Below are 57311 nucleotides of genomic sequence, written 5' to 3'. Positions count from 1 at the left end.
ACAGCGCCCAGCCGTGGACGCTCTTCCCCGTGCCCGAGCTCGGCACCGTGATCGCCGGGCTCAACTCCTCGATGGCGTACAGCCACCGGGCCGACGACCGGTACGGCTGGCTCGGCCCCGAGCAAACCGCCTGGTTCGCCCAGGCGCTGCGCCCGTACGAGGAGGACGGCTGGCTGCGGATCGGCGCGCTGCGCCACCCCGTCACCGCCCGCCCCGCCGGGGCCCAGACCGCCCGGATCGGGGAGAGCGCCGAACCGCTGCGCGACCTCGACCGGTTCACCCGGCTCACCGCCCCCAGGCTGCACCTGGTGCTGCACGGCCAGGCCGACTCCCGCTCGGCCGTCCGGACGCTCTCCACCGCCGCCGGGGAGGTCGAGGCGGTCGGCGTGGTCGGCCGTGGCACCCACCAACTGCTGCGGCTCACCCGTGAGGGCCTCACCCGCTGGCCCGCCTCCGGCGCCGAACCCCAGCGGACCGCGAGCGCCTGGCGCCGCGCCCACCGGGCCTTCCCGCCACCCGCCGCGGACGGCCCGCCCGCCCCGGCACACCCGGAGACCGCCGCCGAGCCGGCCGCCGGACCGGCCCGGGAGACCCGCGAACTGGCCACCGCGGCCGACACCCTGCTCGCCCGGGTCGCCGAGGTCTGCCGCACCCGGCACGAGGGCGCCCAGATCCGCCAGGTCACCGGCAAACCACCGGGGCTCCTGGTCACCTGGACCGAATCCGGCTTCGTGCGCCAGCAGCGGGTCGCCGCCTGCGTCGGCACCCCGACCGCCGAGGAGGTGGACCGCTTCGTGGACGCCGTGCACGCCGCCGGCACCGATCACGACGCCGAACTCGTCCATGACGGCCCGCCGCCCGCGCGCGAACTGCGCGACCGTGCCCGGCGGCGCGGCGTGCGGCTGCGCAGCTTCATCGAGTTCCAGGGCCTGCTCGACCTGCGCGGCTACGTGGCCGCGCAGAACGAACGGCTCAGCACCGACGGCCAGTACCAGCCCGGCCTGTACCTGCCGCAGCGCTACAGCGACGCCGAACGGCCCGGCAGCGTCGAACGCGAGGGCCTGGTGGACGAGATGCTCCGCCTGCTCGAATCCGACCACGGCCGGTTCCTGCTGCTGCTCGGCGACTTCGGCCGCGGCAAGACCTTCGCGCTGCGCGAGCTGGCCCGCCGCATCCCCGCCGAACTCCCCTACCTGACACCGCTGTTCATCGAGCTGAGCGCACTAGACAAGGCGCACTCCTTCGACGGGCTGGTGGCCGCCCACCTGACCGCCCACGGCCTGGACACCATCGACCTGCGGGCCTTCCGCTACATGCTCCGCCAGGGCCGGATCGTGCTGCTCTTCGACGGCTTCGACGAACTCCTCAACCGGGTCAGCTACGAGCGGGCCGCCGACCACCTCCAGGTGCTGCTCGACGCCGCCGTCGACAACGCCAAGATCGTGGTCAGCAGTCGCACCCAGCATTTCAGCTCCCAGGAGCAGGTGCTCACCGCGCTCGGCGAGCGGGTCGGCATGCTCCCGCAGCGCCGGCTGCTCGCCGTCCAGGACTTCACCACCGCCCAGATCCGCGGCTACCTGGTCAACCGGTACGGCGACGAGACCGCCGCCGACCGGCGGATGCGCCTGATGGGCGCCATCCCCGACCTGCTCGCGCTCTGCCGCAACCCCCGGCTGCTCAGCTTCGTCGCCGACCTCGACCACGCCCGGCTGCAGGCCGTCGCGGGCGCCGGCCGGGCGCTCAGCGCCGCCGGGCTCTACCAGGAAGTCCTCACCGCCTGGCTGCGGTTCGAGGAGCGGCGCGGCCACGGCGGCCCCGGCGCCGCGCCCGGGCTGGGCCTGGACCAGCTCTGGGAGTCCGTCACGCTGCTCGCGCTGCGGCTGTGGGAGAGTGGCCGCACCGCCCTGCCGTACGACGAACTCATGGACATCGCCGGGGTGTTGACCGGCCTGCTGGAGACCAGGCTGCCGACCGCGCAGGTCGCGCACGCCGTCGGCTCCGGCTCGCTGCTGGTGCGCTCCGACGAGGGGATGTTCCAGTTCATCCACGGCTCGGTGGTCGAGTGGCTGGTGGCCCGGGCGGCTGCCGCCGGACTGGCGGCCGGTGATCCCCGGCTGCTGGTGCGCCAGCCCCTCAGCCGGCTGGTGGTCGAGTTCCTCTGCGACCTGGCCGACCACCAACTCTGCCAGCAGTGGGCGCAGTCGGTGCTCGACGGCGCCGCCTCGCCGGACACCGCCCGCGCCAACGCCGTCAAGGTGCTCGACCGGCTGCGGGTGCCCGCCCACACCGACCTGCGCGGCGCCGCGCTGGCGGGCGAGGACCTCTCCCACCGGGACTTCTCCGGCGTCGACCTCACCCGGGCCGACCTCACCGACGTCCGGCTGATCGGCGCCAACCTCGCCGGAGCCACCCTGCGCGGCGCCCGCCTGGTCGGCGCGCGCCTGGACGGGGCGGACCTGACGGGAGCGGACCTGCGCGAGGCCGACCTGCGCGGGGCCCGGCTGATCCGCACCGACCTGCGCGGCGCCAGGCTGCGCGGCAGCCGCTGGCAGCGGGCCGCGCTGATCTCCGCCGTCACGGACGAACGGGTGCTTGCCGCACCCGAGTTGCGAGCCGCCGCGCAAGCCCCCGGCCTGCCCGTCGAGGCCGGATTCCGCCCCTCCGAGGTCGGCGTCCCGTACGGCTTCGACGTCCGCACCACCCGGCTGCCCGAGCCCCTGGCCTTCAGCGTGGACGGCCAACTGCTCGCCGTCGGCAGCGACGACGGCTCGGTGCTGGTCTGCGACGCCCTCACCGGGGTGGCGCTGCGCACCCTCAAGGACCACATCGGCCGGGTCTACGCGGTCAAGTTCGCCGGGGACATCCTGGCCACCGGGAGCGCCGACGGCACCGTCCGGCTCTGGGACCCGGTCTCCGGCGAGTGCCGCCACCGCCTCGACGTGCACCCCGGCGGCGTCTGGCCGGTCTCGCTCGGTGCGGGCGGCACCCTGCTCGCCACCGGCGACGCCGAAGGCACCGTCACCCTCTGGGACACCGCCGCCGGGCAGCCGGTGCACAGCCTGCCCGGCCACGCGACGCCGGTCTACACGGCCCAGTTCAGCCCCGACGGCACCCGGCTGGTCACCGGCGACTCGGCCGGGGCGGTGCGGGTCTGGTCCACCGCGACCGGCCGGCTGACCGCCGAACTCCCGGGCCACCAGGGGGCGGTGTACCGGGTGCGGTTCAGCCCGGACGGCGCGCTGCTGGCCACCGGTGACGGCGGGGTGGACGGTGGGCCCCCGGGCCGGAGCGGCATCAGGGGCACGGGCGGTGCGGGGGGTACCGTCCGGGTCTGGGACACCGCCTCGAACCGGTTGCTGCACACCTTCGACGGCCACACCGGGCGGGTCTACACGCTGGCCTTCCACCCGGACGGCGATCTGCTGGTCAGCGGCGACACCTCCGGCCCGGTCCGGCTCTGGCAGCTGTCCGACGGCACGGCCCTCGGCCACTTGGAGGGGTGCCGGGGCGCGGTCTACCAGGTGGCCTTCGACGCGAGCGGCACCCGCCTCGCGGCCGGGGACAGTGACGGGGTGGTCCGGGTCTGGCAGGTGGAGTCCGGTCCGGTCCGGCGGGTCGTGCCGCTGCGGCGGCAGCCGCCCGAGCACCGGGGGTCGGTGTGGGCCTGCGGCTTCCGCCCGGTGGACCGGGCGGACCTCGACCCGCTGGTGGTCACCGGCGGCAACGACGGGGCCGTCCGGCTCTGGGACCCGGCCTCCGGCCGTAGCCGGCAACTGCTGCGCGGCCACGGCCGACGGGTCGGTTCGCTCTCCTTCAACGGTGACGGCACCCTGCTCGCGGCCGGCGGCAACGACGGCGTGGTCCGGCTCTGGGAGCCCGGCACCGGCCGCCGGGTCCGGGAGCTCGCGGCGCGGAGCAGCCGGTTGGTCTCCGCCCAGTTCAGCCCCGAGGGCCCGCTGATCGCCACCGCCAGCAACGACGGCGACCTGTACCTGTGGAACGCGCTGAGCGGCGAGTACCTGCGCGAGATGGACGTGGAGACCGAACACGTCTGGGCCGAGGCGTTCAGCGCCGACGGCGTCTTCGTGGCCACCGCCAACGATGACGACACCGTCCGGATCTGGTACCGCAGCACCGGTGCCCACGTCGCCACCCTGCGGGAGCACCGGGGCCGGGTCCGCTCGATCGCCTTCAGCGCGGACGGGCGGCGGCTGGCCACCGGCTGCGACGACAGCCTGGTCCGGATCTGGGACATCGCCGCCGGGCGGATCGAGACCCAGCTGGCGGGCCACCGGGACCGCGTCTACGCCGTCGCGTTCACGGCGGACGGCTCGGTGGCCTCCGCGTCCTGGGACGGTGAGGCCCTGCTCTGGGCCGATAGCGTCCGGGCCGACGGCGTCCGGGCCGACGGCGCCGTCCGCCACCGCCTCCCCGGCCACGTCGGCCGGCTCTGGACGGCGACCGTCCACCCCTCGCGCCCGCTCCTGGCCACCGCCGGTGACGACCGGGTGGTCCGTCTCTGGGACACCCGGACCGGCCACGACCTCGGCCGCCTGCGCGGCCACACCGGCCGCATCCTGGCCGTCACCTTCAGCCCCGACGGCTCCCTCCTGGCCAGCGGCGGCGAGGACGGCACCGTCCGCCTCTGGCACGTCCCCGCCACCGGCCTCCCCACCCCGCGCGCCACCCTCCTCGGCGCCCCCGACGGCTGGGCCGCCCTCGGCCCCACCGGCGCCTACAAGTACGAAGGCAACGTGATCGGCGAGTTCTGGCACGTGGTCGGCATGTGCCGCTTCGAACCCGGCGAACTCGACACCCACCTCCCCGGCGTCCACCGCCTCCCGCCGGAGGCGGAGCTGTAGGCGTCTGTGATGATCGCCTTCCGGAGACAGGGAGGGGATCGGCATGGAGTACCGGCCGGGCGACGTGCTGCGGGTGAGCTGTCCGTTCACCGAGGCCGTGGTCACGAGGGTCATGGAGTACGACGTCGTGCTGCGCTGGCCGTGGTGGGAGATCGACCAGGAGACGGAGTGGATCGAGTGGAACGGTGAGGTGGCACTGCCGCTGCCCGAGGACCCCGGCTGGGGCCGGGAGTACTTCCGGACCGAGCCGGCGGAGGAGACCCTGCGGCCGGGCGACCGGTGCCTGGTGGGGATCCCGCCGACCGTGGTGCACGTGCTGGCGGTCCGCTGTTTCGACCCGCCCCTGGAGACCGGGTGGCTGCCCCGGCCCGCGACCTACCTCGAGGTGCTGCGGCAAGGCGAGTCCTACGACGCCGGGCTCGAGGAGCAGGGCTACGAGATCGACCCCGACGGCGGCGTGCCGTACCGGCTCGAACCGCTCTTCCGCCCGTACGCGTTCCTGGAGCCCGGCGACGAAGTCGCCGACGCCGCCGGGCGGGCGTGGCGCTTCGAGGCGCCCTGGGGCTGGCAGGCCTTCGACGGCGGTCCGGAGCAGGCCCCGGTCTGGCCGCTCGGCCTGCTGCACCGCGAGGGCGGCGCCACGCCGGAGGCCGTGGCCGCCGTCGCGGCGGCGACCGCCAGGGGCGGGCACGCCGACGAGGAAGCCCGGTGGGTGGAGCTCACCGGCGCGGGGCAGACGGAGCGCCCTGACCGTGAACGGGACGGGGGCACTCGGATATTCAACAGTGGCAGTACAGACGGACGATGACGCAGTCATCGTCGAGATCCTCCAGATAGGCCGCAGCCCGCCGGGCATAGGCGGTGCTGGGGTCCTCATCGGGCAGCACGTCCACGAATGATCCCGGGCACTCGGCGTCGATCCACTGCCCGTCCAGCGTGAGCAGGGCGAAGCGGGCGATGGCCCAAGCCGCAGCTTCGTCCAGATCAGCCTGGGGGTCTCGGGTGAAGTGTGAGATCGGGTCGCTGTCAGGCCCCAGCATCCACACACCCAGATTCGGGTAGCGGTCCCACGCGGAACTGTGCGTCAGCGCTCGCACCAACGGCTGGGCATGGTGATCGGCGACGGCCTGCCCGTGGGGATAGCCCCGAGTGTTCGCGCGGTGCCGCGCGATGAACGTGGTCAGCGGTTCGGCCGGGGGATGGTCCGCGACCAGGCGGGCGAAGTCCTCCTGCTCGGCCTGCCATCGGGTGCGGGCCCGGCTGACCGCGGCTTCACGGGTGGTGTCGAAGTCCAGCAGCCCTCGCGGACCGCCGTCACAGCGCAGGGGCAGCCGTTCACACGGCTCGCCATCCGGATGGGTCGCGAATATCAGCCGCGGATCGCCGTCGTGCTCCGGCCGGACGGCGAAGCGATCCTCGTCACCGGCGTCAATGCGCCACCAGTCCCACTGCCCGTCCGGGTTCCCACCGGAGAGGTTGAGGTCGAACGGCGCCATCACGGCGTCCAGTGCCGCCCGCAATTCCCGCGGCGGAGTCGGCGGAAGGCACACGTCGACCGAGAAATGACTCATCCCCACCCCTTGCCCGTGATCACCACCGAGCGGTTGATCGTAGTCCACCTCATGACCGTCCGCCCACGGCTTTTGCACCGCGTCGAGGGACGTGACCTGCGGGGGCGCTGGTGCCACGCAATCACCGAGGCTCAACGGAGGGGATAATCCGTTCGAGTGAGGCTGGTTCGGGACCGTAGGGTGCGGAGCATGCCGTACAGCATCGACTTCCTCGACGTACCGCCGGGGCGTACCTTCGACGAGGTCCTGGAGGAGCGGAACGCCGCCTACGACTGGGATGCCGAGCCCGAGCCGATCGATCTGACGGACGGGCAGGTGAAGGCTTGGGAGCGGCTGTCCGAGCGGGTGGCGCGCGAGGTGGGACCGATCGAGTCCGAGGTGTATCCCTACAGCCTGACCTTGCACTGCTATCCGGGGGTGGGCCGCATCCAGGTGGACTATGCGGGGGACTCCGCCTCCGTGGAGATCACCTACCGGTACTCCGGGGAGGCGGCGCGGGCGATCATGCGGGAGGTCTACCGGATCGGGCGGATGATCGAGGAGGAGTGCGGGCTGGAAGGGGCCGACGGGGAGGTCGGACAGACCGTGCGGGACGGCGATCCCGAGGTGGCGGCTGCCAGGCTCGCAGGCGTCTCTGGCTGGGCCCGTGAGAACCTCACCTGAGCAGCAGCCTGGAGAAGGCCGAGCGCGGCGGAAGTCGCCCCAGGAGAAGAAACGGCTGAGCTACCGCAAGGACCGCCGTAACAACTACGGGGAGAACGACAAGAGTTCCCGCAGGAACATCCCCCTCGCCCGCCGGGCCGCGCACCACGCACTGCGCGGCCGTGAACGACTCGCGCTGGAGCGGATCCGCGCGTACGGCGGGCAGTTGGACGACGGCCAGGCGTTGTTCGCCCGGCGGACGACCGGGCGTTGGCGCAAGTGGCCGGACGCGCCGCTCGGTGAGCTGGTCGTGGGCGGTCTCCGGCGCCGGGCCAGGGTCGGCATGGACGCGCCGGAGCGCAATGCCGAGCGGATCGAGCGGGTGCGACGGCGGCTCTCAGGCAGGTCTCGTTGACGGGCTGAGCAGTTGGTGACACTGCCCTCAACGTGCCGGGCCGATCCCCTCCGGCAGGGTGGCCACCACCAAGGCGACGGCCTCCTCCGGGGTGTCGAAGCGCGCGATCAACTCGCTCCCGTCGTGTACCCCGTAGACCCCCTTCTCGTGCATCCACAGGATGTGCCCGACATGTGTCTTCCAGTTCGCCCTGACACTGGTGGAGAACCAGACGTTCATCATGCTGGTGGCAGGTGTCAGCCGGCGGAGCACCGGCTGGGCGTACGCCGCAGCCAGCAGCGCATGCGTGCGCGGGTACCGGTCGTCTGGCGGAAAGTGGATGCGGTCCAACTGGAGGTGCCACTCCAACTCGGCCCCGCTGAACGGTTCCCGCTCGTGCACGAGGGCCCAAGGCCGGAACTGGATGCAGGGGGCCTGCACCTTGGTCTCCTCGAGTCCCGCTCCGCTGGTCCAGGCTGCCACCGCCCTGACCACCTCGGCCGGATCGGCGGTCCATCCGCCAGCCAGGCGCGGGAAGTTGCTCGGGAGGTCGCTCGCGAGGTTCACCCGGAAGGCCCGACGCCGCTCGTCGGGCGGATACACCGTCACCCGCCGACCGCTCCCGGCGTCGACGTACTTCGCGACAACCCCTCGCTCCTCGTCCGACTCGCGCAGGACGACCCCGAGCCGCTCCGCCGTGTGCTTCAGCAACGCCCACAGCGCCCCGCCGCCCCAGTTGCTCCCGCCGGACCCCACCCCGAAGTTCATCCTCCCATTATGGTGTCGAGGCCGGGGAGACCTCCGGACGTGCGGATGGTGCGGTGCGCCGGGAGTCACCAGTCGCGGGTGGCGATGAGTTCCTCGATGTCGGCGTCCTTGAAGCCGTAGGCGGTGGCGAGGAACCAGAATTCCTCGGCGATGTACTCGCGGGCGACCGTCTCGATCTCGCTGCCGGCCGCGTCGAACTCCGCCTCGAGGAGGTTGAACTCCTCGGTGGCGGCGTGGGTGAGGGTGTAGAGGGCGGACAGGTCGGCGGGCTGTTCGGCCTCGATGCGCTCGCACAGGCGGAGGAGGACGGCCCGGCCCTGGTCGACGACGTGGTCGGGGTAGTAGGAGTCCCGGTACATCCCCTGGAGGAAGGGGTGTTCGGCGATCTGCTGGTTGGTGATGGGCATGGTGCTTCCTCGTCCTTGGCGCGGTACCGATGCGCTGATCATGCACGGCACCGCTGACAACGACGCGGTCAGCTCCGGCGGCCCGGGCGGCAGCGGACGCCCCACGAGGCGTCGAGCGTCGGACGGAGGACGGGCACCGATGAGCCGCGGCGTCTCAGGCCGCGACGCCGGCCATGCCGCCCTCGCGGACGGTGTAGCCGGGGCCCCAGGCGCGGAGGTGCTGGGCCAGGGCGGCCCGCTCGGTCGGCGGGACGGCTGCGGCGGGGAGGAGGACGACCCCGTTCGGGGCGAGCTGGACGGCCCAGGAGAGCCGGCGTTCGTTGACCAGGCGTACCTGTGACCAGGGGATGTCGCGCGTGCCGTCGGAGTTGGTGACCCGCAGGCCTTCGGCGGAGAGCTCGATGGTGGTCGGACCGGCCAGGTGCGTGAACATGCTGAGGACGCTCTTGTCCATGATCTTCCGCTTGAACCCGGCGAACAGGCCCTTAGCCGGGGGCGCCATGGTCTCCTGCAGCTCCGGGACCGTCAGATCGAAGCTGTATGCGTACTCCACGGCGGATCTCCTTGCTGTGCGAACGCCCGTACGTGTGCGGGCGGACGGCAGGCTACCAGGCGGCTGAGCTGTGGCGGAGCCGGGCGAAGACGACCGCGAACAGGGCCAGCGAGACCAGGCCGAGCAGTGAGGCGGAGGCGGCGCGGGCGACGAACGCCCGGCCGTGCTCCAGGGGGCTGATGAAGAGGATGGGACCGGCCACGATGGGCAGTGCCACCAGAGTGCCGGCCAGGGCCGGGCCCCAGCGGCGGCCGGCCAGGGAGGAGGCCGTCACGAGCGCGGGCTGGGGGCATCTCGCACAGGCCCGCGCCCGTGAGGAAGGGCCGGGGTGCTCAGGACAGGTGCAGGACCTGGCCGGGGTGGATCAGGTCGGGGTCGGCGCCGACGGTGCCGAGGTTCTGGGCGTAGACGTGCTGCCAACCGCCGAGGTGGTAGGTGTTCGAGATCCCCGAGAGGGTGTCGCCCTCGACCACGGTGTAGTCACCGGGAGTGGGAACGGCCGGTGCCGCCGGGATCTGGGGGGCGGCCGGGGCCGTCACCGGCGGGGTGACCGGGGTGACCGGCGTGCTCGGCGGCGTCGTGGCGGGGGCGGATGCCGCGGGCGGGGCGGCCGGATCGGCGGGCATGGCCGGGGTGGCCGGGGTGGTGGGGGCCGCCGGGGTGGTGACGGGCGCCGTGGGGGCCGTGGGCGCCGGGGTGGCGGGCACGGCGGGGGTGACGGGTGTCGCGGGCGGCGTGACCGGGGCCGTGGTCGGCGGGGTCACCGGGGTCGCCGGGGTGCTGGGCGCGGTGGTGGGCGGAGTCACGGGGGCGGTGGTGAGGACCGTGGCGCAGCCGGGCCAGCGGACGGTGCCCTGGTCGGCGAGGAGCTTCTCGGCGATGGCGATCTGCTGGTCCTTGGTGGCGTGGCTCGGCTGGGCCGCGTACTGGTCGCCGCCGTAGGTCTTCCAGTCCCGCAGGGTCAGCTGCAGGCCGCCGTAGCCGCCGTCGCCGTCGTTGGCGGTCCAGTTGCCGCCGCTCATGCACTGCGCGACGGTGTCCCAGCTGGTGGCCGGTACGGCGTGCGCGCCGGCCGCGGTGAGCAGCGGCAGTGCGAGGCCGACGCCCATCACGGAGGCGGCGGCCACGGCGCGGTCGGCCTGGGTGGGGCGGCGGTGACGTCCGGAGCCCGAGAAGACCATCGAGTTGTCCCTCTCCGCACGCCTGCGAGGTGAGCTGTCGGGTTCGGACCGGAGAGTGGCCCGGCCGCGCTGGGCGGCTTCACCCCTAGCCGTGGGTGCACGGCGTGGGAACCTGGGTCCCCCGTCCCCGCCCAAGGGGTCTGCTGCGTGGTCCCGGGGTGCGCGGTGGGCGGGGTTCGGCGTGCCGCGTCCGGGGCCCGTGGAGTCCGGGCTGTTGGCGAGCGTAGAGGGAGTCACGGTCGGATAACAACCCGGCAACCCGACCATCACACAATCATCACGCGCCTCATAAACCCACCAGCTCAACCGTTCTGAGCGAGCGCCTGGTCGGCCTTCGGCAGGTTGGCACGCAGATGATCCAGGTACGCCTGGGCCTGCGTGCCGGGGTGCGCGCCCCGGGCGAAGGCGAGCATGTTGCCGGGGCCGGTGTTGTAGCCGAGGGCGAGCAGTTCGTCCTTCGTGTACGAGGAGCTCCAGTGGGAGGGCAGTTGGTCGGCGAGGCCGGCCAGGTACCAGGCCTCGGCCTGGATCGCGAGCGCCGGGTCGTCCGGCAGCTCCTCCCAGCGGCGGGTGGGGAAGTGCTCCTGCTTGGTCTCGTCGAAGGCGGCCCGGTGCATGTTGGCGATGCCGAAGGCGGAGTCCGGCTTGAGGCGCTGCCAGGCGCGCTCCAGCTCCGGAGCGTGCGGTTTGTAGGCCTCGTTGTAGAGGACGGCGAGCAGCAGGCGGGCGGACACCCCGGTCTTCGCCGACCAGGTACGGACCTGCGGGGCGAACTGGGCCGGGTCGTAGGACGCGCCGGTCGCGGGGCCCGGTGAAGCGCTGGGACTGGTGGCGGTAGGGGTGGGAGAGGTGGTGGACGGCGCGGCTCCCGGGTGCTGGGTGGTCCGGCAGCCGGTCACCGCCACCACCGCCACGAGAACTGCCGCTGCCGCCCACCCGTACCTGCTCATACTTACGGATGGTAGGCGAAGTGCGGTGCGGTCAGCCGCCGGACACGAGCAGCTCGACCAGGGTCCGCACGCCGAAGCCCGTTCCGCCCAGGCCCCATTCGGGGTCGTCCAGGTCGGACAGCGCCGTGCCCTGGATGTCGAGGTGCGCCCAGGGGATGCCGGTCGGCACGAACTCCCGGAGGAACAGGGCCGCCAGCATCGCGGTGCCGTGCCGCACACCGATCGTGTAGTTGACCAGGTCGGCCACCCGGGAGTCGAGCTGGCCCCGGTACTCCTCCGGCAGCGGGAGCGGCCAGCAGCGCTCGCCCGCGCGGGCACCCGCCGCCTGCACGCGGGCCACCAACGCCGGGTCGGTGCCCAGTACGGCGGCGATCCGGCGGCCGAGGGCGACGGCGGCGGCGTCGGTGAGGGTGGCCAGGTCGAGGATGGCGTCCGGCCTGGTCTCCGCGGCGAGGGTGAGGGCGTCGGCCATGATCAGGCGGCCCTCGGCGTCGGCGTGGCGGACCTCGACGGTGGTGCCGCTGCGCATCCGCAGCACGTCGCCGACGCGGATGGGGTCCGCGTTCGGCATGTTCTCGGTGAGGGGGAGCCAACCGTCCACGGCGACCGGGCAGTTGAGAGTGGTGAGGGTGGACATCGCGGCGAGCACGGTGGCGGCGCCGGCCATGTCGGCCTTCATGGTGGCGAGTTCGGCGTTCGGCTTGAGCGCCAGGCCGCCCGCATCGTAGGTGACGCCCTTGCCGACCAGGGCGATCCGGCGGGTGGCGCCCGCCGGGCGGTAGCGCAGCCGCACCAGCCGGGGCGGCACCAGGGAGCCCCGGCTCACCCCGAGCAGGCCGCCGAGCCGCTCGTGGGCGATCCGCTGCGCGTCCCACACCTCGCACTCGAGCCCGGTCTCCGCGGCCAGCTTGAGCGCCCGCTCGGCGAAGACCGGGGGAGTGAGCTCCTGGCCGGGCTCGTTGACCAAGTCCCGGGCGAGGCGGACGGCTTCGCCGATGCGGAGGCCTGCGGCGAGCGCGGTCTCCGGGTCGGCGCAGGCGCCGCCGCGCAGGCCGGGGCCGGTCCAGGAGGGGCCGGTCCAGGAGCGGGGCGAGGGGGCGGAGCCGGTCGGGGCGCCGTCGGCGGCGGTCGGTGCGACGCTGGGTCCGGTCCGGTCCGGGGTGGGTCGGCCGTCGCTCGTCGTGAGGGTGGGTCCGGTCCGGTCCGAGGTGGCGTCGGGGTGGGCGGTTCCTGCCGTGAGACCGGGGCCGGTCCAGGCGGGTTCCGGGGTGGTGTCCGGTGCCGGGGGGACGACCAGGGTGATCAGTTGGTCCGGTGGGGTGCGGGTGGTGGCGACCTCGGCGGAGAAGTGGCCCGGGTAGCGGTAGGAGCCGAGGAGGTAGCCCTCGGCGAGGTGGCGCAGGTGGGGGCCGGGGGCGTGCAGGGCGAGGCGGCGGTAGTTGGGGACGGCGCGGGCCAGGTGGGCGGCGGCGGTGCGGGTGGCGGTCGCGTCGAAGGCGGCGCGGGGACCGCAGCCGAGCAGCACGCGGACCGGCTCGCCCGGCAGGTGGAGCACCTGCCCGAGCGCGCCGGAGAAGCCGCTGCCGGCCAGGAAGGCCGGGCTCAGCTCGGCCGGGAGCTCACCGGCGAAGACCGGCTCCACCACGGAGTCCACGTCGGTGGGCTGCTGCGGCGTCAGCCGCCAGCGGGCGCTCATGCGCCCCGGGCGGCGCGGCGGGCCGCCCCCCATGCCTCCAGGTCGGCCAGGTAGGAGGTGGCGAGCTCGCCCATCCCGCCGGCCGCGCCGACCGAGGCCCAGCCCCGGGCGGCGGAGATCGCGTACGGGTCGAGCCGGAGCGCCTGGAAGAAGCAGTCCTCGGCGAGCAACTCCCGCCCGGCGCGGGCGAAGCAGTCGCCGGCCGCCGCGTAGCCGAAGGCGGTGGAGACCGGGCCGAGGCGGGCCGTGCGCAGGTAGCTGTGGGCCGCCTCCTCGGGCCTGCCCTCCTTCATCAGCCCTTCCGCCACCTCGATGTGGGTCTTCGGCTCGTACGGGTCGATCGCCAGCGCCTCGGCCACCAGCCGGTGCGCCCGCTCGTTCTCCCCGAAGGCGTAGAACTCCTTGGAGCGACTCTCCACGCAGGCCCGCAGGTTCTCCCGGGCCAGGAACTCCTGGTACTCGCCGACGGCCGGCACCGCGCGGGCCAGCTCCTCGGCGCGGTCCATGTCGGAGGCAAGCTTGGCGATGTCCTTCTGGAGGAACGGCACGTAGCTGACGCTACGGTAGAACCGGCTCTCCAGCATGATTTTCTCGAACTCCGAGTACCCCGGGTCGTCCAGCAGCTCGGCCATCGCCTTCTCGCCGATCTCCCGCCAGGTGAGCGCGAGTTGCAGGTCCTTGGTCTCGCGGGCCTCGAAGATGACCGAGAAGACCGCGATCACGAACCGCAGCTGGGTCGGGCAGGCCGGGTGCTCGGCGATGGCCATCGAGTTGGCCGGGTGCACCAGCTTGCCCTGGCCGACAGAGGAGACCCAGCGGACGACGTCCAGCCAGTGGTGCAGCCGCAGTTCGGCCGCGGTGGTCAGCTCGGCGGCGGGGCGGAAGGGGAGCAGCTCCTGCAGCAGCTTGGCGAAGCCGAGCCGGAAGAGCACCCCGGCCACCTGGTGCTGCCGCTCGGCGGTGAAGGTGTGGAAGTCCTCGATCCAGCCGCAGAGGGTGTCCCAGGCGGGGGTGCGCAGGTGGGCCGGCAGGTCGGCCGGGTGGGCCACGGCGAACTCGTGCAGGCCGGACTCGCGGATCAGGTTGGTGCGGAAGGCCGGCGGCATCAGCCGCTGGAAGTTCACCCCGGGGTGCAAGCCGCGCTCGGCGTGCTGGAAGGCCAGGGTGGGCAGATTCGCGTACAGGCCGGGGGACTTGGACTCGCCGAGGTTGAAGTAGGCGGCGTGCATCCGGTAGTGCCAGTTGTTGGTGTACGGGCGCTCCGGGTCCTTGACGGCGGCCAGCCGGACCACCTCGGCGAGCGGTTCGTCGCCCGCCGCCAGGCAGTCGGCGACCAGGCGGTCCCGGGTGGCGGAGGCCCGCGGGGCGGCGCGGAAGGCGCGCTCGGTGAGCACCCGGGCGAACTCGCCCTGGCCCACCTCCTTCGCGCAGTCGGCCGCCCGGAGCAGGGCGAAGGCGGTGCCGTAGGGGCCGAGCCGGGAGGCGTGCAGGTAGTCGGCCAGGGCGGCCTCGTACGCGCCCGCCCGCTGGTGGGCCTGGGCCGACTGCATCCGGATCTTGACGCAGGTCGGGTCGAGCGCCACGCCCTCGGCCAGCGCGGCCTGTTCGGCCTCGGTGTCGCCCAGCCGGACGGCCATCTCCACCCGGCGGTCGATCAGACGGCGCCTGGTCTCGAGCAGCACCAGCTCCTCGTCGGCATCCGGCGCGGTGAGGGCCGAGACGGCCTGCTGGGCGGTGGCCAGGCGGGCGGCGGCTCCGGCGAAGTCCTTGCTGCGCTCGGCGTACATCACCTCGCGCAGGCCCAACCGGGCTTCCAGGACGACGCGTTCGAACTCGCTCAGCTGCCCGGTGGTCTCGGCGAGCAGGCCGCGGGCCCGGTCGAGGTGGTGCGGCACGGCGGAGTCGTCCCCGCCGTGGCGGGCCAGCAGGTAGCCCCAGCCGGCCACCGACTGCACGTGGGTGACGGTGGCCGCCGGGTGCTCGACCAGCGGCCGGTAGGCGGCGGTGGTCCGCTCGGTGAGGCCCTCGAGGCCGAACAGCGCGACCGCCCGGCTCGCCTGCAGACCGGCCGCGACCGGGCCCTGGCAGGCGTCCGCGTCCAGGTCGGCGGGGACGAGTTCGAGGACGGCCGGCAGCAGGCAGGCGGCGACCAGCCAGTGGGCCAGGCCCGCCCGGTCGGTCTCGTCCAGCTCGGCGCGCCGGCGGTAGGCCTCGGCCATCCGCAGCCAGGCGGGGGAGGCGAGCTCGGCGGGCAGGTCGAGCGGGGAGGCGGCACGGTAGGCGGCCAGGCGGGACTCCTCGACCAGCAGCTGCCGGTAGCTGGCCGGCATGGTCATCCCGAAGCGCAGCGCCTGCGGCGAGCGGGTCTCGAACCGCCGGGCCGCGAGCACCGCGGAGCGGGCCTGGATCACCGTCAGCGGTGAGGCGGCGCCGTCGAAGTAGGGCCGGTGCACCTCGAAGGTCAACCAGCTCGGGGCATTCACCCCGACTTTTCCGTGACTGAACTCCCAGCGGTCCACGGCGTCATTTCCCATCGTCTCGGCCGGCGTTTCGGGCAACGCCTCGGGGATTGGAGATGCGCCCCGCGACCCAGGAGTCGCAGGGCGCACCGGAGGCGGAGCCGATCAGGCGGCGTCGTCCATCAGACAGGTCCAGCAGTCAGCCGCACCCGTCGTGATCTCGACCTCGTCCGCGAGAGACTCCCAGGACTCGTAAGCCATTTCACAACTCCTTTCACCGATCGACCGGACGCGCATATTCGCGACCGGTGCTGGTGAAGGGAAGCTAAGACAGTCGGGCAGCTGCCGTCAAGGGCGTCGGAGGAATTCTGAAAAAGCTTCTGACGCAGGAAAAGGGAATTCGACCACGCCCTGCGGCCGCGGCCGCAGGGCGTGGTCTCACCTGTGCGACGATCAGGCGGCGTCGTCGATCAGGCAGGTCCAGCAGTCAGCCTCGCCCGTGGTGATCTCGACCTCGTTCGCGAGGGTCTCCCAAGACTCGTAAGCCATTTCACAACTCCCTTCGTTTGAATGTCCGCCGCCATTTCGGCGGCAGCTCCGGTGAACGGAATTTATGACACGCCGTCAGCGGCCGTCAAGGCTTGAGCCCGGCTGCCGACGCCAGGAAAATGTCAATCTCCTGGTCGGTGGTCCAGTAATGCGGAGAAACCCGCACCAGGCCGGCCGGTACCGACACCTGGACGCCCGATTCGGCCAGTGATTCGACGAGTTTCCAGCTGTCCACTTGTGGACACGAGAAACTCACTATCCCGGAGTCCGCCGGGCTCGGGGTGCCGTCGAAAGGAGTGGCCGGGGTAAAGCCGAGCGCGGCAATTCCGTGCCGCAGCCGCCCGGCCAGTCCGAGCACCCGGGCCCCTACCGCCGGCAGGCCGACGGCCGCCAGCTCGGCCAGGGTGGCCTCCAGGCCGACCATGCCCACCAGGTCGTACATCCCGCCCTCGACCCGCGCCGCCACCGCCCGCTCGGGCAGCTGGTAGCTGAGCGGGCCGGGGCCCTTGGTCAGCTCCGCCGCGCCCTCGAAGCCGTACCAGCCGGTGGGGGTGGAGCGCAGCAGCTCCAGCCGGTCGGCCCGGCAGTAGAAGACGCCCTGGCCGGTGGGCCCGCCCAGCCACTTGTGCGCGCCCGCGGCGAGGAAGTCGACCGGGGTCCGCGACACGTCCAGCGGGAGGGCGCCCAGGCTCTGCACGGCGTCCACGCTGACCAGCGCGCCGACCTCGGCGGCCAGGGCGCAGACGGCGTCGAGGTCGATGCGGAAGCCGGTGGCGAAGTTGACGTGGCTGACGGCGATCAGCCGGGTGGCCGGGGTGAGCACGGCCGCGAGGTCCTCGAGCCGGTACCCGCCGGCGCGCATCGGCACCCAGCGGAACTCCACGCCGTGACGGGCCAGCCGTAGCCACGGCCGGACGTTGGCGGGGAAGTCCCGGTCGAAGAGCACCACCTGGTCGCCCGGCCGCCAGTCCAGCCCGTCGGCCACCAGATGGACCCCGGTCGAGGTGTTGGGTACGAAGGCGATCTCCTCGGGCGTGGCGCCCAGCAGCCCGGCCATGGTGCGGCGGGCGGTGTTGCGGGCCCGGAAGACCTGGCCCAACTCCGCGCTCCCGTACGGCATCACCTGGTCCAGCGCGGTGCGCATGGCGGAGACGGCGGGCGGGCGTAACCGGCCGAAACCGGCATGGTCGAGGTAGGCGCGGACGGTCATCGGGGCGGGCCTCCCGGGGCGGACGGAGTGGAGGGGGTCAGCGGGAGGAGCGGGTGGCCAGGGCCCGGGCGGTGGCCCAGGTGGCCACGAGCAGGGGTACGCCGTGCAGCAGCAGCACCCACTCGGGCACCCAATCCGGCCGCAGCACCAGGCTGGTGACCAGCAGGCCGGCCATGAAGCCGCCGTTGACCACGATCTGGCCGAGCCCGAAGGCGCGCCCGCGCCGGTCGTCCGGCAACTGCTGCATGGCCTGCTTGAAGGTGATCTCGCTCAGCGCGTCGCCCAGCCCGGCGAGTACCGCGGAGGTCAGCCGGAGCCACCAGTCGTCCAGCCAGAACACCCCGATGAAGCCGGCCGACATGGTGATGGTGGCCAGGCAGAAGACCACCAGCGGGTTCCGCTCGATGATCCGTTTGGCCAGCGGGCGCAGCACGAAGCTGGCCAGCAGCAGACCGGCCGCCCAGCTGCCCCAGACGGCGCCGGAGACCACGGTCGGCGAGTCCGGCCGCAACTGGCTGCCCAGGATGGGGAGTCCGACGTGCTGGGAGGAGGAGCCGAAGGCGTCCAGGCCGCGCAGCACCACCAGGACGGCGAGTCCGGCACCCACCAGGAGCGGCCAGGCGCCGGTCCGGTCCCGGCGGGCCGCGCCCGCCGCGCCCGGGTCGCGCATCCGCATCCGCAGAGCGGTGAGCACGAGCGCGGAGAGGGTGTAACTGCCGGCGTCCAGGCCGAAGACGCCGCGGTAGCCGATCAGCGGCACCATGACGGTGGCGAGCCCCATGCCGACCATGAAGGCCACGCCCTTGAGCCCGGCCAGGACGCTGTTGACGGTCTGGGTGCGCTCCCCGGCGAGCACCGGGGTGGCGGCGGAGAGGGTGGCTTCGAAGACCGAGCGGCCGGTGCCGACCAGCGCCACCGCGAGGTAGAGCCACCAGTTCTGCGCCCCGTCCGGCAGGAGGGCGAGGAGGGTGAGCACCGCGGCCCGGACCAGGTCGGCGCCGATCATCACCCGCCGCCGGTCCCAGCGGTCGCCGTACCGGTGGCCGAGCCGCCCGCCCGCGATGGCGCCCGCGTAGAGCGCCGTGCTCAGCAGGCCGGTGGCCAGCGCGGAGTGGCTGCGCTCCCAGACGAAGACGGACAGGCAGATGAAGTCGAGCGCGTAGCCGATGTCGGAGACGGTCTTGGCGGTGAGGAAGACCGCGAGGTCACGCCGGGAGGCGCCCGGCGCGGGCTGCTCGGGGGGACACGGGCCCGGGGTGTCGGGCGGGGACTCGGTCCGTGTCACTGCTGCACCCTTCCCTCCGAGCAGCCGGGCGCGCACCTACCGTGCCCGGCCTGTGACGCCTGCGCGCCCCAGCCTGGCAGTCGGCGGCCGAGCTGGGTAGCCGCGGCCTCCCTCGGGTTTTTGCAACATGCTGACAGCGGCGACCTGTTGCGCACCCGTCAGGCAGCCGCACCCGTCAGCCGGCCGCGGCCAGCTGCCCGGCGAGCACGGCGGGTGCCTCGGCCAGCGAGGGGCCGTACCAGGTGAGGTGCCGCCCGCTGACCAGGGCGCAGGGCACTCCGGGGAAGGCCTCCGGCCCGTCCTCGCCGGTGAAGCGGTACGGCTCGTCCGGGAGAACGACCAGTTCGGGCCGGGCAGCGGGACGGCCGGGTAGCGCTCGGGGTGGTCGGCGTGGATCAGCTCGACGCCGAGCCGGGCCAGCAGGTCGCCCGCGAAGGTGTCCCGGCCGAGCACCATCCAGGGGCGGCGCCAGATCGGTACCACGGCGCGGACGGGGTTTCCGGTGGTGGTGAACTGCCAGGCCTGCCCGGCGGCTTCGAGCCAGGGCGGCAGGTCGAGAGCGCAGGCCAGGCCGAGCAGCCGCTCCAGGGAGCGCAGCGCCTGCGGCAGGGAGCGGACGTCGGTCACCCAGACCGCGAGCCCGGCCGCCCGCAGCGCGGCCAGGTCGGCGGCCCGGTTCTCCTCCTGGTTGGCCACCACCAAGTCCGGCCGCAGGTCGGCGATCCGGCTCAGGTCGGGGTTCTTCGTCCCGCCGATCCGCCGGACCGCAAGCCCGGCCGGGTGGCCGCACCAATCGGTGGCTCCGACCAGCAGCTCGGGCGCGGTCCCGGCGATCGCCTCGGTCAGCGAGGGCACCAGCGAGACCACCCGCCGGACCGCTCCCAGCCGGACGGCCGCTCCCAGATCGTCGAGTTCGGTACGCGCAGTGGTCACCACCCCACGGTAACCGGGCCCACGGCAACCGGGCAGGCCGCGGTGAGTACGCGTTCCGGCCGCCTCAGGTGCTCTGGGCCGGGAGGCGGGCGGGCAGGACCCCGGCCGCGCGGACCGCCCGGGTGAGCGCCTCGAACTTGACGGTGAGGCCCCGGTCGCGCAGCTCGTCCCCGTATTCGTCGGCCAGCGCGGCGTCGAGGCGCTGCCGGATCTCCGGGAGGTTCCGCTCCCAGCTCGCCAGGTGCATCGCGAGCGCCTCGTCCAGGAAGCGGACCGCCGCGCTGCGGCGGAGCCGGTCGAAGGGGGAGCGGATCATCGACCGGCGGCCCTGGAGGATCCGCTCGAAGCACCAGAGCAGGGTGAAGTAGGCCGCCAGCACCTCGGGGCCGTAGGGGCGCTGGCCGGTTCGGAAGGTGGTCAGCAGATCGCGGGCCAGGGCCACCTCGCCGCTGGTCAGGTCGAGGTGCAGGGTGCGGGCCAGCTCGAAGTCCACCTGCCGCGTCTGACCTCGGTAGACGGCCCAGGCACCGACGACCGAGGCCACCGCGCCGACGCCGGAGGCGATCTCCCAGGGGTCTGCCATGCCGAGCTCCCATCGCCCGCGTGATGTTCGACGGCCGGACCCTAGCAGCGGGCAGGCGCGGTCGGCACCGGAGTTGACGCTCCGACGGCCGGCGGGAGATGTCAAAGAACCCGTTGACATTTCGAGAAGCCAAAGTAGTCTTTGACACATGCGGTTGAGCAATCCACAGGCGATCCGGGCGCTGGCCCACCCCGTCCGCCTCGATCTGATCGAGGCGCTGGGCGGGATCGGCCCGGCCACGGCGGCCCAGTGCGGGCGGGCGATCGGGGTCTCGCAGGCGAGCTGTTCGTTCCACCTGCGCCAGCTGGCGAAGTACGGCTTCGTGGAGGAGGCCGGGCCGGGGCCGGACAGGCGCGAGCGGCGATGGCGTCTGACGGACCGTCATCTCGGGCTCGGGGCGGCCGGGGAGGTCGACCCGGAGGTGACCCGGCAGCTGAGCCGGATCGTGGTCGAGCGCGAGATGAGGCGAGTCCTGGACTGGGTGGAGCGAGCACCGAGCGAGCCCGTCGAGTGGCGGGAGGCCGCCCGGGGCATGGCCGCGACCGTTCGGGTCACCGCCGCCGAGGCCGCCGAGATCAAGGCCGCCTGGCACCGCGTCCTGGAGCCCTACCTGGCCAGGGACGCCGCCGAGGCCGGCGCCGCGGCGGAGCACGACCGACGACAGATCCGCTACTTCATGGCAGCATCTCCGCTGCCGCACCACCAGACGGGGGACACCGATGAGCACGCAGAACAAGACTGACAGAATCGACTTCGTCACGGCCGCGCCCGTCGCGGGCAGCCTGGACGTCGCCTGGAACCACGGTGTGCGCGGCAGGCGCGGCACCGAGGAGCTGATCCAGGTGCACGCCTACGACGAGCACACCTACCTGCTGCGCCAGAGCAAGACCGTCAGCTACGAAGCGCCGTTCATCTTCCTGCTCTTCGGCAACGAGCGGGCGCTGCTGCTCGACACCGGCGCCACCGCCGACCAGGAGCGCTTCCCGCTGCGGGCCACCGTGGACGGCCTGATCGCCGACTGGCTGCGCGAGAACCCGCGGGACGAGTACGAGTTGGTCGTCGCCCACACCCACGGGCACGGCGACCACGTGGCCGGCGACGCGCAGTTCGCCGACCGGCCGCAGACGCGGATCGTCGCGCGGGAGGCGGAGGCGGCCCAGGCCTTCTTCGGCTTCTCCGCCGCCTGGCCCCAGGAGTCGGTCCGCTTCGACCTCGGCGGCCGGGTGCTCGACCTGATCGCCTCGCCCGGCCACCACGCCGCGGCGATCACCTTCTACGACGCCTGGACGGGGCTGCTGCTCACCGGCGACACCGTCTACCCGGGCCGCCTCTACGCCTTCGACTTCCCGGCCTTCGTGGCGACCCTGGACCGGCTGGTCGCCTTCACCGAATCCCACCCGGTCAGCCACGTGTTCGGCTGCCACATCGAGATGAGCAACCGCCCCGGCGTCGACTTCCCGCTCGGCGCCCGCTACCAGCCGGACGAGCACCGGCCGGAGTTGACGGTGAGTCAGCTGCGGGAGGTCCGGGATGCCGCCAAGGCCGTGGCAGGCCGGCCGGGGGTGCACACCTTCGACCACTTCATTCTCTACAACGGTCCGTGCACCGGTGCCCAACTGCGGCTGCTCGCGGGCGGCCTGGCGCACAAGGCGGGCCGGGCGGTCACGGGTCTGTTCGCCTGAGCCGCGGCCCTGCGGGGTGCCTGCCCCGCAGGACCGCCGTCCGGGGTTGCCGGATGGGGCCGCTGGTCAGGCAGGCGGGGTGGCTGACGTCCGGGTGACGGTTGCTGGGTCGGAGGCGGTCGCGTTGATCGCGATGCTCTGCCCGTACGAGCAGCCGACCCGGATACTGCTGCCGCCGGACCGGATGGCCGACCGGATGGTGGGACGGCCGCCCGAGGTCAGCGCGTGCTCAGGCGGGTGATCACACCCACTTCCAGGGCGGCCCAGACGGTGCCGTCCGGGCCCACGGCGATGCCGTGCGGCTCGGCGCCCGGGATGTCGAGCGCGTGGGCGGAGTACTGGCCCTCGGGTGAGAGCGAACCGATCCGGCCGGCGGCCCACTCGGTGAACCAGAGCCGGCCGTCCGGGGCGGCGGCGATCGCGTGCGGCCGGGCGGCCCGGTCGGGCAGCGGGTACTCCGTCACCTTGCCGTCCACCGTGACCCGGCCGATCCGGCCGGCCGCGATCTCCGCGAACCAGAGCGCCCCGTCACCGCCCGCGGCGAGGCCGACCGGCCCGGCGGCCTCGGTGGGGAGCGGATGGAGCGTCACCTCGCCGGTGACGGTGATCCGGCCGATCGCGCCGGCCTGGTTGAGGGTGAACCAGAGCGCGCCGTCCGGCCCGGCGGCGATCATCGACGGGAAGGAGCCCGAGCCCGGCAGCGGGTACTCCGTCACCTCGCCGTCCAGGGTGATCCGGCCGATCCGGTGGGTGTTGAGCTCGGTGAACCACAGGGCGCCGTCCGGCCCGGCCGCGATGCCGTACGGCCCGCAGTCCGCGGTCGGCAGCGGGTAGTCGGTCACCTCGCCGTCCACGGTGATCCGGCCGATCCGGTGATCGCGCATCCGCGTGAACCAGAGCGCGCCGTCCGGGCCGGTGGTGATCACCGTCGGGCCGGAATCCGGAGCGCCGAGCCCGTACCTGGTCACCGTGCCGTCCTCGGCGAGCCGCCCGATGTCACCGGCATGCACCAGGGTGTACCAGACGGCTCCGTCCGGGCCCACCGTGATCCCGTACGGTCCGGCCTGACCGTCCGTCACCTCGAAATGCCGCAGCTCCATGGTCTGGCCGCTCCTACGTCGTCGGGGAGTTCGACCGTACACGGTGCGGCGGTGCGGGCCCGCACGGAACAGCACACAGAATCACGTCAAGGGAGTTGGCAGATGAGCAAGGAACAGCGCGGCAAGGTCGACGCGATGCTGCGGAAGCCCGCGCCGGAGGGGCCCCGGTCGGTCGAGGAATTCCGGGCCGGGTTCCGGCAGCTGATGGCCGGGATGATCGTGCCCGACACGGTCCGGACGGCCGAGGCGGAGCTCGGCGGGCGGCGGGCGCTGCGGTTCGAGCCGGAGAGCGGTCCGACGGCGGCCGGGACGGTCCTGTACTTCCACGGCGGCGGCTGGGTGGTCGGCTCGCCCGAGACCGCCCGCGCGCTGACCGCGAACCTGGTGGCCAGGACCGGCCTCGAGGCGTACTCGGTGCAGTACCGGCTGGCGCCCGAGCACCCCTTCCCCGCCGCGATCGAGGACACCGTGAGTGCCTACCGGGCCCTGCTCGACAGCGGGACGGACCCGGCGGCCGTGGTCTTCGCGGGGGACTCCGCCGGAGGCGGGCTCGCCGTCACCACCTGCCTGGCGGCGCGCGACGCGGGCCTGCCGCTGCCGGCCGCCGTGCTCGCCTTCTCCCCGGGCACGGACGCCACCCGGACCGGGGAGAGCATGGAGACCAGGGCCGGGCTCGACCCCTTCTTCACCCGGGCCTCGCTCGAGTACACCGGAGCGATGTACCTGGCCGGGGCCGACCCGCACCAGCCCCTGCTCAGCCCGGCCCTGTACGCCGACCTGACCGGGTTCCCGCCGATGCTGATCCAGGTCGGCACCAACGAACTGCTCATGGACGACTCCACCCGCCTGGCCGCCCGGGCCCGCGCGGCCGGCGTCGACGTCATCCTCGACGTCACCGCCGACGTCCCGCACGTGTTCCAGGCCTTCGCCGGGATCCTGGACGAAGCCGACGAGGCACTGGACCGCGCCGCGCTCTTCCTGCGCCAGCGGCTGCGTGGCTGACGCCGCCTCGAGGCACCGCCGAGGCGCCGGGGCTCACACCCCGGCGCTCCGCTCGATCGGGATCCACAGCTGGGAGTCGGTCTCGGCGCCGGTCTCCACCGGCCGGGTCCGCAGGAGCTCCGGCCCCGGGCGGCTCGTGTAGCGGTTCGAGGGGAACCACTGGGTGAAGACGTCCCGCCACAGGTCCTGGAGGGCGCTCGGGTAGGGCCCGTGGTTGTCGAAGACCGCCCAGGTGCCGGCCGGGACGTCGAGGGCGTCCAGGCCCTCGGCGGCGGTCCCGGGGGCGGTCACCACGCCGACCCAGTAGTCCGCCTCGACGCCCTCCTCCCGGCTGTCGCCCAGGTACACCACCGCCGACAGGAGCCCGCTCGGCTCCTGCCCGGCCAGCTGCTTCATCCGCACGACGGCCTGCCCGTCCAGGCTCCGCACGTGCGCGTCGGCGGCCGCGTTGACCCCCTCGTGCACCAGCGGGACCCGGGCCTTCCGGCCGATGACCCGGAACGACTCCTTCTCCACGATCCGGTAGCGCATCGCCGTACTCCCCTCGACGACGAGCCGGAAGGACATCCGCGGCTGCGCCGTGAGCACCGCACCCGTACGCCGGGCCTCGCCCGGCCCGATCCCGTGCACGGACCGGAACGCCCGGGCGAACGCCTCGCCCGAGCCGTACCCGTACCGCACCGCGACATCGAGCAGTGTCAGCTCCCCGGCCAGCACCTCGGCCCCGGCCAGCGTCATGCGCCGGCGCCGCACGTAGACCGGCAGCGGCATCCCGGCGAGCGCGGAGAACAGCCGCCGGAGGTGGTACTCCGACACCCCGGCCACCCGGGCCACCTCGGCGATGTCGACCTCCCGGTCGAGGGAGGCCTCGAGGTGGTCCAACGCCTGATTCAGCCTCTCCAGCACGCGTATCCGTCCTTCGCTCTCGAGCCGCCACGGCAGGAACGCCCATCCTGCCAACCGGCGGCCGCCCCGCCCGACTGAACCGGTGCGGGAATTGTCGGGCAGGAAGACCCGGCGCTGCCGGAGGCTTACTCCCATGATCGATGTCGAGGGGTTCTGCGAGCCACGGTTCGAGGCAGTCCGGGAGGTCCTTGCGGCTCTGCTCGGCAAGGAGGACGTGGGTGCCTCGGCGGCCGTCCACGTCGACGGCGAGCCGGTGGTCGACCTCTGGGGCGGGTACGCCGATGCCGGCCGCTCCGTCCGCTGGGAGCGCGACACCCTCACCGGCGTGAATTCGACGACCAAGAACATGACCGCCCTGTGCGCGCTGATCCTGGCCGACCGGGGCGAGCTCGACCTGTCCGCGCCGGTCGCCGCCTACTGGCCCGAGTTCGCCGCGGCCGGGAAGGAGAAGGTGCTGGTGCGGCACGTGCTGTCGCACACCGCGGGGCTGCCGGAGCTGTCCGGGCCGACGACGGTCGGGGAACTGTACGACTGGGAGGCCGTGACGGCGGGGCTGGCCGCGCAGGCGCCCGAGTGGGAGCCCGGAACTGCGGCCGGCTATCACGCACTGACCTTCGGCTTCCTCGTCGGCGAGATCGTCCGCCGGATCACCGGCCGCGGTCTCGGCGAGTTCTTCGCCGAGGAGGTGGCCGGACCGCTGGGCGCGGACTTCCACCTCGGGCTCGGGGCCGAACACGACCACCGTGTCGCACCGCTCATTCCGCCGCCGTCACTGACCGACGAGTACGCGGCCGGCGCACCGCTCGGACCGGACGGCACCCGCCGGGAGCACACCGGTGCGGTGATCCGGGTCAAGGACGCCAACTCCACGCCGTGGCGCCGGGCGCAGCTCCCCGCGGTGAACGGCTTCGGCAACGCCCGGTCCGTCGCCCTGGTGCAGTCGGTACTGGCGAACCGGGGTTCGGCCGGCGGCGTGCGGCTGCTGTCCGCCCAGGGGTGCGAGCCCGCCTGGCAGGAGGTGTTCCGCGGTGAGGACCGGGTGCTGGGCACCCCGATGTGCTGGACGACGGGCTTCGGCAGGTTCGGCAACACCTTCGGCTGGGGCGGCTGGGGTGGCTCGCTGGTAGTGAGCGATCCCGGGGCACGCATGACGGTGGCCTATGTGATGAACCGGATGATCGACCGGGACCAGCAGGAGGACAACCGCGGCATGGAGATCGTGATGGCCGCCTACGGCGGACTGCACTGACGGGCGATCTCAGCCCGCGTCGCGGCGGAAGTAGTCGACCGAGACCTTGAGCGGCCCGTCGCCCTGGGGGGTGGAGAGCAGGCGCAGGACGGCGAGGTCGTGGCCGTCCTGGCTGCGGACGCAGAAGGAGCGGCCGGTGACGGTGGGGAAGTCGAGCTTGGTGGTGGGGCCGGACTCGAGGCCGTGCAGGCAGTCGGCGGGGGCCAGGCGCGCGTCGGGGCCGAGGTAGGCGTCCGTGGTGTCGGGGAGCAGGAACTCGGCCGCGCTGCGGGCGACGTACCAGTCGGCGGCCTCGGCCGGGGTGACGGTGCCGGTCTTGAGGTCGAACTCGTAGCCGCGGTCCGGCGAGACCAGCTCCCGCCCGGTGTACACGGTGGTGTAGCCGGGGGCGGTGGGAGCCGTGGGAGCCGTGGGAGAGGCCGAGGGCGTGTCGGCGGGTTCGCTGTCCGCCGGGGTGTCGGCGACGTCCTGCGAGTCGTCGGCGGCGTCGGAGCCGTCGGGCAGCAGGTAGTAGGTGGCGCCCGCGCCGGCCAGCAGGGCCAGCACCACCAGGGCGGCCACGGCCGCGCCCCGGCGGCCGGCCCGGCGGCGGGTCGGGGTGGGCGGCGGGGTGTGCTGCGGGGTCGGGCCGGCCTCGGTGGCGGCTTCGTGCAGCGCGGTCTCGACGTACCGGGTCGGCTGGTACGGCGCCGCCTGCGGCGGCTGCCCGCCGAGGTAGGCGGTGGGGGCCGCCGGGTCGGGGTAGGCGGCGGCGGGAGTCTGCGGCAGGTCGGCGCGGCTGCTCAGCTCGGCGCTGACGTGCTGAGGCAGCCAGCCGTCGGTGAAGCGGAGCTGCCCGCCGAGCGCGGGGTGGCGGTGGACGGCCTCGATCAGCTGGGCGGTGGTGGGCCGGTCCTCCGGGCGCTTGGCCAGGCAGGCCCGGACGATGCCGTCCAGGCCGGGCGGGACGGCGGCGAGGTCGGGCTCCTCGTGGACGACGCGGTAGAGCGCGCCCGAGTCCGGCCCGCCGCCGAAGGGCGACCGACCGGTGGCGGTCCAGGCGGCGAGCGCGCCGAGGGCGAAGACGTCGGTGGCCGGGGTGGCCGGTGCGCCGACGGCCTGCTCGGGAGCCATGAAGCCGGGGGAGCCGATCCGCAGCCCGGTGCCGGTGAGCGCGCCCCCGTCGGCGGCGCGGGCGATACCGAAGTCGATCACCCGGGGGCCGTCGGCGGCCAGCAGCACGTTGGCGGGCTTGAGGTCGCGGTGCACCACCCCGGCGGCGTGGATCACCTGGAGGGCCTCGGCTATCCCGGCCAGGAGCAGCAGCACGGTGTGCTCGGGCAGCGGACCGCCGCCGCGCACCACGTGGTGCAGCGAGGGCCCGGGGACGTACGCCGTGGCCAGCCAGGGCAGCGGGTCGTCCGGCCCGGCGTCGACCACCTGGGCCGTGTACAGGCCGTGGATCAGCCGGGCGCTGGCGACCTCCTGGGCGAAGCGGCGCCGGAACTCCGGGTCCTCCGCGAGCTCGGGCCGCACCACCTTGAGCGCGACGGGGCGCCCGCCCGGGGTGTACGAGAGGTAGACCCTGCCCATCCCGCCCGCGCCGAGCCGGGCGATCAGGCGGTAGCCGCCGAGCTCGACCGGGTCGGTCTCGTTCAGCGGCTGGAAGGCGGGGGTGGGGGTGGGGCGCGGTTCGTACATCGCGGTGCTCTCTCGGCAGGGCTGGGGGCAGCCGGGTACCTGGGAGTTTATAGACCGCGTCAGGGTGACCTGGGCCACGGCCGCCGCCGGGAGCGCCGAGGAGCGGCGGTGCGGACACGGAAGGCCTTGGGGGCACAGGGCCGGTGGCGCTGATGAAACAGTCAGGTAACCGTGCTGATCACCGTGGCGGCGGCCGGTAGGGTGGTGCACCGTGGCCAGTCGTAGAACATCAATTCTGGAAGCAGCGGCGCGGGTGATCGCCCGGCGCGGGGTCCGCGGTCTGCGGGTCGAGGAGCTCGCCGCCGAGGCGGGCGTGTCCACCGCGCTCATCTACTACCACTTCAAGGACCGCACCGGCATCCTCCGGCAGACGCTCGAGTTCATCAACGACCGGGCCGGCAGCTACACCACCGAGCGGGACCCGGCCGCACCGCCGCTGACGCCCAGGGAGGAGCTGGAGCACACCCTCCTGCTCGAGCTGCAGGGCGGCGACCAGGTGCGGGAGAACAGCACGGCCTGGGGCGAGCTGCGGGCCAGTGCGGTCTTCGAGGACGCGCTGCGGGAGGACCTGGCCCGGGCCACGCTGGTCTGGGTGCAGGAGGTCGCCGAGCTGCTCGGCCGGGTCGAGCCGATGGCCCCGGCCACCGCGCTGGCCGGGGCGGCCGAGCGGCTGACCGCCCTGCTGGAGGGCGTGAGCATGCGCTGGCTCAGCGGCAGTCTGCGGCTGAACCACGCCCGGGCACTGATGACCGAGGCGATCGAGGTCGAGCTGGAACGGTTGGCGCGCTAGGCGCGTCCAGGTAGTCAGGGCGGGGCTCCGACGGATTGCTGCGGCGATCCGGCGGGGTCCCGTTTCTGCGATCCACGAGCTTGACTGATTTTTCAGTCAGTGCCACGCTGAGCCCATCGGCGGTGGTCGAGGTGGCCGGAAAAGGGCCCGCCCCACCGCCTCCCGCCGGGGCAGTGCGAGCCCTGCGAGCCGACACTTGATCTGGAGACCCTCATGAGCGAATCCTTCGCCGACCGCCTGTTCGGGGCGCTGCCCTCGCGCCGCCGACTGCTCGGCACGGTCGGGATCGGCGCCGCCGGTCTCACCCTCGGCGCGGCGGTGCCCTCGGCCTTCGCCGCGGACGCCGCACCGAGTGCGGGCGGCGTCCGCCCGTGGGTGCCCGCCGACGACGTACCGCACGCCCGGACCTGGATGTCCTGGCCCTCCCGCAGCTCGGTCTGGGGCCGGCAGCTGTCGGGCGTGCAGGAGGACATCGCGCTGGTCGCCCGCACCATCGCCGAGTTCGAGCCGGTGGTGATGTGCGCCCCCGACGACTACACCGCCCGGCAGGCCCGGAGCTGGTGCGGGCCGAACGTCGAGGTGACCACCTCGATCGGCACCGACGACCTGTGGATGCGTGACATCGCCCCGGTGTTCCGCCGCGACGGCTACGGCGGCCTGGACACCGCCGGCCTCAACTTCAACGGCTGGGGCAACAAGCAGACGCACGCCTACGACTCCCAGGTGGCCGGGGCCGTCGCCCGCCGCCAGGGGCTGCGGATCACCTACGCCGACTTCGTGGGCGAGGGCGGCGCGATCGAGACCGACGGCGACGGCACGGTGATGGCCACCGAGAGCAGCCTGGTCAACAGCAACCGCAACCGGGGCATGAGCCGGGACGAGGTGGAGCGCGCCGTGCTCGACGCCTACGGCGCGGACAAGATGATCTGGCTGCCGGGCATCCGGGGCAAGGACATCACCGACGACCACGTGGACGTGACCTCGCGGTTCGTCCGCCCCGGAGTCGTGATGGTCCAGCTGCCGCCGCAGGACCGCACCGACGAGTGGGCCAAGGACGCCCGCCAGCAGTTCGCCATCCTCTCCGCCGCCACCGACGCGCGGGGCCGGCGGCTCCAGGTGATCCGGGTGGACGGCCCGGACACCACCCGCTCCAAGAGCTCGACCTTCGTCGACTCCTACCTCAACTTCGTGCTGGTCAACGGCGGTGTGATCACCGCCCAGTTCGGCGACCGGATCAAGGACGACGCCGCCCGTCGCACGCTGGCCGCCGCCTTCCCCGGCCGCGAGGTCGTGCAGCTCGACGTGGACCGGCTGATGGGCGGAGGCGGCGGCGTCCACTGCTCGACCATGCACGAGCCGATGCCGTAACTCCTCTCCGTCCCCCTGTATTGGAGCACCATGCTCGCCAACGCCATGTCCCGACGTACTCTGCTGCGCTCCGCCGCCGGAGCCGGCCTGCTCTCGCTCGGCCTGACCGCCTGCACCGACCCCGACGGCCAGGAGGACGACGCGGGCTCTGCCCCCGCCGCGGGGGCGCGGCACTTCGGCGCCGAGTGGGACAAGCACACCCGCACCTTCATGGCCTGGCCCGCCTCGGAGAACGTCTGGGGCGAGCAACTCCCGGACGTCCGCAAGGACATCGCCGCTCTCGCGGCCGCCATCGGCTCCCGCGAGGCGGTGGTGCTCCTCGCCCGCCCCGAGCAGGCGGACGAAGCGCGCCAGGCCTGCGGCGGCGACGTCGAGGTGGTGCCGCTGGCCGTGGACGACCTCTGGGCCCGGGACACGCTGCCGGTCTTCGTCGAGGAGGGCGGCAAGGTCAAGGGTGTCGACTTCAACTTCAGCGGCTGGGGCAACAAGCAGGCCCACGGCAACGACGGCAAGCTGGCCCGGGCGGTGCTCGAGAAGTACGGCATCGAGCGGATCGAGACCCCGCTGGTCGCCGAGGGCGGCTCCTTCGAGACCGACGGCCTCGGCACCCTGATGGTGACCGAGAGCTCGGTGGTCAACAACAACCGCAACCCGGGGATGAGCCGGGACCAGGTCGAGGCGGAGCTCAAGAAGGCGCTCGGCGTCACCAAGGTGATCTGGCTGGCCGGGGTCCGCGGCAAGGACATCACCGACGCGCACGTGGACTGCCTGACCCGCTTCGCCGCCCCCGGTGTGGTGCTGCTCGACCAGGCCTTCCCCGGCAGCCCGGCCGACGTCTGGTCGCGCTCGGCGGACCAGGCCCGGCAGGTGTTCAAGGACGCGACCGACGCGCGCGGCAAGGGCATCGAGGTGATCGACCTGCCCGAGCCCGACCCGGACAAGATCACCGGGCGCGGCGACGCCTTCGTCTCCTCGTACCTGAACTTCTACATCGGCAGCAAGGGTGTCTACCTGCCCCGGTTCGGCGACGAGCGGGCGGACGACCGGGCGCAGCAGATCCTGGGGGACCACTTCCCCGGGCGGGAGATCGTGCCGGTGAAGATCGACGCGATCGCCTCGGGCGGCGGCGGCATCCACTGCGCCACCCACGACCTGCCGGCCGTGGGGGCGTGAGCGCGCGATGCAGCTGACTCCCACCGAACGTGACCGGCTGCTGCTCTTCACGGCGGCCGAACTGGCCCGCGCCCGGCGGGCGCGCGGCCTCAAGCTCAACGTCCCCGAGGCGACGGCGCTGATCGCCGACACCGTCTGCGAGGCGGCCCGGGACGGGCGGCGGCTGGCCGAGGCCGTGGCGGCCGGGCGCAGTGTGCTCGGCGCCGAGGACGTGCTGCCGGGGGTGGCCGAGGTGGTCACCGAGCTGAGCGTGGAGGCCGTCTTCGAGGACGGCACCCGGCTGGCCGTGGTCAGCGACCCGTTCCGGGGCGCCGTACCGCTCGGCGAGCGGGCCCCCGGGGCGGTGCTGCCCGGGCCCGGCCACGAGCACGTGCCCGCTCCCGCGCTGACCCTGACGGTCCGCAACACCGCCGAAGTCCCGGTCTCGGTGACCTCGCACTTCCACTTCTTCGAGGCCAACCCGCGCCTGGCCTTCGACCGCTCCGCCGCCTACGGCACCCGGCTGGCCGTGCCGGCCGGCTCCTCGGTCCGCTTCGATCCGGGCGCGGAGGTCGAGGTCGGCCTGGTGCCGATCGGCGGCGCGCGGGTGGCGATCGGCTTCGCCGGGCTGGTCGACGGACCGCTGGACGCCCCCGGGGCCAAGCGCGAGGCGCTGCGCCGGGCCGCGGCCTGCGGCTACCTGGGCGCGGACGGCGATGACGGGCAGGAGGCCCAGAGTTGAGCAGCAGCATCGAGCCGCACGAATACACCGCCGTGCACGGCCCCCGGGCGGGGGACCGGGTCAGACTAGGGGACTCGGGCCTGGTGGTCCGGGTCGAGTCGGATTCGCAGCGGCCGGGGGACGAGTTCCTGGCCGGCTTCGGCAAGACCGCCCGGGACGGGCTGCACCTGAAGGCGGCGGCCGTCCGGGACACCTGTGACGTGGTGGTCTCCAACGTCCTGGTGATCGACGCGATCCAGGGCATCCGGAAGACCTCGATCGGGATCCGGGAAGGCCGGATCGTCTCGATCGGCCGGGCCGGGAACCCGGACACCCTGGACGGGGTGGACGTGGTGGTGGGCACCGGCACCACGATCGTCTCCGGCGAGGGGATGATCGCCACGGCGGGCGCCATCGACACGCACGTCCACCTGATGTCCCCGCGGATCATGGAGGCCTCGCTGGCCTCCGGCGTGACCACCATCATCGGCCAGGAGATCGGGCCGGCCTGGGGCGTGGGCGTGAACTCGCCCTGGGCGCTGCGGCACGGCTTCAACTCCTTCGACGCCTGGCCGGTCAACATCGGCTTCCTGGCCCGTGGTTCCTCCTCGGACGCCGCGCCGCTGGAGGAGGCGCTGGTCGAGGGCGGCGCCTCCGGCTTCAAGGTGCACGAGGACATGGGCGCCCACACCCGGGCGCTGGACACCGCGCTGCGGGTCGCCGAGGAGCACGATGTCCAAGTGGCCCTGCACACCGACGGCCTGAACGAGTGCCTGTCGGTGGAGGACACCCTCAGGGTGCTGGAGGGCCGGACCATCCACGCCTTCCACATCGAGGGCTGCGGCGGCGGCCACGTGCCCAACGTGCTCAAGATGGCCGGCGTCGAGAACGTCATCGGCTCCTCCACCAACCCCACGCTGCCCTTCGGGCGGGACGCCGTCGCCGAGCACTACGGGATGATCGTCTCGGTGCACGCGCTCAAGACGGACCTGCCGGGTGACGCCGCGATGGCCCGGGACCGGATCCGGGCCGGCACGATGGGCGCGGAGGACGTGCTGCACGACCTCGGCGTCATCGGCATCACCTCCTCCGACGCCCAGGGCATGGGCCGCGCGGGCGAGACGGTGCGCCGCACCTTCGCCGTCGCGGGGAAGATGAAGGCCGAGCGCGGGCCGATGGCGGGTGACGGGCCGTCGGACGACAACGAGCGGGTGCTGCGCTACATCGCCAAACTGACCATCAACCCCGCCATCGCGCACGGCCTGGCCCACGAGGTCGGCTCGATCGAAGTCGGCAAGCTGGCCGACCTGGTGCTCTGGTGGCCGGCGATGTTCGGCGCCAAGCCGCAGATGGTGCTCAAGTCGGGCTTCCCGGCGTACGGGGTGACGGGCGATCCGAACGCCGCCACCGAGGCCTGCCAGCCGCTGGTGATGGGCCCCCTGTTCGGCGGCCACGGCGCGACGGCGGCCGACCTCTCGGTGGCCTTCGTCAGCCAGGCGGCCGCCGAGTCCGCCTCGGCCGGGCGGCCGTACGACGGGCTGACCACGCGCCGGCGCCGGGTGGGCGTCCGGGGCACCCGGGGGATCGGGCCGCGCGACATGGTCCGCAACGCCCGTACCGGGCTGGTGCAGGTCGAGGCGCACACCGGCCTGGTCTCGCTCGACGGCGAGGCGCTGCGCTCCGAGCCCGCCGACAGCGTGCCGCTGAGCCGGCTGTACTTCCTGTGACCGGACACCGCCGCCGGCCGATTCCTGACAGATCAGTCAGCCCGGCCGGCCGACAGCTCCAGCTCGATGGCGCCCCGCAGCAGCCGGCGCGCGTGCTCCAGCGGCAGTGAACCGCTCAGCCAGCGCACGCTGAGCCCCTCCAGCAGGGCGGTGAGCCGTTCGGCGGCCGCCGCGTGGGCCGGGGCGGCGCCGAACGGGTCGGCGCGGCCGAGCAGTTCGGCGATCTCGTGCACCCAGGTGTGGGTGGCCCGGGCCAAGTCCTCGCGCAGGTCCTCCTCGAAGACCGCGCTGGCCCGCAGCTCGCCCCAGGCGGTGCTGTTCTCCCGTACCTCGGCGGTGTCCTGCAGTTCGAGCAGCAGGGTCTGCGCCAGCGCTTCCTCCGGGTCCGCCACCTCCTGCTCGGCGGTGTAGCGGTCGGCGCGGTCGCTGATGAACTCCAAGGTCCGGCGCAGGAGTCCGGCCCGGTCCCCGAAGTGGTAGTAGAGCAGCGAGGTGGAGACCCCCGCCTCCGCCGCCAGCTCTTCCATGCGTAGCCCGCGTACGCCCCGGCGTGCGATCACCCGGGTGGCGGCTCGGAGTATCTCTGTCCGTCGGTCCGACATGGACGACAACTCTAGCCGAAACTCTTGACTGAATTTTCAGTTCATTGAAGGATCGGCATCTCCCAACCCCAACAGAACGGATCTCCCCGTGACCTACCGCATGCCGGCCGAGTGGACCGAGCACCAGGGCTGCCTGATGGCCTGGCCCGTCCGCACCGACCTCTGGGGCGGCGTGCTCGCCGACGTCCAGCAGGAGTACGCCCAGGTGGCACAGGCCATCGCCGAGTTCGAGCCGGTCACGATGGTGGCCCCGCCCGGCTTCGGTGCCCAGGCCCAGGCCCTCTGCGGCGAGCAGAACATCGCAGTGATCGAGCTGCCGCAGGACGACTCCTGGTTCCGCGACAGCGCGCCGATCTTCGTGCTGGACGAGCAGGGCCGCCGGGCCGGGGTCGACTTCCGGTTCAACTCCTGGGGGCGCAAGCACACCCCCTGGGACGCTGACGATCGGGTCAGTGCCCTGATCCTCGAGCACCTCGGAGTGCCCGCGATCCGCTCCGAGATGATCCTCGAGGGCGGCGCCATCACCGTGGACGGCGAAGGCACCCTGATCACCACCGAGCAGTGCCTGCTGCACCCCAACCGCAACCCCGGCATGAGCCGCGAGGAGATCGAGGCCGAGCTCAAGGCGAAGCTCGGCATCACCAAGGTGATCTGGCTCCCGTACGGCGGCCTGCTCGACACCGAGACCGACGGCCACGTCGATGGCGTCTGCGCCTTCGCCGCCCCCGGCAAGGTCGTCGTGCAGCTGCCCGCCGACCCGGAGCACCCCGACTACGCCCGGATGCGCGCCAACCGCGCCGTCCTGGAGCACAGCACCGACGCCCAGGGCCGCCCGTTCGAGATCGTGGACGTGCCGCAGGCCGCGTTCGTCGAGGTCGACGGCCGCGAGACCGAGGTCGGCTACCTGAACTACTACTTCGCCAACGGCGGCCTGGTCGTGCCGATCGCCGGCCACCCCGAGGACGAGGGCGCCCTGGCCGTGCTCGCCGCCGCCCACCCCGACCGCAAGGTGGTCGGCGTCCCGACCCGCACCGTCGCCTGGGGCGGCGGCGGCATCCACTGCATCACCCAGCAGGTCCCCGCAGCCCGCGCCTGACGCCCCCACCGCCTGCCCCTGCCCAGGAGGACCCCCATGCTCCCCACCCGTCCAAGACGCTCCGCGTCCCTGGTGACCGCCGCGCTGTGCGCGCTGGCCCTCACGGCCGGCTGCTCCGGCCCGCCGCGCGGTGACGCCGGCCCCACCGCGAGCGGCTTCCAGCTCTCGGCCACCACCCCGCCCGCCAAGGGGGAGCTGGACTCCTTCACCTGGGCGCTCTACGCCGAGCCGCAGACGCTCGACTACCTGATGGCGTTCGACTACCCGCAGAACACCATCCTGTCCAACGTGTGCGAGAGCCTGATGCGCTGGACGCCGCAGCTCACCGTCCAGCCCGGCCTGGCGGCCAAGGCGAGCAACACCGACCCGACCACCTGGGTCTACGACCTGCGCCCCGGGGTGCACTTCCACGACGGCTCGGTCATGACCGCCGACGACGTGGTGTACAGCCTCGGGAGGCAGATGAACCCGGACAACGCGGCGGCCTGGGCCCAGGTCTTCCAGAACGTCCTCGGCATCACCAAGACCGGCCCGCTGCAGGTCACCGTCAAACTCAAGGCACCCGACTCGCAGTTCCCGCAGTACATGGCGACCGCCGCCGGGGTGGTGGCCTCGAAGGCCGGGATCGAGAAGGCGGGCAAGGACTACGGCACCACCGGCGGCCTGGACTGCACCGGCCCGTTCCAGCTCGGCACCTGGAACAAGGGCCAGTCGATCGAGCTGCGCCGCTTCGACCAGTACTGGGGCACCAAGGCGAACTCCGCCAAGGCCGTCTTCAGCTTCCTCACCGACCCCTCGGCGCGTACCAACGCGATGCTCAGCGGCGAGGTGGACGGCGGCTACCTGATCCCCACCGAGTCCTACGACCGGCTGAGCAGGAGCGGCGTCGGCAAGCTGTACTTCGGCGAAGGCCTGAGCACCGTCAATGTGAACGTCACCAGCATGCAGGGCGTGCTCGGCGACACACGGGTCCGCAAGGCGCTCTCACTGGCGCTGGACCGCTCCGGCTTCGTCAAGGCCGGCCTCGGCGGCGCGGGCAGCGTGACCGGCTCGCTCACCACCAAGGCCGCCTGGGCCGCCTACCCCGACAGCGTCCGCTCCGCCGCGTTCGGCGCCCTGCCGCCCACCGCCCAGGACATCGAGCAGGCCAAGACGCTGATCAAGGAGGCCGGAGCCACCGGCAGGACGCTGACCGTGGCCACCAGCTCGATCGGCCAGGACGTCTCGCTGCTCGCCACCGCCGTGCAGAGCGCCGGCGCGCAGATCGGCCTGGACGTCAAGCTCAAGACGATCGCCCCGAACGCCTTCAGCGCGCTGTTCACCGACCCCAAGGCGCGCGAGGGGATCGACATGTTCCCCGAGACGTACTACGACTCGATCACCGACCCGCTGGACCTGCTGGTCAACTTCCGCACCGGCGCCTACCAGAACTTCGCCGGGTACAGCGACAAGGCCTACGACGCGCTGGTCGACCAGGCCACCGCCGCCTACGACCCCGCCCAGCGCGGCGCGATCGAGGCCAAGCTGCAGCAGACCGCCGCGCAGCAGCTGCTCTGGATCCCGGTCGCCGAGTGGCCGACCGCGGTGTTCATGAACAAGCGGATCACCGGCGCCCCGACCACCATCTCCTACCTGTACTACCCGTGGGCCGCGGACGTGGGGGCCGCGCGGTGAGCTTCCTGAGATTCGTGGTGCGACGGCTGGTGGAGCTGGCCGTCACGCTGCTCGGGGCCTCCTTCGTGGTGTTCGGCGCGATGTACCTCGCGCCGGGCAGCCCCACCAGCTTCCTGCTCTCCGGCCGCTCGGCCTCCCCGGAGGCGCTCGCGGCGCTCAACGCGCAGTACCACCTGGACGACCCCTTCCTGGTGCGCTACCTGCGCTGGCTCGGCCAGGTGCTGCAGGGCGACTTCGGCCGCTCCATCACCTACCGCACCGACGTCGCCAAGCTGCTGGGCGACCGGCTGCCGGCCACCCTGCTGCTGGTCGCGATGGCCCTGGTCGTGGTGGTGGTGCTCGGCCTGTTGCTCGGCCGGTTCGGCGCCGTCCGGGGCGGGGCCACCGACTCGGCGATCCTGGTCAGCACCACGCTGGCGATCGGCACCCCCTCCTTCGTCGCGGCCGTGCTGCTGCAGGGACTGTTCTCGGTCAAGCTCGGCTGGTTCCCCAGCAGCGGCACCGGCGACGGTCTCGCGGACATGCTCTGGCACCTCACCCTGCCCGCGATCGCGCTGGCCCTCTACCTGATCGGCATGCTGGCCCGGGTCACCCGCTCGGCGATGCTCGAGGAGCTCGGCAGCGAGCACGTCACGGTGGCCCGCAGCCGGGGTGTGCCGGAGCGTCAGGTGATCAGCCGGCACGTGTTCCGCAACGCGCTCGGCACCGTGCTCACCACCGGCGGCCTGATCGTCTCCACCCTGCTGGTCTGCACCATCCTGGTGGAGTCGGCGTTCAGCATCGGCGGCGTCGGCCAGCTGCTCGAACTCGCCACCACCACCAAGGACTTCCCGACCGTCCAGGCCATCTCGCTGCTCATCGTCGCCCTGTTCATGCTGGTGAACCTGGTGGTGGACCTGCTCCACCCGCTGGTCGACCCCCGGGTCACCCTCGGCTCGCGGAGGTCCGCCGCATGAGCGTCGCCCTCACCCGCCGCCCCGGCCTGGCTGCCCTGCGCACCGGCTGGGGGCCGCTCCACCTGCTCTGCCTCGGCTTCGCCGCCGTGGTCGTGCTCGCCGCCCTGCTCGCCCCCTGGCTCGCCCCGGCCGACCCCAACGCCGTGGACCTGGGCGGCGCGCTCGGCGGCCCCTCCGCCGACCACCTGCTCGGCGCCGACGCCGCCGGCCGCGACACCCTCTCCCGGCTGCTGATCGGCGCCCGCACCTCGCTGCTCGGCCCGCTCGGCGTGGTGGTCTTCTCCACCGTCGGCGGGATCGTGGTCGGCACGCTGGCCGCCTGGTGCGGCGGCTGGCTGGACTCGCTGCTCTCCCGCAGCACCGAGCTGGTCTTCGCCTTCCCCGGCCTGCTGCTCGCCGTGCTGATCGTCTCGGTGTACGGCGAGGGCCTGCTGGCCCCCGTGCTCGCGCTGGCCGTGGCCTACCTGCCCTACGTCAGCCGGCTCACCCGCTCGCTGGTGCTGGCCGAACGCCGACGCCCCTACGTCAGCGCCTACCAAGTGCAGGGCCACTCCGCCTGGCAGATCTGCCGACGGCACGTCATCCCCAACATCGCGCCCGTGGTGCTCGCGCAGTCCGCGATCAACTTCGGCTACGCCCTGATGGACCTGGCCGGCCTCTCCTTCCTCGGCCTGGGCGTGCCCGCGCTCACCCCCGACTGGGGCCGGATGGTCTTCGACGGCCAGACCGCCATCCAGCACGGCTACCCGCTCTCGGCGGTGCTGCCCTGCGCCGCTGTGATCCTCACCGTGGTCGCCTTCAACGTCGTCGGCGAGCGCTGGGCCGACCAGGTCGCCCGGAGGGACCGATGAACGCTCTGGACATTCAGGGGCTGCGGCTCCAACTGCCGGGCACCGCACGGCCGGTGCTCGACGGGGTCGACCTCACGGTGGCCGCCGGGGAGACCGTCGCGCTGGTCGGCGAGTCCGGCTCCGGCAAGACGCTCACCTCGCGCAGCGCGCTGCGCCTGCTGCCGCCGGGCGCCCGCGCCGAAGGCAAGGTGCTGGTGGCGGGGGAGGACGTGCTGACCATGGACGCCGACCGGCTGCGGGCGCTGCGTACCGGGCAGGCCGCCATGATCTTCCAGGACCCGCGCGCGGCCACCAACCCGCTGCGGCGGATCGGCGACTTCCTCACCGAGAGCGTCACGCTCGCGGGGAAGATGAACCGGGCGGAGGCGACCGAGCGGGCCGTCTCCCTCCTGGGCGCGGTCGGCCTCGGCCCCGAGCTGCTCGGCCGCTACCCCGGCCAGCTCTCCGGCGGCATGCTGCAGCGCGTGGTGATCGCCGCCGCGCTGATGGGCGACCCGGCCCTGCTGCTCGCCGACGAGGCCACCACCGCGCTGGACGTCACCAGCCAGGCCGAGGTGGTCGCCCTGCTCGGGCGGCTGCGCGAACAGTTCGGCACCGGCCTGCTGTTCGTCACCCACGACCTGGGCCTGGCCGCCGCGATCAGTGACCGGGTGTACGTGATGTACGCCGGGCGGATCGCCGAAGTCGGGCCTGCCGCCGCGCTGTTCGAGCATCCGCGCCACCCGTACACCGCCGCCCTGCTGGCGGCCACCCCCCGGCCGGACGCGCCGGGCGGCCGCCTCGCCGCCATCGACGGCCAACCTCCGGACCTGCGCCAGGAGTTGACCGGCTGCGCGTTCGCGGCCCGGTGCCCGCTGGCCACCGAGCTGTGTCGCACGGTGGTGCCGGAACCGGTGAAGGTCTCCGGCGGACACCTGGCGGCCTGCCACCACAGTGACCAGCTCGAGGGGAGCACCGCCCGTGTCTGAGACCGTACTTGAGGTCAGTGGACTGTGCCGCACCTTCGGGGACGTCCGAGCCGTGGACGAGGTCTCGTTCACCCTCCCGGCGGGCGGCTCGCTCGGCATCGTCGGCGAGTCCGGCTCCGGCAAGACCACCACCGCCCGGATCGTGGTCGGGTTGGAGGAGGCCGACGCGGGCTCGGTGACGGTCCGGGGCCGCCGCCGCGAGGGCCGGGCCCGCGGGAAGGCCGAACGGCTGACCCGGGCCCGGGAGGTGCAGATGGTCTTCCAGGACCCGTACCTCTCGCTGGACCCCCGGTACGGCGTCCAGGACGTGCTGCGCGAGACGCTGCGGCTGCACTTCCCCGACGCCGACCCCGCGCCCCGGGTCGCGGAGCTGCTCGACCAGGTCGGCCTCGGCACCCGCGCCGCCGAGGCCCTGCCCCGCCAGCTCTCCGGCGGGCAGCGCCAGCGGGTGGCCATCGCCCGCGCGCTGGCCGTCGAGCCGGCGGTGCTGGTCCTGGACGAGGCGGTGGCCGCGCTGGACGTCTCGGTCCAGGCCCAGGTGCTCAACCTGCTGGCCGACATCCGGGAGCGCACCGGCGTCGGCTACCTGTTCATCACGCACGACCTCGGGGTCGTGCGGTGCGTCACGGAGGAGGTGATCGTCATGCGGCAGGGCCGGGTCGTCGAGGCGGGTCGGACCGAGGCTGTGCTCGCCGACCCCCAGCACCCCTACACCCGGCTCCTGCTCGACTCCGTACCCCGCCCGGGGTGGGAGCCGTCGCTGATCGCGGCCGCCAGACGGGAGGTGGGGTAGGTCCCGGTGGAGAGGGCCCGTGACCTGGGCGGTAGGCTCCGCGCGATCACGGTCGGCCCGCTCGGGCCGGCCGAGCCGTGCGGGGGCCTGCCGATGACGTTCCGACTGCGCGCCCTCCGGGCGCTGGTGCTGCTGGCCGGGTTCCACCTGATGGGTGCGGGCCTGCTGGCGGCGATGGGCGTGCTCGACTGGCTGCTGGTGACTCGGTGGCTCACCGAACGGGCGGCCTGGTCCGAAGGCTGCGTGCTGACCCTCACCGTCTTCGTGGCGGTGGCGATCGCACGGGGCATGCTCGCCTCGCTGCGGGCCGGGCGGCTCGGCCCGGCGCGGCACGCGGTGGCGGTCGCGCCCGAGGACCAGCCGGAGCTGTGGGCGGAGGTGCGCGCCGCCGCACGGGCGACCGGTGAACGGCCGCCGGACGAGCTCCACCTGGTCGGCGAGGTCAACGCGGGGGTGGCCGAGCAGAGCCGCCTGCTGGGTCTGCTGCCCGGCCGCCGCCGGCTGACCCTCGGCCTGCCGCTGCTCGCCGGACTGACCGTCCCCCAGCTCCGGGCCGTGCTTGCCCACGAGTTCGGGCACTTCGGCAACGGGGACACCCGGCTCGGCGGTGTCACCATGCGCGGCCGCGAAGCAGTCCTGCAGACCGTCCGGGCCTTCGACGGCGGCGGCACCTGGATGCACCACTCGGTCGGCCGCCTGTACGTGGCGTACGCCCGGATGTTCCTGCGGGCCTCGCAGTCGGTGGCCCGCCAGCAGGAAGTCGCAGCCGACCAGGTCGCCGCCCGGCACGCCGGCCGCGAGGCGACGGCCGCCGCGCTGCGGGCCACCCCGGTACTCGCGGCCGCGCACAGCCACTACCTCGCGACGTACGCCGCCCTGGGTGAGCCCGTGGCGGCGCTTCCCCCCGTGGGGGAGGTGAGCGGGGGCTTCCGCCGGATGCTCGCCGCCCGGACGGCCGAGCAGCTCGCCGGGCTCGCCGCCGGGCGGCGCCCGCCGCGCCCGCACCCGTACGACTCCCACCCGCCGACCGCCGAGCGGATCGCCCTGATCGAGCAGCTGCCGCCCGGCGGTGACGACCGCTCGGCCGGGCCGGGCGCGCTCACCCTGCTGCGCGGGGCGGACCAGCTGTTCGCCGAGCTGGAGGCGTGCGCCCTGCCGCCGGAGGCCGCTGCGATGCGGCGGATGGAGTGGGACGAGCTGGTCCTGGCCCGTGCGGTGGCCGACGCCGAGGGCTGGTCCCGGCCGCTGCGGCTCGCCGTGGCCAGGGCGCTGCGTTCGCAGGCACCGGACGGGGAGCTGCCCGGCCTTGCGGAGATACTCGACGCCTTCGACCGGGGTGTGCTGTGGCCGGAGGCGGCCGACCGGATGCCCAAGCCGCCCCAGGCGGCGAGGCTGACCGGGGTGGCGGCCCGCAACTTCGTCCGCCCCAGGGTCTTCGACGCGCTCGCGGGTCTGGTGCACCTCCACCTGGTCGCCTCCGGGCGGGCGACGGCGGACATCGCGTGGTCGGGGCAGCCCGGACTCGCCCTGCCCGAGGTCTGGGAGGAGGGCATGGACGAGGCCCTCGACGCCGCCACCGCCGACACGCCCGACACCGCGCCCCTGCGGACCTTGCTCGCAGCCGGGCGGCGTCCGTAGCGGCGCGCCGTCGGGAGGCCGGTTGCCGGGGGCGAGTGTGACGTTCTGTCAGGATTGCCCGGAATGTCCGCTGGCACTCCGGTAAGAACGAGGACGTCATGGTCAACCGCAGGCCCTCCCGCCGGGACGCGCTGCGTTCGGGCGCGGTGCTGGCCGCGATCGCGCTGCTCGACGGCTGCTCCTCCGGGGGCGGGGACGACGCGCAGCCGTCTCCGTCCGCCGCCGCGTCCTCCGCTGTGCCGACTGCTTCGCCCTCGGCGGCCACGGGCGGGGTGATGCCCGCCGAGTCGACCCCGCACACCAGGACCTTCATGGCCTGGCCGGCGCTCGACCAGGTCTGGGGCGAGGATCTGCCGGGCGTACGGAAGGACATCGCCGGGCTGGCCCGGGCGATCTCGGCCTTCGAGCCCGTGGTGCTGCTGGCCCGGCCGGACCAGGCCGCGGACGCCCGCCAGCAGGTCGGCTCCGGGGTCGAGGTGCTCGAGCTGGCGGTGGACGACCTGTGGGCCCGCGACACCGGGCCGGCCTTCGTGTTCGCCCCCGGCGGCCTCACCGGCGTCGACCTGGGCTTCAACGGCTGGGGCAACAAGCAGACCCACGCCGCCGACGGCCAGGTCGCCCGCAACCTGCTCACGCACTACGGCATCCCCCGCATCCAGGCGCCGATCACCGGCGAGGGCGGCGCGCTCGAGGTGGACGGCGACGGCACCCTGATGGCCACCGAGAGCGCCTGGGTCAACGCCAACCGCAACCCCGGCAAGTCGCGGGACCAGATCGAGGCGAGCCTGAAGGAGCTGTTCGGAGTCCGGAAGGTGATCTGGCTCAAGGGCGTGGCCGGGCAGGACATCACCGACTGCCACGTGGACGCACTGGCCCGGTTCGCCGACCCCGGCACCGTGGTGCTGCACCGCCCCGGCCCCGACACCCCGCCGGACGTCTGGAGCACCGCCTCCGACCAGGCGCTGCAGGTGCTCAGCGCCGCCACCGACGCCAAGGGCCGGCCGCTCAAGGTGGTCGAACTGACCGAGCCGGTGGTGGAGGGCAAGGGCAAGGACTTCCTGGCCACCTACCTCAACTACTACGTCTGCAACGGCGGCGTGATCGTGCCGCGCTTCGGCGACCAGGCCGCCGACGACCGCGCGGCGGGCACCATCGGGGACCTCCACCCCGGCCGGAAGGTCACCCAGGTGAGCATCGACCACATCGCGGCGGGCGGCGGCGGCATCCACTGCGCCACCCAGCAGCAGCCGGCCGTGGGGCCCGGGGCCTCGCCCACCGCCTCGCCCAGCCCCTCGACCGACGAGGCCGCGTGAGCCGGTTCGCCCGGCTGCGCCGCAGCCGGTTCGCGATCGTGCTGGTGCTGCTGGCCGTGCTGGTCGGGGCGGGCATCGCGCTCTACCTGGACGAGCGTGACACCCGGCAGGAGACCCGCGAGCTCGCCGTGCCCACGGCCAAGGACTGGGTCGAACTCGACGTCACCTCCCAGGACATCGACCCGGGCACCGGCCAACTCACCCTGTACGTGGTGCCCGTGCCGCACGGCAGCCTGGCCCAGGACCAGGACAACTCGGTCTTCTCCCGGCAGCTGGAGATCACGGCCGAGTCGGCGACCAAGACCACCCTGCACGCCGAACCGGGGGAGTCGGCGACCCCGCAGATCGTCAAGGCCAGCCTGTACGGCGGCACCGAGACCGACTACCCCTTCGACCGGTACCGCTTCTCCGTCTTCTTCGCGGCCGCCGACAGCGCCGGCCCGGTGCCGGTCGGGCTCTACTTCACCGACGCCGACCCGTTCTTCGTCGCCCGCCCCACCAGCTCGGCGGCGGCCTCCGGGGCCGCCGCGATGGAGGCCAAGGTGACCAGGGCGCGGAGCACCTTCATCCTGGCCTGGTTCATGATCGCGGCGATGTGGGCGCTCTCGCTGGCCGTCCTGGCCGGGGCGGAGGTGCTCTACCGGGGCGGGAACGGCCTGGTCTGGCCCTCGCTCGGCTGGATGGCGGCCACCTTGTTCGCACTGATCGGCATGCGCAACGCGGCGCCCGGCTCGCCGCCGATCGGCTCGCTGATGGACTATGTGGCCTTCTTCTGGGCGGAGGGGATCATCGCGGCCAGCCTGACCTTCACCGTCATCACCGGCACCCGGGTCGACCACCGCAAACGGGTGGCCGCCGAGGGGTGATCAGGCGCTCGGGTCTGTCCGGCCAAGGGACTTCACCAGCAAGCGCAGTACGGCCTCGGCGCTGACCCCGGAGTCCAGCGACTGGATGGCGGCCAGGCCGTCCACGGCGGCGGCGAAGGCCTCGCCGAGCAGCAGCGGGTCGGTGCCCGGGCCCGGACGCTCCTCGGCGAGCACCGCGAAGAGCCGGACGAAGCAGGCACGCCAGCGGCGGTACTCGGCGTCCAGACTCTCGCGTACCCGTTCGTCGTTGAGGGCGAGCCAGTGCAGGGCCGAGTGCAGGTGGGCGAGGTCCGGGCTCTCCGGGCGGGTCAGCAGGCCGATCACCCGCTCGGCGCGCTCGGCGAAGTCGCCGGGCCCGTCCACGGCCGCCTCCAGCGGGGCGATCCACTCCGGGCGGATGTCCTCGACCACGGCCACGATCAGGTCGGTGCGGTCCTGGAAGTGGTAGTGGCACATCCCGTGCGAGACGCCGCACAGGGCGGCGACGTTGCGCGTGGTGAACCGGCCGGCGGTCTCGCCGGCCAGCAGCGTCCGGGCGGCCGCGATCAGCCTGGCGCGGGTCTGCTCGCCCTTGGCCGCGCGGGTGAGCGCGGGGGGCTGAGCGGTGCCGTCCTTCGTCGTCGGGGCCTTCGTCCGGGTCGCCATGGCGTCACTGTAGTGGCGCACCGGGGTCGGCCGGGGCGCCCCCGGACGGAAAGTCCTGCGCGAGTGATTGACCGAGCGCTTGGTCAGTTATACCTTTCCGGTCAACACCGTTACCCCGACGGTTAGTTGACTGGAGGCTCCCGATGTTCCCCCACACTTCGGACGGCAGATCCGTTGGCCGGCGCCAGTTCCTCGGCGCCGCAGGCCTGGTCGCGGCCGGTGCGGCCGTCACCATGGCCACCGGCTCCACCGCCTTCGCCGGCACCCGCCGCCCTGCCGCCACCCCCGCGGCAGCCGGAGCGTTCGCCGTCCCGGCCGAGGACGGCCGGCACACCCGGACCTGGATGGCCTGGCCCGACAGCTCCACCATCTGGCGCAACCAGCTGAGCGGCGTGCAGTCCAACATCGCGCTGATCGCCAAGACCATCGCCAAGTACGAGCCGGTGTACATGTGCGCCAACCCGGCGAGCGCGGCCAAGGCGCGCTCGATGTGCGGCTCGGCCGTGACGGTGATCAGCACCATTCCGGTGGACGACTGCTGGATGCGCGACACCGGAGCGGTCTTCCGTACCGACGGCCTCGGCGGGCTCGACGCCGTCGGCCTCAACTTCAACGGCTGGGGCGGGAAGCAGACCCACGCCAAGGACGCCCTGGTGGCCCAGCGGATCGCCGGCTACGTGGGCGTGCCGTTCACCGCGGCCGACCTGACCGCCGAGGGCGGGGCGATCGAGCAGGACGGCGCGGGCACCCTGATGGCCACCCGCAGCAGCATCATCAACAGCAACCGCAACCCCGGTATGTCGCAGGGGCAGTTGGAGACGGCCATGTGCGCCGCCTACGGCGCCTCCAAGGTGATCTGGTTCGCCGGCATCGTCGGCCAGGACATCACCGACGACCACGTCGACGCCACGTCGCGCTTCCTCGCCCCCGGCATGGGCACCGTCCAGATGCCGCTGGCCACCGACACCGACGCCTGGTCCAACGACGCCCGCCAGCAGTACCAGATCCTCTCCACCTCGACCTCCGCCACCGGCACCCCGATGTCGGTCAGCAAGATCCAGGGCCCCGACTACTACAAGATCCGCTCCACCAACGCCAACTTCGTCGCCTCCTACGCCAACTACTACCTCTGCAACGGCGCCGTCATCTCCGCCCAGTTCGGCGACACCACCGCCGACGCCGCCGCAAGGTCCACCCTCGCCCGCCTCTTCCCCGGCCGCACCGTCGAACAGCTCAACATCGACTACCTCGGCGCCGGCGGCGGCGGCATCCACTGCGTCACCCAGCAGCAACCGGCGGTCTGAGCCCGGGAACCACGATGGCGAGGAGTGTTCGCACTCCTCGCCACCTCCAACTTGCTGCACGTCAGGGGGCTTGTGGCAAGGCCCCGGCAATGACCAGAATCGGCGACTCAACGATGATCGTCCACGGAATTCGGGGAGTCGCACAGTGCGGGTAGTGCTGTCCACGTACGGGTCGCGGGGGGGATGTCCAGCCGTTGGCGGGGCTTGCGGTGCTGTTGCGGGAGGTCCGGCGGGCCGAGGACGGCAGCGGCAGCGGCGTCAGCCTGGAGGCCTGCACCTCCGGCAACACGTCCCAGCGGTGGTGCGTGGCCCCCGGCGGCCTCCTCGGGCTGAGGGGCGGCCGGTCCTACTCGTTGTAGGAATTTGGCCGGTCCTTGCCTAGGTGGGTGGAGGGTCCGATTGCTAGGTTCGCCGGCAATCGGTCGAATCGTCCATCAGGCAATGGGGGTTCAGCATGTCCGGGTCCGTCCGCTCACCGCTCACCACGCCCTGGCGGCGAAGACTGCCCGTCTGGGCGGTGGCGCTGCTGCTCGTCTCGTTCGGCCTGTCCGGGTTGGGGGCCTCGGCGGCCACCGCCGCCGGGAACGGCCAGGGCGGGGCCGCCGGCCACGCCTCCACCGCCCAGGGGTCGGCGGTCACCACCGCCGTCACCAGCCAGCCCCGGCAGTACACGCCGGAGGAGCTCGCGCTGCTCAACTCCCGGCTGTACGACGAAGAAACGATGGTCAAGGGCAAGACGGGCCCGGTGCCCAAGCACGCGCCGCTGAGCCCGGCCGTCGCCGCGCCGTCCACCGTCCGTGCTGTCGCCTCCACCCTGCGGGACAGCGCGATCCCGACCTCGGCGATCTCCGGCGGTGCCTCCTTCCTGTCGTCGACGCAGGAGCCGAGCACGGACGCCAACGGCGCGAACATCTTCCAGACCGGCAACTGGTACGCCAGCCGCTCCACCGACAACGGCTCCACCTGGTCCTACCTCGACCCGTTCTCGCTGTTCGGCAGCGGCTTCTGCTGCGATCAGGTGACCCAGTACGACCCCGACACCGGGCGGCAGTTCTGGCTGCTGCAGTTCAGCGACCACCTGGTGATCGCCAACGCCTCCGCCGCCGGGCCGGGCGCCTTCACGGGCTGGTGCTACTGGAGCATCACCCCGTCCTGGATGGGCCTGGCGAGCACCACGGGGCTGGACTTCAACGACATGTCGATCTCCAACAGCAACGTCAACATCTCCACCAACTTCTTCCCGACCACGGGCGGCCAGGGCGCCGGCCTGCTGCGGCTGCCCAAGGCGGCGATGGGCACCTGCAGCGGCTTCAACTACAGCTACCTCACCCGCACCGACAACTTCACCTTCAAGCTCGTGCCCGGCTCCACCGACACGCTGTACTGGGGCAGCAACTGGGGCCAGACCAACGGCAGTTCGTTCCGCGTCTTCGCCTGGCCGGAGAACTCGGGCAACTACTCCTGGTGGGACCGCACGGTGCCCGGGTACGGCTTCTACACCCGCAACAGCGGTCAGAACTGTGCCAGTTCGGACGGAGTGGTGACCAACTGGTGCCAGTTCGCCGACTCCCGGGTGCTCGGCGCCTACCGGACGGCCGGGCTGATCGGGTTCTCCTTCAATGCCAAACAGGACAGCAGCCACCCCTTCCCGTACACCCGGTTCGTCTGGTTCAACGAGTCCGACAAGAACCTGAACGGGTCCGGTGACCTCTGGGGCAGCTGGGGTGCCATCCAGTTCGCCTCGCTCGCACCCAGTTCGACCGGGAGGGTGGGCGTCGAGTTCGCCTGGGGCGGCGGCACCGGCGGGGCCCACTACTACCCCGGCAGCGGCATCAACAACCAGGCCGCCAACGCCATCGACACCTCACCCAACTACTACCTGTGGGGCGCCGGGAACACCTGCACCTACAACGGCCTGCCCCGCTGGGGCGACTACCTGACGGTCCGCACCTACAAGGCCGACCCGACCAAGTGGATCGCCGCCGGGTACGCCATGAAGGGCGGAGACTGCGGCGCGGCGGGAGCCTACCCCGAGCCGCACAACGTCCTCTTCGGCTGAGCCGGGGCCGGCGCCCGCCGGGGTGGACCAGTGGTCAACTCCGGCGGGCGCCGGTAGAGTCGCCGGGATCGGTGCGGGAGTCGGGGGAGTGCCATGGCAGGCAGCGCGCCGGAGCAGCGGCGGGAGAGCGGAGCGCTCGAGGCCGAGGTGATGGCCGCACTGTGGTCCGAGGCCGGCTGGCTGACCGTCGGTCAGATGCATCAGGCGCTCGGCGACGAGTCCTTGGCCTACAAGACCGTGCTCACCGTGCTCGGCCGACTGCACGCCAAGGGCCTGGTCGAGCGGGAGCGGTCCGGCCGGGGGCATGCCTACCGTCCGCGCCGGGGCCCGGCCGAGGCGGTGGCCGCCGAGATGAACCAGGCGCTGACCAGGGGTGCCGACCGCCGTGCCGTACTGCAGCGCTTCGTGGACGGGCTCGATCCGGACGACGAACAGGCGCTGCGCGCACTGCTCGACGCCCGCGAGCAGTGACCTGACCCAGGGGGAGACCCGTGTACATCACCGTGTACCTGCTCCTCCTGGCCCCGGCCGCGCTGGCGGTCGCCGCGCCCGCCGTGGCCCGCCACCTCGCCCCGGCAGCCGCCGTGCGGGTGCTCAGCTGCCTCGCCGTGATCGCCACCGCGGCCACGCTGTGGGCGCTGTGCGTGCTGGTGGTCGGCGGGCTGGGCCGGGAGTACGCCGACGAAGGCTCGGCCGCGCTGCGGGTCGCCGATCCGGTGCCGCGGTCGGTCGGCGTGCTGGCGGCCGTGCTGCTGACCGTGGCAGTGGCCCGCGCCGTGGTGGTCCGGCGGCAGCGGGTGGCGGGCGCAAGGCTGCTCTCGGCAGTCCGACTGGCCCCGGCTGCTGGGGAGTTGGTCGTGCTGGCCGACGACCGGCCCGATGCGTTCGCCCTGCCCGGCCGGCCCGGGCGGATCGTGGTGACCAGCGGCATGCTCGGCGCGCTGTCCGCGGGTGAGCGCGCTGTGCTGCTCGCGCACGAACGGGCGCACCTGCGGCACGGCCACCACCACTACGCCGCCCTGGCCGACTACGCGGCGGCCGTGAACCCCGTGCTGGGGCCCCTGCGGGACTTGCTGAACTACGGCCTCGAACGCTGGGCGGACGAGGAGGCCGCCGCTGCGGTCAACTCCCGTGCACTAGCGGCGATTTCTCTGGCCAGGGCGGCGCTCGCCACCAGCTGCCGGGCGGGGCGGCCGGCCGGGCTGGCGTACGTCCGGCACCGGATCGGGGCGCGGGTCGAGGCGCTGCGGGCGCAGGCGCGGCCGAGCCGCGGCAGGCGGCTGTGGGTGGTCGCGGTGCTGGCCGGCGGCACGGTGGCGGCCCTGGTGGACACGGTGGGTGCGCTGGCGCGCTGCGTCAACGCGATGGTGCTGTAGGCGAGTTGGTGTCGCACATCTTGTGTGATGTCATGTACGGGGCCAGACTTCCGAGGTGCGAACGACGACGTGACGCCGCACTAAGGAGCCCCGGATGACACTCCCACGCAGCACACCCTTCTGGCGGCGGTCCCTCGCCGTCGCCGCCTCGGCGGCGCTCGCGCTGGTCGGGGCGGTCCAGGCCGCCGGGCCGGCCGTCGCGGCGACACCGGTCACCAACGGCGGCTTCGAGAGCGGGAGTCTGACCGGCTGGACCACGGCCGGCACCACCTCGGTCACCAGCAGCGGTGCCCACGGCGGGAGTTACGCGGCCATGCTCGGCTCGACCGCGCCCACCAACGGCACCTCCTCGGTCAGCCAGTCCTTCACCGCGCCGGGCAGCAGCCCGCAGCTCAGTTTCTGGTACAACGTGACCTGCCCGGACACCGTGACGTACGACTGGGCCACCGCCACGCTGAAGGACACCACCACCAACACCACGCGGACGCTGCTGGCCAAGACCTGTACCAGCGGGGCGGGTTGGAAGCAGATCAGTGCCTCGCTCACCGCGGGCGACGGGTACACCCTGACCCTGAGCAGCAAGGACGACAACTACACCGGCGACGCGACGTACACCCTGTACGACGACGTGCAGGTCAGCGGGGCCGCCGCCGACGACTTCTCGCTGAGCGACTCCCCGGCCTCGGCGAGCGTGGACCCGGGCGGCTCGGCCACCAGTACGGTCAGCACGGCGGTGACGGCGGGCTCGGCGCAGGCGGTGTCGTTCTCGGCGAGCGGCCTGCCGGCAGGAGCCACGGCCACCTTCAGTCCGAGCTCGGTGACGGCGGGCGGATCCGCCACGCTGACCGTCTCGACCTCGAGCAGTACCCCCGCCGGCACGTACCCGGTCACCGTGACCGGCACCGGTACCGCCGCGACGCACACCGCCGCCTTCTCGCTCACGGTCAACGGCACGGGCCCGAGCCTGCTGCAGGTGAGCACCGACCCGTTCACCAACTCCACCAGCCAGCACGCCACCGAGGTGGAGCCCGACACCTTCGCCTACGGCAGCACGATCGTCTCCTCCTCGCAGGTCGGCCGGTTCACCGACGGCGGCAGCTCGGACATCAGCTGGAACACCTCCACCGACGGCGGCGCCAGCTGGCAGCACGGCATGCTGCCCGGCATCACCACCTACCAGGGCGGTGGGAGTTGGGCCCGGGTCTCCGACCCGACGGTGGCCTACGACGCCAGGCACGGCACCTGGATGATAACCGGTCTGGTGATCGACGCCGCGGCGAACGGCGCCGGGGTGAGCGTCAGCCGCTCCGCCGACGGGATCGCCTGGCAGAACCCGGTGCTGGCGGTCGGCAACGACGGCCAGGGCTACGACAAGGAGTGGATCGTCTGCGACAACACGGCCACCAGCCCCTCCTACGGCAACTGCTACATCGAGGTGGACATCACCTCGGCCGGCAACAGGGTGATCATGTCGACCTCGCACGACGGCGGGGCCACCTGGTCCGCCCCGATCAGCCCCGGCGGCACCAACTCCGGGCTCGGCGGGCAGCCGTTGGTGCAGCCGAACGGCACCGTGGTGGTGCCGTTCTCGACGGACGGCAGCTCGATCCGGTCCTTCACCTCGACCAACGGGGGCTCCTCCTGGGGCGCCACCGTGCTGGTCTCGAACGTCACCTCGCACGGGGTGGCGGGCAACCTGCGCGACGGCGAGGGGCTGCCCTCGGCGGAGATCGACGCGAGCGGCAGGATCTACGTGGCCTGGCAGGACTGCCGGTTCCGCTCGGGCTGCCCGGGCAACGACATCGTGTACTCCACCACCACCGACGGGTCGACCTGGTCGGCGGTGACGCGCGTGCCGATCGACGCCACCACCAGCGGCGCCGACCACTTCATCCCGGGCTTCGGCATCGACCACGCGACCTCGGGGGCCACGGCCAAGATCGGCCTCTACTACTACTTCTACCCGAACGCCAACTGCACTGCTGCCACCTGCCAGTTGGAGGTCGGTTTCATCTCCTCCGCCAACGGCGGTGCCACCTGGAGCACCGCCCGGACGGTGGCCGGCCCGATGGCGCTCGCCCAACTCGCGAACACCAACCAGGGCAACATGGTCGGCGACTACCTCTCCACCTCGGTGGTCAACGGCAAGGCCGTCTCGGTCTTCGCCGTCGGCAAGGCGCCCACCAACGGCCAGGCCTACGACGAAGCCATGTACACCGTCGCGGGTGGCCTCCCCGTCTGACGCGGCGGGTCGAGCGGTGGCCCTCCGGCCGCCCGAGGGGTGGCGGCCGGAGGGGCGCGCGCTACGGGATCACGGGTTCTTGATCTCGCGGGTCAGCTGGGACCCCCAGGGGCACCAGGTGTTCTTGGGGAGGAGGGCGCCGCCGACCTCGGTCAGGTGGTCGTTGACGTAGGAGATGCTGGCGTCACAGACCTCGGTGGCCATCTCGAAGAAGGAGACGGAGCTGGGGGAGAGCTGGTACTTCCAGGGGGAGTTGTACCAGGCGGGGGTCTTGACGACGGTGCCCATGACGCCGCGGTGGGTGGTGTCGGTGCCGTTGAGCATGTTGCGGGCGGTCTGGATCTTGGCGGCGTCCGTCAGCTTGAAGACGAAGGTGTCGGTGCCGTCGGTGAACTCGAAGAATGCCGAGGAAGTGGCAGCGGCCGGAGCGGAGTCGGTGCTGTTCTGGGCGGCCATGGCGGGTTGCGCCAGACCGAGGGCGAACAGCGAAGCCACGGCGAGGGTACCGGCCTTGGTAAGGGTACGTCGCATGTCAGGGACCTCCTGTTGAGAGTCGGGCCGCGTCCACGGCCCGTCAGCAACGAACCTAGGCGCTGAAAAACCGAAATCGACTCCCGATGTCCAAGACTTCCCCAAAGGCCAGCAAGGGAAGGGTAAAGCATGCCCCATCGGGCGATCATGGAATGAGGGGGAACCGGGCCCGGGTGACGGCACGTCAGCCAGAGGCGGGCCCGGTTCCTACCCTGCCACGGATCAGCAGATCCGGGGGAGCTGCTCGCCCATCGGCAGGTCCACCACCCTGGTGCCGCCGAAGGCGGTGCGGGCGACGACCATGCCCGGGTGCTCCGCCACGCACTCGCCGATCACGGCGGCGGCGGAGCCCAGCGGGTGCGCTCGCATCGCGTCGAGCACGGCGTCCGCCTCGCGGCGCGGGACGAAGGCCACCAGCTTGCCCTCGTTGGCCACGTACATCGGGTCGAGCCCGAGGATCGCGCAGGCGTTGGCCACCTGCGGCGGTACGGGCACGGCCCGTTCGTTCAGCACCACCCCGACCCCGGCCGCCGCCGCGATCTCGTTGAGGGCGGCGCCGAGCCCGCCCCGGGTGGGGTCGCGCAGGACGTGCAGGTCGGGGGTGACGGCCAGCATGGTCTCCACCAGGCCGCCGAGCGGGGCGCAGTCGCTCTCGATCTCCACCCCGAACTCGAGGCCCTCGCGCACGCTCATGATGGCCACGCCGTGCAGGCCGATCTCCCCGCTGACGATCACCACGTCACCGGGCGCGGCCCGCTGCGGGCGGATGTCCACCCCGGCGGGCACGAGCCCGATGCCCGCCGTGTTGAGGTAGATGCCGTCGCCGTGGCCGGCCTCGACCACCTTGGTGTCGCCGGTGGCGACCTCCACCCCGGCGGCCCGGGCGGCGGCACCCAGCGCGCGGGCGACCCGGTCGACCACCGCCATCTCCACCCCCTCCTCCAGGATGAAGCCGCAGGAGAGGTAGGCCGGCCGGGCGCCGCTCATCGCCAGGTCGTTGACGGTGCCGTTGACGGCGAGGTCGCCGATGCTGCCGCCGGGGAAGAACAGCGGCCGCACCACGTAGGAGTCGGTGGAGAACGCCAGCCGGGCGCCGCCGAGTTCGAGCACGGCGGAGTCGGGGTAGGCGGCCAGGGCCGGGCCGCCGAAGGCCGGGGCGAAGAGCCCGGCCACCAGCTCGGCGGACATCGCCCCGCCGCCCCCGTGGCCCATCACCACCCTGGGGTGGTCGCGCAGCGGCAGCGGGCAGCTCCACCCGGCGAAGTCGAGGGTGTCAGCCAACGGGGCTCGCCTCCCGCGAGAGCGCCGGCGTGCCGAGGCGCCGGTAGAGGTAGTAGGCGGCGCAGGCGCCCTCGCTGGAGACCATGGTGGCGCCGAGCGGGGTGCGCGGGGTGCAGACGGTGCCGAAGGCCTCGCACTGGTTCGGCTTGAGCAGCCCCTGCAGGACTTCACCGGCCCGGCAGGCCGCCGGCTCGCAGGTGGTGATCCCGCCGACGTCGAAGCGGTGCTCGGCGTCGTGGTCGCGATAGCGCGGGGAGAGGCGCCAGCCGCTCTGCGGGATGACCCCGATGCCGCGCCAGGCCCGGTCGGTCACCTCGAAGACGTCCTCCAGCATGGCCCGGGCCGCCGGGTTGCCCTCCGGGCGGACGGCGCGCTGGTAGGCGTTGTCGACGGTGTGCTCACCGCGCTCCAACTGCCGTACGGTGCGCCGGATTCCCTCCAGGATGTCCAGCGGCTCGAAGCCGGTCACCACGATCGGCACCCGGTGGCGCTCGGCCAGCTCCGGGTACTCCTCGGTGCCCATCACGCTGCACACGTGCCCGGCGGCCAGGAAGCCCTGGACCCGGCAGTCGGGCGAGGTCATGATGGCCTCGATCGCCGGGGGCACCCGCACGTGCGAGACCAGCATGCTGAAGTTGCGCACGCCCTGCTTCCGGGCCTGGTGGACGGCCATCGCGTTCGGCGGGGCGGTGGTCTCGAAGCCGATGCCGAAGAAGACCACCTCGCGGTCCGGGTTCTCCCGGGCGATCTTCAGGGCGTCCAGCGGCGAGTAGACCACCCGGACGTCACCGCCCTCGCCGCGGACCCGGAACAGGTCGCGGTCGGTGCCCGGCACCCGCAGCATGTCGCCGAAGGAGCAGAAGATCACCCCCGGCCGGGCGGCGATCGCCAGCGCCCGGTCGATCACCTCCAGCGGGGTGACGCAGACCGGGCAGCCCGGCCCGTGGATCAACTCCACCTCCTCGGGGAGCAGTTGGTCGATGCCGTGCCGGATGATGCTGTGCGTCTGGCCGCCGCAGACCTCCATCAGGGCCCACGGCCGGGTCACCGAGGCCCGGATGTCCGCGAGCAGCCCGCGCGCCAGCTCCGGGTTCTGGAACTCCTCCAGGTACTTCACTTCTGCTCCTCCACTCCGGCCGCTGCCTCCCACGGGTCGCCGAACTCCTCCTGCAGCAGGCCGAGTTCGGCGAAGAGGTCGAGCGTTCGCCGGGCCGACTCCTCGTCGAGGCGCTGCAGCGCGAAGCCGACGTGCACGATGGCGTACTCGCCGACCGCCAGGTCGGGCAGGTACTCCAGGCACACGTCCTTGACCACTCCGCCGAAGTCGACCACCGCCATCCGGGTACCGTCCCGCTCCGCGATCTCCATCACCCTGCCGGGTACCGCCAGGCACATGCCGTCTCTCCTCTCAGCTGCTGCCCGGCCCACCGGCCCGGGCGGCCACCATCAGCTGGCCGAGCGCCAGCCCGCCGTCGTTGGGGGGCACCCGGCGGTGCCGCAGGACAGTGAAGCCGTCCGCCCGCAGGCCCCGCAGGCAGTCGGCGGCGAGCAGCGCGTTGGCGAACACCCCGCCGGTCAGCGCGACCGTCTCCAGGCCGTACTCCTCCCGGGCGGCCCGGCAGAGCGAGCGCACCAGCTCGGCCACCGCCCGGTGGAACCGGGCCGCGACCAGCCCGGCGGAGGCGCCGGCGCCGAGGTCGGCGAGCACCGCCGTCAGGACCGGCGCCGGATCGGCGGTCAACACACCGCCTCGCCAGTGGAGTCCGAAGGCATAGCCGTCCGAGGCGTGGTGCGCGAGGGCGGCGGCCTCCAGCTCGATCGCCGCCTGCGCCTCGTACTCCGCCAGCTGGCAGACCCCGGCGAGCGAGGAGACCGCGTCGAACAGCCGCCCCATGCTGGAGGTCGGCGCACAGTTCAGTCCCAGCTCCAACTGGCGGCGCAGGACGGTCAGTTCGGTCGGCGGGCAGGCCCGCACCGGCGGCAGGCCGGGGGACCACGGCAGCCCCGCCGCCCACAGGTGGGCGAGCGCCATCCGGTACGGGCGGACCACCGCCGCGTCGCCGCCCGGCAGCGGCACGTACCCGAGCTGCCCGAAGCGGCGGTAGCCGTCGTAGTCGGCGAGCAGTACCTCGCCGCCCCACACCGCGCCGTCGTCCCCGTAGCCGGTGCCGTCGAAGGCGACGCCGATCACGGAGCGGCTGCCGTCCAGGCCGTGCTCGGCCAGCACGGAGGCGATGTGGGCGTGGTGGTGCTGCACCGGCCGCAGTTCGTGGTGCGGGCGGGTACGCCGGGCGTGCATCGCGGAGCGGTAGCCGGGGTGGCGGTCCACCGCGAGCACCTCGGGCCGGACGCCGGTCACGGCGCTCAGCTGCGCCACCGCATGGTCGAAGGCGTCCAGGGTGGCGAGGTCGTCCATGTCCCCGATGTGGCCGGAGAGCCAGGCGTAGCCGCCCCGGGCCAGCGCGAAGGTGTTCTTGAGGTCCCCGCCGACGGCCAGGACCGGGCGGACCGGTACGGGCAGCTGCAGCGGGAGCGGCGCGTAGCCACGGGAGCGGCGGACGGGCAGCTGCTCGCCGTCCACCACCCGGACCACCGAGTCCTCGCAGGGCACGTGGATGGCGCGGTCATGGGTGAGCCAGGCGTCCACCAGCGGGGCGAGCCGGGCGAAGGCGTCGCGGTCCTCGGAGACGATGGGCTCGCCGGAGAGGTTGGCGCTGGTCATGACCAGCAGCCCGGGGCCGGGCGGGGCGAGCAGCAGGTGGTGCAGCGGGGTGTAGGGCAGCATCACGCCGAGGTCGGGGCTGCGCGGTGCGGCGGCCTCCAGGGCGGCCGGTAGCGTGCCCAGGCGGCGCAGCAGCACGATCGGCCGGACGGCTCCGGTGAGCAACTCCTCCTCGACGGCGCTCAGTTCGAGCAGTCCGAGCCCGGCGAGGCGGCGGAGCTCGCCGAGGTCACGGGCCATCAGGGCGAAGGGCTTGGCGCCGCGCCGTTTGCGCCGCCGCAGCCGGGCGACGGCGGCTTCGTCGGTGGCGTCGCAGGCCAGGTGGTAGCCGCCGACGCCCTTGACGGCCAGGATCGCGCCTTCGCGGAGCAGCCGCCGGGCCTGGTCGAGGGCGCGGTCGCGCTCCAGGGTGGGCCGGCCCGGTGCGGCGAGGGCGAGCCGGGGCCCGCAGGCGTGACAGCTGACCGGCTGGGCGTGGAAGCGCCGGTCGGCCGGGTCGGTGTACTCCCGGGTGCAGTCCGGGCAGAGCGGGAAGGCGCCCATGGTGGTGTTGGCCCGGTCGTAGGGCAGGCCGGTGACGATGGTGTGGCGGGGGCCGCAGTTGGTGCAGCTGATGAAGGGGTGCTGGTAGCGGCGGTCGGCCGGGTCGGCGAGTTCGGCCAGGCAGTCCGCGCAGGTGGCGGTGTCCGGCGGTACCAGGGCCAGGCGCGGGCCGTCGTCCCGGGAGGGGGTGATGGCGAAGCCGGGTGCGCCGGTGGCCGGCAGCGGCGCGTGCTCGACCGAGTCGACCCGGGCCAGCGGCGGTGCGTCGCTGGCGACCCGGCGGCAGAACGCCGCCACCGCCTCGCGCTGCCCCTCCACCTCGGCCAGCACGCCGTCGCCGGTGTTGGTCACGGTGCCGGACAGCCCCAGTTCGGCGGCGAGCGCGAAGACGAACGGGCGGAAGCCGACGCCCTGCACGACCCCGCGGACCG

The 57311-nt window shown here is 73.1% G+C and carries 50 protein-coding genes, 1 pseudogene and 1 riboswitch (2 of these 52 only partly in view); of the genes and pseudogenes, 28 read left to right on the top strand and 23 right to left on the bottom strand.

Annotated elements, in window-relative coordinates:
• Together ABT095_RS13790 and ABT095_RS13785 are read left to right on the top strand one after the other, a co-directional pair.
• Positions 1-4862 carry the 3' portion of a WD40 domain-containing protein gene (locus ABT095_RS13790; RefSeq protein WP_350529572.1) on the top strand. It extends 1021 nt beyond the left edge of the window, so only the last 4862 of its 5883 coding nucleotides appear in the window; its start codon lies beyond the left edge, outside the window; it ends in the stop codon at positions 4860-4862.
• Positions 4863-4905: 43 nt separating this feature from the next.
• Positions 4906-5670 carry a hypothetical protein gene (locus tag ABT095_RS13785; RefSeq protein WP_350529571.1) on the top strand — a complete coding sequence of 255 codons (765 nt, stop codon included), beginning with the start codon at positions 4906-4908 and terminating at the stop codon, positions 5668-5670.
• Here the strand turns inward: ABT095_RS13785 and ABT095_RS13780 are convergent.
• Positions 5642-6481: a hypothetical protein gene (locus ABT095_RS13780; protein WP_350529570.1), complete on the bottom strand. Its 840-nt coding sequence runs from the start codon at positions 6479-6481 to the stop codon at positions 5642-5644. The two genes, ABT095_RS13785 and ABT095_RS13780, sit on opposite strands and share 29 nt — an antisense overlap.
• A gap of 141 nt (positions 6482-6622) precedes the next feature.
• Here ABT095_RS13780 and ABT095_RS13775 point away from each other — a divergent pair, with 141 nt between their 5' ends.
• Together ABT095_RS13775 and ABT095_RS13770 are read left to right on the top strand one after the other, a co-directional pair.
• Entirely contained in the window at positions 6623-7096 is a 474-nt protein-coding gene (locus ABT095_RS13775; RefSeq protein ID WP_350529569.1) for a hypothetical protein, read from the top strand.
• On the top strand, positions 7080-7490 hold the full coding sequence (locus tag ABT095_RS13770) for a hypothetical protein (protein ID WP_350529568.1): 411 nt from the start codon (positions 7080-7082) through the stop codon (positions 7488-7490). The genes ABT095_RS13775 and ABT095_RS13770 overlap by 17 nt, the downstream gene beginning before the upstream one ends.
• A gap of 27 nt (positions 7491-7517) precedes the next feature.
• Here ABT095_RS13770 and ABT095_RS13765 read toward each other — a convergent pair whose 3' ends face one another.
• The 12 genes and pseudogenes from ABT095_RS13765 to ABT095_RS13710 all read right to left on the bottom strand — a co-directional run bounded on the left by ABT095_RS13765 (position 7518) and on the right by ABT095_RS13710 (position 20043).
• Positions 7518-8237: a DUF6193 family natural product biosynthesis protein gene (locus tag ABT095_RS13765; RefSeq protein WP_350529567.1), complete on the bottom strand. Its 720-nt coding sequence runs from the start codon at positions 8235-8237 to the stop codon at positions 7518-7520.
• A 65-nt stretch (positions 8238-8302) separates the two neighbouring features.
• Positions 8303-8644 carry a DUF5713 family protein gene (locus ABT095_RS13760; RefSeq protein ID WP_350529566.1) on the bottom strand — a complete coding sequence of 114 codons (342 nt, stop codon included), beginning with the start codon at positions 8642-8644 and terminating at the stop codon, positions 8303-8305.
• 154 nt (positions 8645-8798) lie between these two features.
• Entirely contained in the window at positions 8799-9197 is a 399-nt protein-coding gene (locus ABT095_RS13755; RefSeq protein ID WP_350529565.1) for a YcxB family protein, read from the bottom strand.
• A 52-nt stretch (positions 9198-9249) separates the two neighbouring features.
• Positions 9250-9471: a hypothetical protein gene (locus ABT095_RS13750; RefSeq protein ID WP_350529564.1), complete on the bottom strand. Its 222-nt coding sequence runs from the start codon at positions 9469-9471 to the stop codon at positions 9250-9252.
• 58 nt (positions 9472-9529) lie between these two features.
• Positions 9530-10378: a LysM peptidoglycan-binding domain-containing protein gene (locus ABT095_RS13745; RefSeq protein ID WP_350529563.1), complete on the bottom strand. Its 849-nt coding sequence runs from the start codon at positions 10376-10378 to the stop codon at positions 9530-9532.
• Positions 10379-10383: 5 nt separating this feature from the next.
• Positions 10384-10532: riboswitch (cyclic di-AMP (ydaO/yuaA leader) on the bottom strand.
• A 148-nt stretch (positions 10533-10680) separates the two neighbouring features.
• A complete protein-coding gene (locus tag ABT095_RS13740; RefSeq protein WP_350529562.1) occupies positions 10681-11328 on the bottom strand; it encodes a transglycosylase SLT domain-containing protein in 648 nt (215 codons plus the stop codon).
• Positions 11329-11359: 31 nt separating this feature from the next.
• Complete coding sequence (locus tag ABT095_RS13735; RefSeq protein WP_350529561.1) at positions 11360-13024, bottom strand: leucyl aminopeptidase family protein; 1665 nt, start codon at positions 13022-13024, stop codon at positions 11360-11362.
• The gene (locus tag ABT095_RS13730; protein WP_350529560.1) at positions 13021-15507 is read right to left on the bottom strand and encodes a tetratricopeptide repeat protein; all 2487 of its coding nucleotides are present in this window, start codon (positions 15505-15507) and stop codon (positions 13021-13023) included. Before ABT095_RS13730 ends, ABT095_RS13735 begins: the two co-directional genes overlap by 4 nt.
• 610 nt (positions 15508-16117) lie before the next feature.
• Entirely contained in the window at positions 16118-17242 is a 1125-nt protein-coding gene (locus ABT095_RS13725; RefSeq protein ID WP_350529559.1) for an aminotransferase class V-fold PLP-dependent enzyme, read from the bottom strand.
• Positions 17243-17279: 37 nt separating this feature from the next.
• Positions 17280-18527: an MFS transporter gene (locus ABT095_RS13720; protein ID WP_350529558.1), complete on the bottom strand. Its 1248-nt coding sequence runs from the start codon at positions 18525-18527 to the stop codon at positions 17280-17282.
• 175 nt (positions 18528-18702) lie between these two features.
• Positions 18703-19394, bottom strand: a pseudogene (locus ABT095_RS13715) (helical backbone metal receptor).
• A 130-nt stretch (positions 19395-19524) separates the two neighbouring features.
• Positions 19525-20043 carry a hypothetical protein gene (locus ABT095_RS13710; RefSeq protein WP_350529557.1) on the bottom strand — a complete coding sequence of 173 codons (519 nt, stop codon included), beginning with the start codon at positions 20041-20043 and terminating at the stop codon, positions 19525-19527.
• A 148-nt stretch (positions 20044-20191) separates the two neighbouring features.
• On the opposite strand from ABT095_RS13710, the gene ABT095_RS13705 reads away from it, so the two are divergent.
• Both ABT095_RS13705 and ABT095_RS13700 read left to right on the top strand, forming a co-directional pair.
• Positions 20192-20785, top strand: a complete 594-nt coding sequence (locus ABT095_RS13705) for an ArsR/SmtB family transcription factor (protein ID WP_350529556.1) — start codon at positions 20192-20194, stop codon at positions 20783-20785.
• Positions 20763-21725, top strand: a complete 963-nt coding sequence (locus ABT095_RS13700; protein ID WP_350529555.1) for an MBL fold metallo-hydrolase — start codon at positions 20763-20765, stop codon at positions 21723-21725. Before ABT095_RS13705 ends, ABT095_RS13700 begins: the two co-directional genes overlap by 23 nt.
• 218 nt (positions 21726-21943) lie before the next feature.
• Here ABT095_RS13700 and ABT095_RS13695 read toward each other — a convergent pair whose 3' ends face one another.
• Positions 21944-22825, bottom strand: coding sequence for a Vgb family protein (locus tag ABT095_RS13695; protein WP_350529554.1), 882 nt, complete (start codon positions 22823-22825; stop codon positions 21944-21946).
• Between the two features lie 102 nt (positions 22826-22927).
• On the opposite strand from ABT095_RS13695, the gene ABT095_RS13690 reads away from it, so the two are divergent.
• Positions 22928-23827 (top strand): alpha/beta hydrolase, encoded by a 900-nt coding sequence (locus ABT095_RS13690; RefSeq protein WP_350529553.1) that lies wholly within the window; start codon positions 22928-22930, stop codon positions 23825-23827.
• Between the two features lie 33 nt (positions 23828-23860).
• On the opposite strand, the gene ABT095_RS13685 is transcribed toward ABT095_RS13690, so the two are convergent.
• A complete protein-coding gene (locus ABT095_RS13685; protein WP_350529552.1) occupies positions 23861-24733 on the bottom strand; it encodes an AraC family transcriptional regulator in 873 nt (290 codons plus the stop codon).
• A 133-nt stretch (positions 24734-24866) separates the two neighbouring features.
• On the opposite strand from ABT095_RS13685, the gene ABT095_RS13680 reads away from it, so the two are divergent.
• On the top strand, positions 24867-25982 hold the full coding sequence (locus ABT095_RS13680; protein WP_350529551.1) for a serine hydrolase domain-containing protein: 1116 nt from the start codon (positions 24867-24869) through the stop codon (positions 25980-25982).
• 9 nt (positions 25983-25991) lie between these two features.
• Here the strand turns inward: ABT095_RS13680 and ABT095_RS13675 are convergent, their stop codons facing one another.
• Entirely contained in the window at positions 25992-27662 is a 1671-nt protein-coding gene (locus tag ABT095_RS13675) for a serine/threonine-protein kinase (protein ID WP_350529550.1), read from the bottom strand.
• 211 nt (positions 27663-27873) lie between these two features.
• Here ABT095_RS13675 and ABT095_RS13670 point away from each other — a divergent pair, with 211 nt between their 5' ends.
• The 5 genes from ABT095_RS13670 (at position 27874) to ABT095_RS13650 (ending at position 33420) form a co-directional block, all read left to right on the top strand.
• Positions 27874-28452: a TetR/AcrR family transcriptional regulator gene (locus ABT095_RS13670; RefSeq protein WP_350529549.1), complete on the top strand. Its 579-nt coding sequence runs from the start codon at positions 27874-27876 to the stop codon at positions 28450-28452.
• 213 nt (positions 28453-28665) lie between these two features.
• The gene (locus ABT095_RS13665; protein WP_350529548.1) at positions 28666-29820 is read left to right on the top strand and encodes an agmatine deiminase family protein; all 1155 of its coding nucleotides are present in this window, start codon (positions 28666-28668) and stop codon (positions 29818-29820) included.
• A gap of 45 nt (positions 29821-29865) precedes the next feature.
• On the top strand, positions 29866-30993 hold the full coding sequence (locus tag ABT095_RS13660; protein WP_350529547.1) for an agmatine deiminase family protein: 1128 nt from the start codon (positions 29866-29868) through the stop codon (positions 30991-30993).
• 7 nt (positions 30994-31000) lie between these two features.
• Complete coding sequence (gene ureA, locus ABT095_RS13655; RefSeq protein WP_350529546.1) at positions 31001-31714, top strand: urease subunit gamma; 714 nt, start codon at positions 31001-31003, stop codon at positions 31712-31714.
• An 8-nt stretch (positions 31715-31722) separates the two neighbouring features.
• On the top strand, positions 31723-33420 hold the full coding sequence (locus ABT095_RS13650; protein WP_502884872.1) for an urease subunit alpha: 1698 nt from the start codon (positions 31723-31725) through the stop codon (positions 33418-33420).
• Between the two features lie 32 nt (positions 33421-33452).
• Here the strand turns inward: ABT095_RS13650 and ABT095_RS13645 are convergent, their stop codons facing one another.
• Entirely contained in the window at positions 33453-34022 is a 570-nt protein-coding gene (locus ABT095_RS13645; RefSeq protein WP_350529544.1) for a TetR/AcrR family transcriptional regulator, read from the bottom strand.
• A gap of 88 nt (positions 34023-34110) precedes the next feature.
• Between ABT095_RS13645 and ABT095_RS13640 the strand changes: the two genes are divergently transcribed.
• From ABT095_RS13640 to ABT095_RS13600, 9 genes are all read left to right on the top strand, one after another.
• Positions 34111-35118, top strand: coding sequence for an agmatine deiminase family protein (locus ABT095_RS13640; protein WP_350529543.1), 1008 nt, complete (start codon positions 34111-34113; stop codon positions 35116-35118).
• Between the two features lie 36 nt (positions 35119-35154).
• The gene (locus ABT095_RS13635) at positions 35155-36792 is read left to right on the top strand and encodes an ABC transporter substrate-binding protein (RefSeq protein ID WP_350529542.1); all 1638 of its coding nucleotides are present in this window, start codon (positions 35155-35157) and stop codon (positions 36790-36792) included.
• On the top strand, positions 36789-37748 hold the full coding sequence (locus ABT095_RS13630) for an ABC transporter permease (RefSeq protein ID WP_350529541.1): 960 nt from the start codon (positions 36789-36791) through the stop codon (positions 37746-37748). Before ABT095_RS13635 ends, ABT095_RS13630 begins: the two co-directional genes overlap by 4 nt.
• Positions 37745-38599: an ABC transporter permease gene (locus tag ABT095_RS13625; RefSeq protein WP_350529540.1), complete on the top strand. Its 855-nt coding sequence runs from the start codon at positions 37745-37747 to the stop codon at positions 38597-38599. The genes ABT095_RS13630 and ABT095_RS13625 overlap by 4 nt, the downstream gene beginning before the upstream one ends.
• On the top strand, positions 38596-39567 hold the full coding sequence (locus ABT095_RS13620) for an ABC transporter ATP-binding protein (RefSeq protein WP_350529539.1): 972 nt from the start codon (positions 38596-38598) through the stop codon (positions 39565-39567). Before ABT095_RS13625 ends, ABT095_RS13620 begins: the two co-directional genes overlap by 4 nt.
• Positions 39560-40360, top strand: a complete 801-nt coding sequence (locus tag ABT095_RS13615; protein WP_350529538.1) for an ABC transporter ATP-binding protein — start codon at positions 39560-39562, stop codon at positions 40358-40360. The genes ABT095_RS13620 and ABT095_RS13615 overlap by 8 nt, the downstream gene beginning before the upstream one ends.
• Before the next feature lie 93 nt (positions 40361-40453).
• On the top strand, positions 40454-41998 hold the full coding sequence (locus ABT095_RS13610; RefSeq protein WP_350529537.1) for a M48 family metalloprotease: 1545 nt from the start codon (positions 40454-40456) through the stop codon (positions 41996-41998).
• 98 nt (positions 41999-42096) lie between these two features.
• On the top strand, positions 42097-43311 hold the full coding sequence (locus tag ABT095_RS13605) for an agmatine deiminase family protein (protein WP_350529536.1): 1215 nt from the start codon (positions 42097-42099) through the stop codon (positions 43309-43311).
• Positions 43308-44177: a DUF4436 family protein gene (locus ABT095_RS13600; protein WP_350529535.1), complete on the top strand. Its 870-nt coding sequence runs from the start codon at positions 43308-43310 to the stop codon at positions 44175-44177. Before ABT095_RS13605 ends, ABT095_RS13600 begins: the two co-directional genes overlap by 4 nt.
• Here ABT095_RS13600 and ABT095_RS13595 read toward each other — a convergent pair whose 3' ends face one another.
• Positions 44178-44822 carry a TetR/AcrR family transcriptional regulator gene (locus ABT095_RS13595; RefSeq protein ID WP_350529534.1) on the bottom strand — a complete coding sequence of 215 codons (645 nt, stop codon included), beginning with the start codon at positions 44820-44822 and terminating at the stop codon, positions 44178-44180. It abuts the gene before it with no gap.
• A gap of 143 nt (positions 44823-44965) precedes the next feature.
• Between ABT095_RS13595 and ABT095_RS13590 the strand changes: the two genes are divergently transcribed.
• The 6 genes from ABT095_RS13590 to ABT095_RS13565 all read left to right on the top strand — a co-directional run bounded on the left by ABT095_RS13590 (position 44966) and on the right by ABT095_RS13565 (position 51803).
• On the top strand, positions 44966-46126 hold the full coding sequence (locus tag ABT095_RS13590) for an agmatine deiminase family protein (protein WP_350529533.1): 1161 nt from the start codon (positions 44966-44968) through the stop codon (positions 46124-46126).
• Positions 46127-46320: 194 nt separating this feature from the next.
• Complete coding sequence (locus tag ABT095_RS13585) at positions 46321-46485, top strand: hypothetical protein (protein WP_350529532.1); 165 nt, start codon at positions 46321-46323, stop codon at positions 46483-46485.
• 95 nt (positions 46486-46580) lie between these two features.
• Positions 46581-48185, top strand: coding sequence for a hypothetical protein (locus tag ABT095_RS13580; protein ID WP_350529531.1), 1605 nt, complete (start codon positions 46581-46583; stop codon positions 48183-48185).
• A 93-nt stretch (positions 48186-48278) separates the two neighbouring features.
• Positions 48279-48656: a BlaI/MecI/CopY family transcriptional regulator gene (locus ABT095_RS13575; RefSeq protein ID WP_350529530.1), complete on the top strand. Its 378-nt coding sequence runs from the start codon at positions 48279-48281 to the stop codon at positions 48654-48656.
• Between the two features lie 20 nt (positions 48657-48676).
• On the top strand, positions 48677-49561 hold the full coding sequence (locus ABT095_RS13570) for a M56 family metallopeptidase (protein ID WP_350529529.1): 885 nt from the start codon (positions 48677-48679) through the stop codon (positions 49559-49561).
• 94 nt (positions 49562-49655) lie between these two features.
• Positions 49656-51803, top strand: a complete 2148-nt coding sequence (locus ABT095_RS13565; RefSeq protein ID WP_350529528.1) for a hypothetical protein — start codon at positions 49656-49658, stop codon at positions 51801-51803.
• A gap of 69 nt (positions 51804-51872) precedes the next feature.
• On the opposite strand, the gene ABT095_RS13560 is transcribed toward ABT095_RS13565, so the two are convergent.
• From ABT095_RS13560 to hypF, 5 genes are all read right to left on the bottom strand, one after another.
• On the bottom strand, positions 51873-52334 hold the full coding sequence (locus ABT095_RS13560; protein WP_350529527.1) for a BP74-related protein: 462 nt from the start codon (positions 52332-52334) through the stop codon (positions 51873-51875).
• A 222-nt stretch (positions 52335-52556) separates the two neighbouring features.
• Complete coding sequence (gene hypE, locus ABT095_RS13555; protein ID WP_350529526.1) at positions 52557-53615, bottom strand: hydrogenase expression/formation protein HypE; 1059 nt, start codon at positions 53613-53615, stop codon at positions 52557-52559.
• On the bottom strand, positions 53608-54732 hold the full coding sequence (gene hypD, locus ABT095_RS13550) for a hydrogenase formation protein HypD (RefSeq protein ID WP_350529525.1): 1125 nt from the start codon (positions 54730-54732) through the stop codon (positions 53608-53610). The genes hypE and hypD overlap by 8 nt, the downstream gene beginning before the upstream one ends.
• Positions 54729-55010, bottom strand: coding sequence for a HypC/HybG/HupF family hydrogenase formation chaperone (locus tag ABT095_RS13545; protein ID WP_350529524.1), 282 nt, complete (start codon positions 55008-55010; stop codon positions 54729-54731). Before ABT095_RS13545 ends, hypD begins: the two co-directional genes overlap by 4 nt.
• Positions 55011-55023: 13 nt before the next feature.
• Positions 55024-57311: the 3' portion of a carbamoyltransferase HypF gene (hypF, locus tag ABT095_RS13540; RefSeq protein WP_350529523.1), read on the bottom strand. Its footprint extends 43 nt past the window's final position; 2288 of the gene's 2331 nt are visible here — the last part of the coding sequence; its start codon lies beyond the right edge, outside the window; the stop codon is at positions 55024-55026.

Origin of the sequence: Kitasatospora sp. NPDC002227, from assembly GCF_040296285.1 — a bacterium.
Lineage (GTDB): Bacteria > Actinomycetota > Actinomycetes > Streptomycetales > Streptomycetaceae > Kitasatospora.
Note: the sequence above shows the minus strand (reverse complement) of the source record. Positions and strands in the feature narration are given on the sequence as shown.

Excerpts from the sequence above, each read along its gene's own strand:
- ABT095_RS13675 (WP_350529550.1), bottom strand. The coding sequence starts at position 27,662 with ATGTACGAACCGCGCCCCACCCCCACCCCCGCCTTCCAGCCGCTGAAC.
- ABT095_RS13740 (WP_350529562.1), bottom strand. The coding sequence starts at position 11,328 with ATGAGCAGGTACGGGTGGGCGGCAGCGGCAGTTCTCGTGGCGGTGGTG.
- ABT095_RS13745 (WP_350529563.1), bottom strand. The coding sequence starts at position 10,378 with ATGGTCTTCTCGGGCTCCGGACGTCACCGCCGCCCCACCCAGGCCGAC.
- ABT095_RS13660 (WP_350529547.1), top strand. The coding sequence starts at position 29,866 with ATGTCCCGACGTACTCTGCTGCGCTCCGCCGCCGGAGCCGGCCTGCTC.
- ABT095_RS13705 (WP_350529556.1), top strand. The coding sequence starts at position 20,192 with ATGCGGTTGAGCAATCCACAGGCGATCCGGGCGCTGGCCCACCCCGTC.
- ABT095_RS13765 (WP_350529567.1), bottom strand. The coding sequence starts at position 8,237 with ATGAACTTCGGGGTGGGGTCCGGCGGGAGCAACTGGGGCGGCGGGGCG.
- ABT095_RS13545 (WP_350529524.1), bottom strand. The coding sequence starts at position 55,010 with ATGTGCCTGGCGGTACCCGGCAGGGTGATGGAGATCGCGGAGCGGGAC.
- ABT095_RS13605 (WP_350529536.1), top strand. The coding sequence starts at position 42,097 with ATGGTCAACCGCAGGCCCTCCCGCCGGGACGCGCTGCGTTCGGGCGCG.
- ABT095_RS13760 (WP_350529566.1), bottom strand. The coding sequence starts at position 8,644 with ATGCCCATCACCAACCAGCAGATCGCCGAACACCCCTTCCTCCAGGGG.
- ABT095_RS13665 (WP_350529548.1), top strand. The coding sequence starts at position 28,666 with ATGAGCGAATCCTTCGCCGACCGCCTGTTCGGGGCGCTGCCCTCGCGC.
- ABT095_RS13690 (WP_350529553.1), top strand. The coding sequence starts at position 22,928 with ATGAGCAAGGAACAGCGCGGCAAGGTCGACGCGATGCTGCGGAAGCCC.
- ureA (WP_350529546.1), top strand. The coding sequence starts at position 31,001 with ATGCAGCTGACTCCCACCGAACGTGACCGGCTGCTGCTCTTCACGGCG.
- ABT095_RS13635 (WP_350529542.1), top strand. The coding sequence starts at position 35,155 with ATGCTCCCCACCCGTCCAAGACGCTCCGCGTCCCTGGTGACCGCCGCG.
- ABT095_RS13595 (WP_350529534.1), bottom strand. The coding sequence starts at position 44,822 with ATGGCGACCCGGACGAAGGCCCCGACGACGAAGGACGGCACCGCTCAG.
- ABT095_RS13735 (WP_350529561.1), bottom strand. The coding sequence starts at position 13,024 with ATGAGCGCCCGCTGGCGGCTGACGCCGCAGCAGCCCACCGACGTGGAC.
- ABT095_RS13680 (WP_350529551.1), top strand. The coding sequence starts at position 24,867 with ATGATCGATGTCGAGGGGTTCTGCGAGCCACGGTTCGAGGCAGTCCGG.
- ABT095_RS13710 (WP_350529557.1), bottom strand. The coding sequence starts at position 20,043 with ATGGCAGACCCCTGGGAGATCGCCTCCGGCGTCGGCGCGGTGGCCTCG.
- ABT095_RS13625 (WP_350529540.1), top strand. The coding sequence starts at position 37,745 with ATGAGCGTCGCCCTCACCCGCCGCCCCGGCCTGGCTGCCCTGCGCACC.
- ABT095_RS13565 (WP_350529528.1), top strand. The coding sequence starts at position 49,656 with ATGACACTCCCACGCAGCACACCCTTCTGGCGGCGGTCCCTCGCCGTC.
- ABT095_RS13725 (WP_350529559.1), bottom strand. The coding sequence starts at position 17,242 with ATGACCGTCCGCGCCTACCTCGACCATGCCGGTTTCGGCCGGTTACGC.
- ABT095_RS13700 (WP_350529555.1), top strand. The coding sequence starts at position 20,763 with ATGAGCACGCAGAACAAGACTGACAGAATCGACTTCGTCACGGCCGCG.
- ABT095_RS13695 (WP_350529554.1), bottom strand. The coding sequence starts at position 22,825 with ATGGAGCTGCGGCATTTCGAGGTGACGGACGGTCAGGCCGGACCGTAC.
- ABT095_RS13785 (WP_350529571.1), top strand. The coding sequence starts at position 4,906 with ATGGAGTACCGGCCGGGCGACGTGCTGCGGGTGAGCTGTCCGTTCACC.
- ABT095_RS13580 (WP_350529531.1), top strand. The coding sequence starts at position 46,581 with ATGTCCGGGTCCGTCCGCTCACCGCTCACCACGCCCTGGCGGCGAAGA.
- ABT095_RS13645 (WP_350529544.1), bottom strand. The coding sequence starts at position 34,022 with ATGTCGGACCGACGGACAGAGATACTCCGAGCCGCCACCCGGGTGATC.
- ABT095_RS13610 (WP_350529537.1), top strand. The coding sequence starts at position 40,454 with ATGACGTTCCGACTGCGCGCCCTCCGGGCGCTGGTGCTGCTGGCCGGG.
- ABT095_RS13620 (WP_350529539.1), top strand. The coding sequence starts at position 38,596 with ATGAACGCTCTGGACATTCAGGGGCTGCGGCTCCAACTGCCGGGCACC.
- ABT095_RS13590 (WP_350529533.1), top strand. The coding sequence starts at position 44,966 with ATGTTCCCCCACACTTCGGACGGCAGATCCGTTGGCCGGCGCCAGTTC.
- ABT095_RS13575 (WP_350529530.1), top strand. The coding sequence starts at position 48,279 with ATGGCAGGCAGCGCGCCGGAGCAGCGGCGGGAGAGCGGAGCGCTCGAG.
- ABT095_RS13560 (WP_350529527.1), bottom strand. The coding sequence starts at position 52,334 with ATGCGACGTACCCTTACCAAGGCCGGTACCCTCGCCGTGGCTTCGCTG.
- ABT095_RS13775 (WP_350529569.1), top strand. The coding sequence starts at position 6,623 with ATGCCGTACAGCATCGACTTCCTCGACGTACCGCCGGGGCGTACCTTC.